This window comes from Pseudomonas sp. CROZ-RG-20F-R04-15 (assembly GCF_022662375.1).
Lineage (GTDB): Bacteria > Pseudomonadota > Gammaproteobacteria > Pseudomonadales > Pseudomonadaceae > Aquipseudomonas.
Genome location: NZ_JAKNQL010000001.1, coordinates 854985 through 912432 on the forward strand (window position 1 = coordinate 854985; position 57448 = coordinate 912432).

Here is a 57448-nt window from a genome sequence, read left to right on the forward strand (position 1 = left end):
GGCTGAGTAACGCGTTTCAGGCGTGCATAAAAAACCCGGACAGTGTCCGGGTTTTTTTTCGTCCATCAGTTGCCGAGCTGGCCACTGGTGTCGGCGTCAAAGCGCCGCTTGGCTTGATTCGCTGCCGGTTTCAGTGCCGCGAGCAAGGTGGCCTCGCTGTACAACCGCGTAACCGCCAGATCTTTCGGCGTCGGCTCAATCGGGATCAACACATCCTCACCGTCGGCATGCAGCCAGATCGCCACAACGTGCAGCGCCGAGACAAACAGCACTCGCAGCTCAACGCTCTTGCCCTGAAGTTGCGGTGCTTGTTCTGCCAGTTTCAGTGCACCCACCGTAGCAGCGGCGTGATCGCCGTGGTTCAAGGAGGCGAACTCGACATGCCCGCGCACTTCGGCCAATTGCGCATCGGCAATCGTCACGCCGTCGGCAAACACCAGGTAATGCCAGTCGCCGATTCGTGCGCCTTTCAGGCCTTTGCCTTGGCTCAGGTCTTCCAGGCTGAGCGAATAGCCACGGTAGGCTTCGCTGAGGCTGATTTTCGCCGGTACAGCGTTGGCGAACTGGCGATTGGCGCCAAGACCTGGGGTTTGCAGCGCGGCTTGCAAGGCCGGGCGTAAGGTCTGTACGCCGTTGGAAGGCGCCTTTGGATAAGTCAATTGCATGATGTTGCCCTCCTAGTTTTTCACGGTGAAGTAAGTGTGGGTCCAGTTGCCGCCGCCGTTATAGGCGCGGGGGAACGCGTTCAGTGCGCGGGTCGAATAGCCGTAGATCGAGTCCGCGACCAACACGTAATCGCCATTGGTGCCGTAGATCGTCAGAAAGTGCGCACCGCCTCCGTACCAGGCGCAGCGCAGGCCGACCGGGCGGCCCATGCTGATCTGGTTCTGAATGGCCGACATCTGCAGCGAACCCTGATTCATGCCGTTGTAGCTGCGGGTGGTTTGCAGGGCCGAATCCAGATAGCCGTAGACGTTGCATGGCCCCGGCTGATTACAGCAGTTGCGGTCGAGCTGAGTGCTGGCCACGCCGCACTGCGTCCAGTTGCCGGTGCCGTAATAGTTGCCGACCGAGGCGGAAACGGCCGCCCAGCACCAGTTGGTCTGGGTCTGTTTCTGCATGTTGAAGTTGAGACTGCCAGCGGTGCGGGCGCTGAGCTGTTCAGCGGCCTCGACTTCGGCGAGTTGCGGGTCGAGCAGGTGACCGGCCAGGCACCTTGGCAGGGATTCGCCGGTGAATTGTGTTGCTGCTGTTGTTAACATTTTTCAATCCTCCATGAGTGAAAACAAGCGTCCAGCTTGTGTGGTGTTGCGGTGTTGCCGAGCGATCGGTGTTCAACGGTTGCCATGTCAAATGGCAGGTTCCGATCTCGTTGCTCGATGTAACCGTAGATCTGAATATGCGTTTGTGCAAATAAATAAATGCATTTATGCATTTTCATGTGCAAAAGATCGCAGGCTTCGGCAGCTCCTACACGGTTTTGGGTAGGCACTGCCGAAGGCTGCGATCTTTTGATTTTTAGCCTTCGGTTTTTTTCTCTGCCGTATCCAATTCTTTCAAGCGCTGATCAATCAACTGGCATTTGTCCGGCAGATCCGCACTGGCCGTGCCCAGGTCCATCTTCTGCAACTCGGCGTTGATCTCTTTGGCCTTGGCTGGATTCTGTTCGGTGAGCTTGGCGACTTCCTTGGCCAGTTGCTCACGCTTGGCGGTGGCTTCTTCCGGCGTGCAGGCCCAGACAGGCAGGGCACAGGCGAGGGTGGCGGCGAGGGTGAGCTTGATCAGGGTTTTCATCGGGGCAGGCCTCAGTTCCGGTTAAGGCGGGTTAACTGGTTGAGGCCTTGATCGCGGGAAAAGTTCAGTGCTTAAGTTTGTTCGTGGCAGCAGTTCGTTCTAGAAACCTGCTCATACCGATCATGATGCCGCACCCATTCCATGATCTCGTCTTCATTCCTGCCCTTGGGCGTGAGGTCGAGGTAGTTGTAGGCGCCGACCAACATGTCGAGACCGCGAGCGTAGGTCGAGTAGGTATGGAAAATCTCCCCGGCCTCATCACGATAAAACACACTCAACCCCGGCATTTCTTCCTCGGCGCTGTCAGTCTTTTCGTAGTTGTACGTAGCCTTTGCGGCCGCGACATCCTCAGCCCGGGCGCAGACACCGAAGTCGTAGTTGAAGTCGCAACCCTCTGAAGACACCCAATCAAACTTCCAGCCCATTCGCCGTTTAAAGTCCTGGAACTCGTTGAACGGCGCAGGCGAAACAGCTACCACCGCGATGTCGTGATGAGCCAGATGCTGGTTGGCGCCATCAATGTGGTCGCTGAGGAACGAGCAACCCTGGCAGCCTTCCTCCCAATCCTTGGCAAACATGAAGTGGTAAACCACCAATTGGCTGTGTTTGCCAAACAGATCAGCCAGCTTCAATTCGCCGTTCGGGCCCTGGAAGTGGTAATCCTTGTCGACCTTCACCCATGGCAAAGCGCGACGCTCGGCGCTGAGGCGATCGCGTTCCTTGGTGAACGCTTTCTCGTGGGCCAGATGTTGCTTACGGGCGGCGAGCCATTCTTCGCGCGACACCACCGGATGATTCTCAACGTTCATGAAGATTTCTCCTGCGGGGTTGAAACCGTCTGTCTCAGACTAGTCGTTTAACCCTGCGCAAGATCGACAGACCGCCGGTCGGTCGGCCCTGAAAATGCGGCTGAACGGCTGGGAACGGCTCCGGTCACAACCTATGAACGCGCCATAAATCACGCGCACCGGAGGTTGTATCAGGATGACGACTTATAACTGGGATTTGATTGAACGCTTGCTGCATGAAGTGCAGAACAGCGCCGGCCACAGTTTTGCCCCTCGGGCTTACGCCGAAGACTATGCGGCGGAAAAAGCCAGCGCCGGCGAGCCGATCGAGAACCTTGATCATCTGAAAACGCAGGCCTGCGACTATGAAAGGTTGTTGCTCTTGCGTGGCTACATCGCACCGCGTCCGGATGAAGAGGGCAGCACGGGAAATAATTTTGTCCTGACGCCGCGCGGTTCCAGCCTGTTGAGCCTGATCGACAGCAGCATTCCCGGCAATGACCATCCGCGTCAGGTGCTGGATGAGCAGGAAGATGCGCTGGCTGAGGCGACGTTCGACGAAGTGGCGTCCAAAGCCCAGATCGCCTGAGTTTACGCAGAACCCCTGTAGGAGTGAGCCTGCTCGCGATTGCGTTCTTTCAGCCACATAAACAGTGACTGTTACACCGCGATCGCGAGCGTGCTCACTCCTACATTGGATTCGGGTCTGTTCAGGTTTTTTGCGCGGCCTTGAGGCACTTGAGGTCGTTGAAGTCTTTGCGTACGCCATCAATCTTCTTCAACAAGCGCTGCCGCTGCTGCGGCGAACTTTCTGCCATCAGGTCAACCGCCAGCGAGCGTCCCTGCGCTTCAGTATCGGCGAAGGCCTTGCGGTAATCCGCTGTCCATAGACTCTCGCGATTGACCAGAAGCGTCTCTATTCTCTGTGGGAATTCGGGACTTTTGCGTTGCGCTACCGCCGCACTGAACTGCTTCTGCCAATGGGCCCGGTTGGCAATCCATTGCGTGTACTGATCGCCCAGGGCGGTCGACCACGCCATGACCCGCTGCTCTTGCGTGGCACTCAAGGGCCCGAGCCAGTCGTTCAGGCGTTTGACCATGCGCGCGCCACGCTCGGCAATTTGCTGATCAAGCGGTGGTTTCAGGTATTCCTGCTGACGCTTGCGCAGATCCTTGGCAAACGCGTCATTCATCTCGGCCACTTGCTTGTCATCCAGACCTTGCAACAACTCGATAGCCGACGGGGTGATCTCTCGAGCGGTTTCGGCAATGGCTTGCTTGGCTTCCGCAGTGCGCGCCTGCAACGCGGCATCGGTGACCTGATTGGTCTCGACCATGGTCTGCAGGCGATCAAGCCAGTCCAGATAACCCGGCAATTGCGTGGTGCAATGCCAGCTCAGGTGGTCCTTGAGGCGTTCGTTGAACCAGTCTTTCTGCTCGCCGTTCATGTCCAGATAGTCGCTGAGCGTCCATGGAATGATCACGTCGAGGTTGCGATAGGCCAGACCGACGCGACTGCAAGCGCCGAGGGCGAGGGTAAAGATCAGTAGCGCGGCGATGTGCTTGAACCAGCGAGACATGGGCGAATCCTTGCGTAAGCCTGGCTTCGAGGGACTGATTCCTATGTGAACGCAGAATGAACCCGGCAGTTCAGCCGATCAATAGAACGCGCGCTCAGCCTTGAGCGTGACGAGCCCGTCGCACTGGCTGTTGTGCCCGGAATAAGCCGAGCAATCGCTGCCGCTGAGGCTGGAGTTGCTGTAGATCAGGTCGAGATCGACGCCCATGAACGGCCGGGACAGTTTCACCGACCAATCGGTAAAACTGCTGACATAACCACCGTCTACGGCCACCGGCGTGTTCAGTTGGTGAGTGGTGTATTTCATGCTGACGCCGATGCCGAACGGTTGATTGCCGCCAAGATCGGCAAACAAGGTGTTGTTCTGTTTGTCCGGGTCGTTGCTCAAGGCCACGCCGAAACGACTGCCGAGCAAAGTCAGGCCGCCGAACAGTTCCTGGCTGTCGAGCGTGTCTACTTCGGGATAGCTGTAGTGGATCATGCCGACTTCATAGCCGAGGGTTTGATCGAAGGGCTGTTTAAATCCGACGTAGGAATCGATTTCGAGATTCTTGCCAGGTGTGATGCCCATGCTCGGCGCGTATTGGCCAACGTAGAGGCCACTGTCGTGGCTCAGGTCGAGGCCGCCGTGGAAGGAACCGACGGCAGCCGGTTTGACCAGACCCTGGGCCATGCTGCGTGAAGGCGTGGTGCCGAGTTTGAGATCGAAATCGCCCAGTTCACGCTGGAAAATCTGCGCGTGCGCGGTCGCGCAAGCCAGCAGGCCTACAAGTGATAAACAGGATGATTTGCGCATGCGTCACTCCATGAACAGCGAGCACAGGCGGCGGGCCTGCTGAAACGCTTGATCTAGACGCGTGCAAGGATACCGGCGAATGATCGGCATTGAAGGCCGTTCGTCGATTTACAAGGATTTTTGTTTAAAAAGGAGGGGGGTTGCGCGGTGCCAGTCCAGGCGCTTCGAAGCTCAAAGCGCCTCTGGACGGGTGTAAAACCGGGTGTTACTTCTTGCCCAGGCTGATCTGCTTGGACGGGCCGAATGTCTGGCCACTGACGCCTTTGGCAATTTGCTGAATCTCGCCGCCAGACTTGAGGAACGCTGCGATCTGATCGTTGATCGATTCGCTGGTTTCAACGGCTGGAGCTGGCTTTGCTTTGCTGGTGGATGCTTTTACACGCATGGCGGCCATTAACCTGTAGAAAAGTAACTCGGCCAGGCATCGTACAGGAATAACTTGACAATTGCTTGGTAAATATCCCCCGGAATAACCCAGCGCTGTACTGCATTATTCGCGATTGAATATGCGATATATCCGGCTAACCTGCTGTTTTAAATAAGAACATTCAGGTTTGCAGGCATTGAAATATTCGACCGCGAGCGGTGGTGTCTGCCTGACGAGCGGCACCTCAGCCCGGCCGCGCGCAAGGAAAATCAAGGCGTTGCGCAAATTTCCGACGCGTGCGGATCTGCCGCCCGACGGCCACGTCAAAAACGGGTAGAATGCCGCCCACGCAATGAGGGTTCTGGAAATGGCTTTAGTCGGGCGTTACAACAGTTTGCAAGTGGTTAAACACACTAACTTCGGTTTATATCTGGATGGCGGTGCCGACGGCGAGATTCTTTTGCCCAATCGTTATATTCCGAAAGATATTCCTACCGAAGATGAAGATTGGCTCAACGTATTTGTTTATCTGGACAGCGAAGACAAACTTCTCGCTACCACGGAAAAACCAAAAGTTCAGGTCGGCGAGTTTGCCAGTCTGAAAGTCGTTGAAGTCAACAGCATCGGTGTGTTCCTCGATTGGGGGCTGCCGAAGGATCTGTTGCTGCCGTATTCCGAAGAAAAGCGCCAGATGACCGCCGGCGAATACTGCGTGGTGCACGTCTACCTCGACAAGCACACCCGCCGTATCACCGCCACCGCGCGTCTGGATCGCTACCTCGACAAGACCCCGGCCAACTACAGCCAGGGCCAGGAAGTTGATTTGCTGGTTGCCGAAGCCACTGATATGGGCTTCAAGGCGATCATCAACAACAAGCACTGGGGTTTGATCCACAAGAATGAAATCTTCAAGTTCATGCGTGCCGGCATGAGCGAGAAGGGCTACATCAAGGAAATCCGTGCCGACGGCAAGATTGCCCTGAGCCTGCAACCGGTTGGCCAGGAAGCGGCCAGCAGCCTGAACTCGAAGATCCTCAGCAAATTGCGCGACAACAGCGGCACTTTGCCGGTCAGCGACAAGAGTGATCCGGCGTTGATCAGCAGCCTGTTTGGCGTCAGCAAAGGCAACTTCAAGAAGGCCATCGGCTCGCTGTACAAGGACGGCAAGATCGTTATTCATGCTGATCGCATTGAACTAACCTGAGCCTTGGGTGGCCCATCTTGCATGGGGCACACACGAGGTCGGGTCGATGAAAAAAACGCTGATAGCCTATGTTGCAACGCTGCTGACGTTTCTGTTGCTCGACGGCATCTGGCTCGGCCTGCTGATGGCGCCGACCTATCGCGAACTGCTCGGTTCGTTGATGCTTGAAAAACCGCTGCTTGTTCCGGCAGCGGTTTTTTATTGCCTGTATGTTTTTGGTTGCGTGGTGTTTGTGGTGTTGCCGGCCGTGACATGGCAATGGGCAGCGAAGCGGGGCGCGTTGTTAGGGCTGATAGCTTACGGCACGTATGACCTGACCAATTGGGCGACGTTGCGCGGCTGGTCGGTGCAGGTGACGCTGATAGATTGGGCGTGGGGAACGTTTGCCACGGCTGTGGCTTGTAGCGTCGGGTTTTTGCTGGCGAGGCGGTTTGGCAAGGTCTGATCCGAAATGTAGTTAAGCAATGCCGGCCTCTTCGCGAGCAGGCTCGCTCCCACAGGGGAACGCATTCCAAAGTGGGAGCGAGCTTGCTCGCGAATGGCGGCGCAGCCGACAGCCACTCAGCGCTGACGCCACTGAAGAACTAAATGTCTTTTCCAGACGGCTTTTTCCGCCCGACTGATTGATAATCCCCAGCATTGTTTTTTGACCATTGGATGGCCTGCCATGTTGTGTATGTTCGAGGTGTTGCGGTGAGTATTGAGCGGCGCAACGCCGACAGTTTTGCCCTGCAAGTGATGATCGGCCTGTGCCTGATCTGGGGCGTGCAGCAGGTGATGATCAAATGGGCAGCGCCGGACATCGCGCCAGTGATGCAAGCGGCGGCGCGCTCGGGGATTTCCGCGCTGCTGGTCGGTTTGCTGATCTGCTGGAAGGGTGGCTGGGATCAGGTCGGCGTTACCTGGCGCGGCGGCTTGTTGGCCGGTGCGCTGTTTGGTCTGGAGTTCTTCTTCATCGCCGAAGGCTTGCAACTGACCACCGCCGCACACATGTCAGTGTTCCTCTACACCGCGCCGATTTTCACTGCGCTGGGCGTACATTTTCTGTTGGCCAGTGAACGCCTGCGTCCGCTGCAATGGCTGGGCATTCTGCTTGCGTTTATCGGCATCGCGATTGCCTTCGCTGGTGGCGTGTCATGGGACAACCTCGACCGGCGCATGTTGCTGGGCGATGCCTTTGGTGTACTGGCCGGGGCCTGCTGGGGCGCGACCACGGTGGTGGTGCGCGCCTCGCGATTGTCGGAGGCACCGGTGACACTGACGCTGTTCTATCAGTTGATCGTCGGCTTCCTCGGCCTGCTGCTGATTGCGCTGTTCAGCGGCCAGATCACTCATGTCAGTCTGACCCCCGTGGCGGTGGCCAGCGTGTTGTTCCAGGGCCTGGTGGTGTCGTTCTTCAGCTACCTGATCTGGTTCTGGTTGCTGCGCCGTTATCTGGCGGCCAACCTGGCGGTGTTTTCGTTCATGACGCCGCTGTTCGGCGTAACCTTCGGCGTGATTCTGCTGGGCGAACAGCTGAGCGTGAACTTCGTTATCGGCGCGGTGCTGGTGTTGCTCGGCATCACCTTTGTCAGCGCCGAGCAGTGGCTGCGTCGGCGTTTGCGCAAAGCGCTCGGCCAGCGCTAGCCGATTGCATCGCCAGACCGCCGGCCATCAGCAAACCGCTGCCGGCGATCACCAATGCCGGCTGCAAACCGCCACTGAAATGGCTGCTCAGCGCCGCCAGCAACGGGCCGCTGAGTTGGCCGAGCGCAAAGCACGCGGTAAGCATGCCGGCGTTGCGCTGGGTGGCGTGCGGTGCCAGTTCCCGCGATCGCTGCATGACCAGTTGCATACACGCCAGGAACGGAGTGCCGCAGAGGATCACCCCCAGCGCCAGGCCGAGGCCGCTGCCCAGCAGACAGGCAAACACGCCGGCCCCTTGCAGCCACAAAGTCGCCATCAACCAATGCCTTGTGGTCTCTGGGTCGTGACGCCGCAGGCACACCAGCAATACGCCAAGCGCCGCAGCCAGACCAAAACAAGGCCAGAACAGATCCGCCTGCCATTGCCCGTGAAACTGCGCATTAGCCATTTGCGACAGGAAGGTCGCCGGAATGATGTAGCCGACGCCGTAAAGCGCATAAATCAAGCCCAGCCGTCCGATGCCCCGATTCGATGGACTTACTGGCGCTGCAACCACCGTTGCCGTTGCGACAGGCGTTGGCAGCAATCGCCAGACGCTCAACAGCATGACCAATGCGGCCGCCGCATAAATCAGCCACAACGTCGCGGACGTCTGATTCAGCAGATGTGAGACCAGTGCCAGCAACCCCGTCAGAAAAATCCCCAACCCCGGTCCGGCAAACACCAGTGCGCCCAATCCCGGACGACCTGCTGCCGCCGCCAACGGTTGACTCAACGAAGTGATCATTACCAGCACCCAGGCACTCGCTATCCCGGTACCGAAGCGCAGCACCAGATGCGACCAGAAACCATTGGCCCAAAACGACGCCAGGGTCAGCAGCACGCACAACCACAAGCCACCGTGCAGGCGCCGCTGAATCTGCTGCGGGCGATGGGCGAACATCGCATCCACTGCACCCAACAAGTAACCGAGGTAGTTGGCTGCCGCAATCAGACCGGCGGCCGTCAGGTCGAACTGACCTTCGCTGAGCAGGTGCGGCATTTGCGGGGTGAGGGCGAAACGGCCGATACCCATGGCCATCATCAGGGCAACGAAACAAGCGGATAAGCGAATCAGCGGCGACATGGTCGGGATTCCTTTGAAGGATCAATGACCGTCAGGCTAGGACTGATTGACTTTCTTTAAAATTGAATAATAGTGAGCAACTTGTTCTGTTATGGAGAAAGCTTGTGGAGTTCAGCCAATTGCGGATCTTTCAGGCAGTGGCCGAGGAGGGTTCGATTACCCGCGCCGCCGAACGCTTGCACCGAGTGCCGTCGAATTTGTCGACGCGGCTCAAACAGCTGGAAGAGCAACTCGGTGTCGAACTTTTCGTCCGTGAGCGTCAGCGTTTGCAGCTGTCGCCTGCGGGAAAAGTCCTGCTGGACTACACCGGCAAGTTGTTTGCGTTACGCGATCAGGCCAATGCGGCGGTGATGGGCGGGCAGCCGGCGGGGGATTTTGTCCTCGGCACCATGTACAGCACGGCGGCGATTCATTTGCCAGCCTTGCTGGCGCGCTATCACAAGCAATACCCGGCGGTGAATCTGCAGGTGCAGTCGGCGCCGAGTGCCGAGTTGCTGGAAGGTCTGCTCACCGGACGTCTTGATGCGGCGCTGGTGGATGGTCCGCTGGAGCTGGCCGGACTGGACGGTGTGCCGTTGTGCGAAGAGCGATTGGTGTTGATCACCGAACCTGATCATCCGCCAGTGCATAGCGCCCGGGACGTTGAAGGGCGGTCGGTGTTCACCTTTCGTCGCGGATGTTCGTATCGCATGCGCCTGGAGGCGTGGTTTTCGCACTATCACGCGACGATGGGCCGGGCGATGGAGATCGAATCCTATCAGGGCATGCTCGCCTGCGTGATTGCCGGCAGTGGCGTGGCGTTGATGTCGGAGTCGATGCTGGCCAGTCTGCCGGGGCGTGAAAGCGTCGCGGTGCACCCTTTGGCCGAATCATTTGCGGGTGCGACAACATGGCTCATGTGGCGCAAGGGCATGGTCGGCGCCAACCTCAATGCCTGGATTGAGGTGCAGCAGGCTGTCTATCCTGCGGCTCAGATCGAAACCCGGGAAACAGCCTGAACCAATCTCGGCGAATTCTGTTCAATTCAGTAACAGATCATTGCGGATTTGGCCGAGCATTGCGTAGGACTTCGGACTATTATCAGTGCGAAGCGGCCTCAGAATTCCGGCCGCTCAGCACCACCCTGAAGGGGGCATGACGATGAAAGAGAAAATTCAAAACTGGCTGCACGACTTGGGTGTTGCCCTCGGCTTGATCGAACCGCCTCTGCAACCTGTACCGATCCGCACCGATGACGAGCAGCGCCGCCGTCAACAACGGCGCCGGTAACGTCCCCGATCCGAGATCAACGGATTCAAGATCTAGAGATCGCAGCCTGCGGCAGCGCCTACGTGGATTAATGTAGGCGCTGCCGCAGGCTGCGATCTTTTGCTTTTAATGACGACCGATCTCCAGTAAAAACCGGCTCAAGTCATTCGCGGTTTTCGCGGTCTTGAGCATGCGGTCCTCTTCGGCGGTGAACGCCGTCAGTCCGAATTCATCTTCCAGATGAAAGATCAGATCTTCTATATCGGCTTTCTCCAGCCCCAGTTGCACCAGGCTGGTGTTGTCGTTGAATTCTCGGGTTTCCAGCAGACGCCGGATGTATCGGTGCACGGCGGCACGCACGGCAGCTCTTCTCATGGCAGATTTTTCTGATGGTTGTTCTGCTTGAGTGAAGCAGGCCTCAGGCGTGCCCGCGCAACCACTGGTCAATCATCGAGCGCAAATGCTCCCCGGAAAAACTGCCGAAATGCCCGCCATGCACCGTGCGGATCGGCAACGCCTGCAAACGTCGCAGGCTGGCGGCGTAGTCCTCGAGATTCGAATGGTAGGCGTCTTCGATTAATGGCCCGTCATAGATGATGTCGCCGCTGAATAACGTTTCCGTCGCCGCCTCATACAGGCTGATCCCGCCCGGCGAATGCCCCGGCGTGTGCAGCACCTGCAGCGTGCGATTGCCCAGATCCAGTACATCGCCGTCGTCGACAAATCCGGTGGCCGGCGCGGCTTTGACCCGGTACTCGGCATAGCACAGCGGGCAATCCGGATGCGCCTCGAACATGTCATCGCCGACGAAAGCGCGGCTCAAATCATTCTCGCCATCCGGCGCCGCAAGGATGTCCGCTTCGGCTGGATGCACCAGCCGCTCGGCAAATTCGTGATGCCCGGCGATGTGGTCGAAATGGCAATGACTGGCCACCGCCACCAGCGGCCGCTCGGTGATCCACGGCAACTGCTCGCGCAGGCTGACCAGCCCTGAGCCGCTATCCAGCAACAAGTCTTTGTCACGGCCCTGAATGTGCCAGAGGTTGCAGCGGTAGAACGGGCGAATATACGGCTCGTGAATCAGCCGAATGCCGTCACTCAGGTGCTGCACTTCAAACCACTGATCGCGAGAAACGATCTTCATAAATCATTTTCTCCAAGCGTAAAAAAACGGGTGGGGCAACCGACGCCACACCCGTCGAAGAAAGCATCAAGTCGTTACATCAGAGCTTAGATCGCACTCGCCACGGTTGCCGGGCGAGGGGAGAACAGGCTGACGACCACAAAACTCACCAGGCCTACGCCGAGGCTGTAGTAGATCGGCGTGTTGGCATCCAGACCGTCCTTGAACATGAACAGCAGCGAAGTGGCGAAACCCAGACCCATGGAGGCAATGGCGCCGGCGGTGGTCGCGCGCTTCCAGAAGATCGCGCCGATCAGCGGGATCAGCATGCCGCCCACCAGCAGGTTGTACGCCAGCGTCAGGGCGCTGATCACATCGTTCACCACCAGCGCGATGCCCAGCACGACGATGCCGGTCAGCAGGGTGAACAAGCGGTTGATGCCAAGGCTCGACTGTTTGCCACCGCGCAGTTTCGGCAGCAGGTCTTCCGTCACGGTGGTGGCAGCGGCGAGCAGGCCGGCGCTGGCGGTGGACATCATGGCCGCCAGTGCGGCAGCGATCACCAGACCACGGATGCCGTCCGGCAGCGACAGTTTGACGATGGCGGCGAAGGCGTTGTTGACGTTGCTCAGGTCCGGGATCAGGACGTGAGCGGCCATGCCGATCAGGGCGCAGGCCAGGCCGTAAAGGATGCAGTAGAAGCCTGCGAAGGTGCCGGCGTACTTGGCGACTTTTTCGTTTTTGACGGTGAACACCCGTTGCCAGATGTCCTGACCGATCAGGATGCCGAAGAAGTAGATCATGAAGTAGGTGATGATGGTGTCCCAGCCGATGCTGGTGAAATTGAACGCAGCGGCCGGCAATTTCAGCACCAGTTCATCCCAGCCGCCGACGCGGTACAGGCAGATCGGCAACAGGATGAACATCAGGCCCACGGTCTTGATGATGAACTGGACGATGTCGGTCAGGGTCAGCGACCACATGCCGCCGATGGCCGAGTAAACCACCACGACGCCACCACCGAGCAATACCGATACCCAGAACGGCAGATCGAACAGCACTTGCAGCACGGTGCCGATGGCCAGGATCGAGGTCACGCCGATCATCAGCGCGTAGGCCAGCATGATGATCGCGCTCGCCGAGCGGGCCATCGGGTTGTAGCGTTTTTCCAGCACCTGGGTAACGGTGTAGATCTTCAGTTTCAGCAGCGGTTTGGCGAGGAACAGGTTCAGCGCGATGATCCCGCAACCCAGTGCCGCACACAGCCAGAAGCCGGAGATGCCATGCACGTAGCCCAGACGCACGGTGCCGACGGTGGACGCGCCACCGAGCACGGTCGCGGCCATGGTGCCCATGTACAGGCTTGGGCCGAGGTTGCGACCGGCAACGAGAAAGTCCTCGTTGGTCTTGGCCTTGCGCATGCCGAAGTAGCCGAGCAAGAGCATGCCGGCGGCGTAGATGAGGACGACGAATAAATCCAAAGCCATGATGGCGTGTCTCCGATTGTCTTTTTTATGTGAGGCTGATTCGAATCTCCCTGTGGGAGCGAGCTTGCTCCGGGCGGCGATCCGACGAAGGCGGCGGCACATTCAAAAGTGATGTGACTGACAGATCGCTTTCGCGAGCAAGCTCGCTCCCACAGGGGATAGGCGTTTACTCAGGCGGCTTGCGCTTTAGCCGACGACTCCCCGACTTGGCTGCGGGCATCCGTCGGGCCGAACACTTCGCGCGGTTCCGGGAACAGGCTCAGCAGCGTCAAATACACCACCGAAGCCAGGCCCAATGTCACCGGCAAACTGATGTCGATGCCACCGGCCATTTCTCCCAACGGGCCAACGAACTGCCCCGGCAGATTGACGAAGCACAAGCCCACCGCCGCGCTCGGGATCCACGCCCCCAGACCGCGCCAGTTCCAGCCGTGGCTGAACCAGTAGCGTCCGCCCTGTTCGCCGCGAGTGAACACTTGCAGGTCATCCGGGCAGTAGAAACCGCGACGCACCAGCAGACCGATGATCATGATCACCATCCATGGCGTGGTGCAGGTGATGATCAGCACGGCGAAGGTCGACACGCTCTGCACCAGGTTCGCCGCAAAACGGCCGATGAAGATAAAGGCAATCGACAGCACGCCGATCAGCAACGTCGCTTTCACTCGCGAGAGCACGCGCGGGAACACGCTGGACATGTCCAGCCCGGTGCCATACAGCGAAGTGGTGCCGGTGGACATGCCGCCGATCACCGCAATCAGGCACACCGGCAGGAAGAACCAGCTCGGCGACACCGCCAGCAAACCGCCGACATAATTGTTCGCCGCGATGTAGTCCGGCGCCTTGATCGCGACGATGGTCGCGGTGGTCAGGCCGAACAGAAACGGGATGAACGTGGCGATCTGCGACAGCACCACCGCTGCCATGATGCGTTGCTTGGAGGTGTCACGCGGGATGTAGCGCGACCAGTCGCCGAGGAACGCGCCGAAGGAAATCGGGTTGCTCATCGCCACTAGCGAGGCGCCGATGAATGCCGCCCAAAAGCCCGGCTGACCGAGGTTCACCGTACCGGCGTAGTTCACATCGAAAGGACCGGCGAAGGCGAAGATGCCCAACAGGAACAACAGGCTGGCGCTCCACACCGCGATCTTGTTCACCCACAGCAAAAAGCGGAAGCCGTAGATGCACACGGTCAGCACCAGAATCGCGAACAGACCGTAGGCCAGGCCCAGGGTCAGGTCGGTTTCCGGCAGACCGATCAGGCGTTTCGCACCCCCGATCAGCGCATCGCCCGAACTCCACACCGAGAGCGAGAAAAACGCGATAGCGGTCAACAGCGACAGGAACGAACCGACGATCCGCCCGTGCACGCCGAAATGCGCCCCGGACGAAACGGCATTGTTGGTGCCGTTGAGCGGACCGAACAGGCCCATCGGTGCGAGGATCAGCGAGCCGAGCAGCACGCCCGACACAATCGCCCAGACGCCGGCCTGAAAAGACAGACCGAACAGCACCGGGAAACTGCCGAGCACGGCGGTGGCAAAGGTATTCGAACCACCGAAGATCATCCGGAACAAGTCCGTCGGGCCTGCGCTGCGTTCGTGGTCCGGGATCTGTTCGACCCCGTGGGTTTCAATCTGCGTAAGGCTTTGGTCGTTGTTGTTGTTATTCATGATCTGCTCCGATCATAAAGGCGCGCTCATCGTGCGTGAGCGTCACCTGTCTTGGCTAAGGGGATGGCAGCCCTTCCGGCATTGCGGACAAATGTTCGTGGCAGGCCAGCCAATGGCCTTGTTGTTCTAGGCTCGACGCTTGTTTCCTGAAAACAATCGTCTCGCGCTCCTGGCTGAAGTGTTGCTCCCCTTGCATGCGCAGCTCGGTGGCCACGTCATGGATGAAAATCGCCACGTCACCCTGCAGGCTGACGAAAGCGTTGCTCGACGTGCACGCAAGCACCTCGAAGCCATCCTCGGCGCGCCAGTTGTCCCACAAGGCCTGATAGGCATCGCGCGACAGCAGCGGCTGTTCGAGGGTGTAGAAAACGAAACTCGCATCGGCGCTGAAGGCGCCGAAGTAAGCTTCGCGATCGTTACGGGCAAAGGCAGCCACCAGTTCGGCGGCCGCTTGCAAAACCTGATCACGTTCGTTCATGACCCGACCCTCAGCGATGGACCACGCCAGGCAGTACGCAGAGCATTTCGTACAGCAGGTTGGCGGCCAGCAGCGAGGTGTTGCCGGTGGTGTCATAAGCGGGCGAGACTTCTACCAGATCGCAACCGATCAGGTCGAGACCTTGACAGCCGCGAACGATTTCAATCGCCTGAATGGTCGTCAGACCACCGATTTCCGGGGTGCCGGTGCCCGGTGCCCAGGCCGGATCGATGCCGTCGATGTCAAAGCTCAAATAAACCGGACCGCCGCCGACTTTCTCGCGCACTTCGGCCATCAGCGGCGCCAGCGATTTGTGCCAGCACTCTTCGGCTTGTACGACGCGGAAGCCCTGATCGCGGCTCCAGTTGAAGTCATCAGCGGTGTAACCCTGCGCACGCAAACCAATTTGCACCACGCGGTCGCAGTCCAGAAGGCCTTCTTCGACGGCACGACGGAAGGTCGTTCCGTGGGCGATTTTCTCGCCGAACATGTGATCGTTGACGTCAGCGTGGGCATCGATGTGCACCAGACCGACCTTGCCGTGCTTCTTGTGAATCGCACGCAGGATCGGCAGGGTGATGGTGTGGTCGCCACCCAGGGTCATCGGGATCACGTTGTGCTCGAGGATGTTGTCGTAGGCTTCTTCGATGATGCGCACGGCGTCGAGCAGGTTGAAGGTGTTGATCGCCACGTCACCGATGTCGGCCACCGACAGCGAGTCGAACGGCGCAGCGCCGGTGGCCATGTTGTACGGGCGGATCATCACCGATTCGGTGCGGATGTCGCGCGGCCCGAAGCGGGTGCCGGGGCGCAGCGAAGTACCGATGTCCAGCGGCACGCCAACAAAGGCAGCGTCCAGGCCGGCAGCGGTCGGTACATGGGGAAGTCGGAGCATGGTGGCGATGCCGCCGAAGCGCGGCATTTCGTTGCCGCCCAGTGGTTGGTGAAGAATCTTGTCCACGGGTAAGGCCTCATCGTCTTTGTTTTATTTATGTCGGCGCGCCGTGGAGCACAGGTTCGGACGCCGCTGTGGGGCCGATGATGCGAAATGTAGTGAGGGGAAAGAATCGCTACGGGCAAAAACTTAGTTCAGATTTTTCTAAACTAATGGTGGTGGGCGGATTAGACTTTGTCGGGTTCAAGATTGTGATCGGCTCAAGATAGTTGCCCTCACCCTAGCCCTCTCCCGGAGGGAGAGGGAGCTGATCTCCATGGCTTTCGAATCCTGAGTTCGACTCGGTATTTCAGGTCGATGTAAATCCCGAATACAACCCGGTCGGCCCCCTCTCCCTCCGGGAGAGGGCTGGGGTGAGGGGCTTTTTCCCACAGACACACAGTTGCAAAGCCCGGAGCAGACATGGCCAACGCTTTACCCGACCTGAAACTGTTGCGCATCTTCGTCAGCGTCGTGCGTCATCAGGGTTTCGCCAACGCGCAGCAGGAACTCAACCTGTCGACCTCGGCGATCAGCACCTACATGAGCCAGCTCGAAGCCGCGCTCGGTCTGGTGCTGTGCCATCGCGGGCGCGGCGGCTTCAGCCTGACCAGCAAGGGCGAACTGTTCCACCAGGAAACCCTGCGTCTGCTCGCCGAACTCGAAGGTTTCGAGCAATACGCCGCCGCGCTCAAAGGCGAACTGCGCGGCACGCTCAACCTCGGCGTGATCGACTCCACCGTCAGTGACAAGGCGTTGCCATTCGCCGAGGCCATCGGCGCCTACAGTCAGGAACACCCGGCGGTGCATTTGCATCTGTCGGTGATGAGCCCCTACGAATTGCAACTCGGCGTGCAGGACAACCGCCTCGATCTGGCCATCGGTGCGTTTTCCACGCGCATGAGCGGTCTGGTGTACATGCCGCTGTACCGCGAACAACACTGGCTGTATTGCAGCAGTCGTCACCCGTTGTTCAACGAGCGGCGCATTCCCGAACAGGTCATCACCCAGCAACGCATGGTCGGGCGCGGGTACTGGAGTCAGGCCGAACTGGCGCGCCATGGTTTCAAACACAGCGCCGCGACGGTGGAAAGCATGGAAGCGCAGCTGATTCTGGTGCTGTCCGGCGCCTACATCGGCTACTTGCCGGAGCACTACGCTCAGGCCTGGGCTGACAAGGGTGATTTGCGCGTGTTGCTGCCAGCGACGTTCGGCTATCAGGCGCCGTTTTCGATGATCATGCGCCGGGGCCGCAGCCGCGAGCCGCTGATCCAGACCTTCCGTGATTTGCTCAAAGCACAGCTCAATCAGGCTTAGCTTGTAGGGAAAAGAAGTATGTCCAGAATTCAATGCCCGCGCTGCCTGCGCCCCCAAACCCATTGCCTGTGTTCGCTGATCCCGAGCCTCGACAGCCGCACGCGGGTGTTGCTGTTGCAGCATCCAAGTGAAGTTAATCATGCGTTGAATACCGCGCGGTTGGCGGCACTCGGTTTGACCAATGCCGAGCTGATCGTTGGCGAGGTGTTCGAGGATTTGCCGGCGCTGTTGAACCGGCCGGGGTATCGGGCGCGGTTGTTGTTTCCGGCTGACGATGCACAACCGATGCAGGCTTATAGCGAATCCGATGAACCGTTGCTGCTGGTGGTGCCGGACGGTACGTGGCGCAAGGCGCGCAAGATGTTGCACCTCAATCCGCTGCTGGCGGCTTTGCCACGGGTGACGCTGGCCGAAGGTGGCGTGTCGCGCTATCGCTTGCGCAAGGCGCCGGGGCCGGGGGCGTTGTCGACGATCGAGGCGATTGTGCAGGCGTTGCAGACGCTGGAGCCGTCGGCATCATTCGAGCCGTTGCTCAAGCCGTTCGAGGCGTTGATCGAGGGGCAGATTGCGGCGATGGGGGAGGAGACCTTTCAGCGTAATCATGGCGATAGATAAATGCTGAGGCGGCTGGCCTCTTCGCGAGCAGGCTCGCTCCCACAGGGGAACGCATTCCAAAATGTGGGAGCGAGCTTGCTCGCGAAGGCGCCAGATCAATCACCGCAAATCTCAACAATGACTACCGTTCCCGCATCGCCTCGGTCCGCGCTTTCAGCACCGGTTTGAGCAAGTAATCCAGCACACTTTTCTCCCCGGTAATTATGTCCACCGTCGCCACCATCCCCGGGATGATCAGCAACGGTTTCACATCCCCGCCCAAATGGTTTTTATCGGTGCGCACCTGAATCAGATAGAAGCTGTTGCCCTTGTCATCGGTGATGGTGTCTGCACCGATCAACTCAAGCTTGGCGCTTAGCCCGCCGTAAATCGTGTAGTCATAGGCACTGAACTTGACCATGGCTTTCTGGCCCGGATGCAGGAACGCGACATCCTGTGGCCGCACTTTGGCCTCGATCAACAGGTTGTCTTCCAGCGGTACGATTTCGACCATGTCGCTGCCCGGCTGGACCACGCCGCCGATGGTGTTGACCTTCAATTGCTTGATCACGCCGTGCACCGGTGAGGTCACGGTAGTGCGGGTGACGCGGTCGTCGATGGCGATGCTGGTGGCGGTGATTTTCGACAGGTCGGTGCGTTTCTCATTCAGCTCTTTCGCGGCCTCCGAGCGGAAGGTCTGTTCCGACTCGTCGATCTTGCTGCGGATCTCGGCAATCGCTGATTCGGCGCGGGGAATGGCCAGCGTTGTCGCGTTCAGCGAGCCACGGATTTCCACCGCGCTGCGCTTCAAACGCAGGATTTCCACGGGCGAAACCGCGCCGGTTTTCACCAGCGGTTCGGACATGTTCATCTCTTGTTGCAGCAACGCCAGACTCGAGCTGAACTGACCTTGCTTGGAGCGAAACTCGGCGAGTTCCTGAGTCTTCTGCCGCAGTTGTTCGCTCAGCGTACGCTGCTCGCTGGCCAAGCGGCGCTGGCGTTGTTCGTACAGTGAGCGTTCGTCCTCGGCGACTTGCGGTGCCTTGGCGATGACTTCATCGGAGAGTTTGAATGGCCGACCTTCGGCCTCCGCCGACAGCCGTTCGACCTGTGCCGTCAGCGCATATCGATCGGCCTCGCTCTCGCCCTTGTTCGAGCGAAAGCGCGTGTCATCCAGGCGCAGCAAGGTGTCGCCCTTGTTCACCATCTGCCCTTCACGCACGAAGATTTCGGTGACGATCCCGCCTTCAAGGTTCTGGATCACTTGCACCTTGCTCGACGGGATCGCCTTGCCTTCGCCCATGGTGACTTCTTCGAGCACGGCGAACTTGGCCCAGACCAGCGCACTGATCAGCAGCGCCGCCGCCAGCCACACGGTGATCCGCGACCAGCGTGGCGAATCCTGCAACGAAGCGCCGGCGGTTTCCGGCATGAATTCGGCCTCGGCGCTTTTACCGAAACTGTCGAAGTAGCCGCGATCTTTGCTATCGGAGGAAGCAGACATGGGGCAACTCCTAAACCGCCGCCGAGCCGACACGGCCCTTGCGCAGTGCATCGATGACCGCTTCTTTCGGACCGTCGGCGACGACCCGGCCGTTGTCCAGCACCAGCAAGCGATCCACCAGACTCAGCATCGAAGTGCGGTGGGTGACCAGCAGCAAGGTTTTGCCTTGCACCCAGTCGTGCAGCTTCTGGCGCAATTGGTCTTCGCTGCTGTTGTCCATGGCACTGGTGGGTTCGTCGAGCAGCATGATCGGCGGATCGAGCAGCAGCGAGCGCGCCAGCAAAACAGCCTGGCGCTGGCCGCCGGAGAGCAATTGCCCGCGCTCGCCCACTGGCCGGTCGAAGCCCTGCGGATGCTGGCGGGCGAGTTCGGTGACGCCGGTCAGTTCGGCGACTTCGAGCATGCGTGAATCGCTGATGTAGCGCGCGCCGAGGGTCAGGTTGTCGCGCAGGCTGCCGGCGAGCAGCGGCAGATCGTGGGCGACGTAACCAATTTGCTGACGCAGGTCGGCGACATCGAGTTGTCGCAGGTCGAGACCGTCGAGCAGCAGTTGGCCTTCTTCGGGTTCATAGAAACCCATGACCAATCGCGCCAACGTGCTTTTGCCTGAACCGCTACGACCGATAATGCCGACCCGCTCACCGGGTTTCAGACTGAAGCTGACATTGCTCAGCGCCGGGGCATTCTGGCCGTTGTAATGAAAGGTCACGCCGCTGACGTCCAGCGCGCCCTGTAACTGCGTGCGTTCCAGCGGTCGCTGTTTGCCGTCGCGTTCCTGCGGCAGGGCCATCAGCGCATCGGTGCTTTTCATGGTCAGTTGCGCTTGCTGATAGCGGGTGATCAACCCGGCAATCTGTCCCAGCGGCGCAAGCACGCGGCTGCCGAGCATATAACTGGCGACCAGTGCACCGACGCTGAGGTTACCGGCGATGATGCTGTAAACCCCGGCGACAATCGTCGCCATCCCCGAAAACTGCTGAATGAACAGCGTGCCATTGGTGGCGAGCGCCGAGAGATTGCGCGCATGGCTGTCGAGGCGGGTGAGGGCGCCGTGGGTGCTTTCCCATTTGTGCTGGCGCTCGCTTTCGGCGCTGCAAGCCTTGAGGGTTTCCAGGCCACCGAGGGTTTCGATCAGTACCGCTTGGCGCTCAGCACCGAGGCTCAAGCTCTTTTGCACGGTGTCACGCAGGCGCACCTGAATGATCATCGCGAAGATGATGGTGATCGGAAACGCCAGCAATGGAATCACCACCAGCCAACCGCCGAGCAAGCCGATCACCACCAGCATCAACACCACGAAGGGCAGGTCGATCAGGCTGGTCAGGGTAACCGCCGTGAGAAATTCACGCAGGCCCTGGAAGTCATGAATGCTCTGGGCGAAACCGCCGATGGTCGCTGGTCGCGCCTTCATCGACATGCCGGTGATGCGTTCGAACAATGTGGCGGAAAGGATCACATCGGTTTTCTTGCCGGCGGTGTCGAGCAAGTGCGCGCGCACCACCCGCAGGACCAGTTCAAACCCGGTGCCGATCAGCAAACCGATCGACAGCACCCACAAGGTCGAGGTGGCCTGATTCGGCACCACTCGGTCGTAGGTCTGCATGACGAACAACGGCACCATCAGGCCCAGCAAGTTGATCAGGAAACTGGCGAGAATCGCATCGCTGTAGAGCCATTTCGACAGCTTCAACGTGTCGCGAAACCAGGCATGGACGCGCGGCACCAGCGGTGAACGCAGGTCTTCGAGTTCGTGGCGCGGCCGAGCGAACAAGGCCTGGCCGCTGTAGTGCTCATTCAGTTCGTCGCGGCTGATCCATTGCTCACCGCCGTCGGCTTCGCTGGGCAGGATCAGCGCTTTGCCGTCGTCGCCGAAACGCCGCAAAACAGCGGTGCGACCGTCGTTGAGCAGCAGCAGAATCGGCAGGTTGAGTGGCGAGATGTCTTTCAGCTCTCGGCGTAAAATACGCGCCTGTAACCCGGCTCGGGCGGCTGCGCGGGGCAGCAGGTCGAGGCTCAGGCGCTGTTTGTTCAGGGGCAGCCCGGCACTCAGGCTGGCGCGACTGACGGTGGCGCCATGCAGTTTGCAGAGGATCAACAGACCGTCGAGTAACGGATCATCGAAGCTCAGCCGCGGATCGACCCCGGAATGGCCGGGTTCCATGCTGGTCATATTGATCGCCTCTGTTGAACGGGCACGGGAATCCACACATTTGATCGTTCCCACGCTCTGCGTGGGAATGCCTCTAGGGACGCTCTGCGTCTAGTGACGCGGAGCGTCACGGGCTGCGTTCCCACGCAGAGCGTGGGAACGATCAACATGGGACTTATTTCAGTTCCGGCAGGCGCGCTTCGTTTTTCACCTCGGTTGCAGCGATCGCATCGGCCGGCAGCACCACGCGCTGTTTGCTCAGCAACTGGCCCATGTTCGCCAGCACGCGGTACATCGAATACTCCTCGGTGTAGCGGATTTCGGTGTAGCGACGGTTGGCGTTGTACAGCTCGTTTTCACTGTCGAGCAAATCAAGCAGGGTACGTTGGCCGAGACCGAACTGATCCTGATACGCGGCGCGTACACGTTTGGTGGTTTCGGCGTATTCGCGGGCGGTCGGGGTCTGTTTCTTCGCATTGACCATGGCGTTCCACGCCAGGTGAATGTTTTCGTTGAGCTGACGCAGGGCGTTGTTGCGGATATCCATCGCCTGGTTGATCTGGTGCGCATCGGAGGCCAGACGCGCCTTGTCACTGCCGCCACGGAACAGGTTGTAGTTCATCACCACACCTACACGCCATTCGTTGTCGTGGCCTTCATCACCCTGCACGTTGTTGTTCGCGCCGACGGCCGCTTCAGCATCGAAACGTGGATAGAACGGCGACTTGGCGACTTCGTACTGGCTCTCGGCCGACTGCACATCAGCCTGCGCAGATTTCAGATACGGGTTGTTTTCGACCATGCTCTGCTGCGCTTCCGGCAGACTGGTCGGCAATTCGCCACGGGTCGAAGCCGGGGTTTCCAGTTCATCGGGCATGCGCCCGACCACGCTGTAGAAGTTCGATTCGGCGTCGGCCAGATCGACTTCGGCGGTGTCGAGGTTGTTTTGCGCCAGCGCTTTACGAGCGACCGATTGGTCGGAGTCAGCGGTGCTGCCGACGCCGCGCTCGGTGCGCAGGCCAATCTGGTCGTTGACGCGCAAATGCGCCTGCAGGTTGTTCCTGGCCAGGGTCACCAGTTCGCGACGCTTGAGTACTTCGAGGTAGACCTCGATGGTGCGCAGGGCCAGGTCCTGGGCGGTGCCTTGTGCGTAGTACGCGCGCGAATTGGACACGCCTTTGGTGCGCTCGACTTCGTTGGCGGTGTTGAAACCGTCGAACAGCATCTGCCGCAGGCGCAGCTCGGACTGGGTGTAATTGAGGATCTCGGTATGGTGATTACCGAAGGCCCGGGTGTTGGTGTTATCGCTGTAGCCACGGCCATACGCAGCGTTCAAATCGACCGACGGATAGAAGCCGCCCTTGGCCACTTTGACTTGTTCATCAGCCGACAGGCGGGCGTCCACGCGCGAGGCCAGTTCCGGGTGAGTGGCGATGGTGCTTTGAATGGCCTCGGTGAGGTTCATGGCCTGGGCTTGAGAAGTGCAAGCCATGGCCAGCAAAACCGCGCTGCAGAGGGGGGTTAGAACGCGCATGGGTGCATCTCCCTGAGTCCTGATGGTGTGTTACTGTCGCCAAATATTTGACGATATTTATAGGTCTAAGCGTTTCACTCTTGTAACAACAGAGCTAAGAACATCCTAGAGCGTAGCTAAGAAAAATTTTTCATAAGGCTTATGCCGAAAAAAACTTATGCGCTTTGTAAAAACCGGCACATTGTTCAGCACGAAAGCCTTTGTTTTATGCGCTTTAGGGAGCTCAAAAAGGCTTGAGGAAAGTTCCACTCACTTTGCGACATACGGCGAAGTACTGCTGAAGGGGAGGGACGCGTAGCGGTTGCGGGGCGACAGTTTTTTGTCACTCGAGTGATTCACCACCGTTACGTAGCGTTAGTGGGCATGCTGCCTTGATCAGGGTTCGGAAGTGCTTGAAAGCACGGAAGTTTCCTTTAGAGGCCACCCGCGAAACGAACTGTCGAAGGTGCGAGCGTCGCCTGCGACAACCCGATTGAGCCATGGGCTGCTTCGCTTACCAGTGCCGACGGTGGTCGGCAGCGGAGGATTTCACATGGCAACGCTCATCGGCACAGTCACTAAAGTCATTGGCCAGGTTTTCGCTCAGGCAACTGACGGTACCAAACGCGCACTGGTGGAAGGCGATCGCCTGTATGCAGGCGACCAACTGATCACCGGCGCAGAAGGCGCCGTCGCCGTTCATCTGCAAAACGGCCAGGAACTGACCCTCGGACGCGACAGCAGCCTGACCATGACCGGGCAATTGCTCGCCGATCAAGCGGCCCACGTGAATGTCGCCGAGGCGGTGACCCCGAGCGAAGCGCAACTGACTGACGTTGAGCAAATCCAGAAAGCCATCGCCGCCGGTGATGACCCGAGCAAAACCGCTGAAGCCACCGCTGCTGGTCCCAACGCTCCAGGCGGTGCGCCGGGAGAGGCGGGTGGCGGGCATAGTTTTGTACTGCTGACCGAGGTGGGCGGACGGGTCGACCCGATCATCGGTTTCCCCACTGCCGGCTTCGGCGGTATTCCCGAGTTCCCTGAAGAACGCCACAACGCTGTCGTCGACAACGGCACTCCGGCGGCGATCGTGCCGCCTCCCGTCAATAACATCGTGACCCTGACGGGCCTGGCCGTGCCGGGGGGCGAGTTGACCCTCAACGAAGCCAATCTGCCGGACGGCTCTGCCGCCAACCCTGGCGCACTGACCCAAAGTGGCAGCTTCACTGTCACGGCACCGGACGGTTTGACCAGCCTGAATGTCGGCGGCATCAACCTGATCAACGGCGGCGTAGCGGTCGGGTTCCCGCAATCGATCACCACGCAGCTGGGCAACACCCTGACCATCACCGGCTACAACCCGGCGACTGGCGTGGTCACTTACAGCTACATCCTCAACGGCAACGAAAGCCACGCGGCCGGCGACGGCGCGAACAATCTCAGTGAACAGTTCACCGTGATCGCTGGCGACAGCAATGGCGACACCGCGACCGGCACGCTGGACGTCAATATCACCGACGACGTGCCCAAAGCGCTGGATGACAGCAACGCCTCGACCGCTTCGGAAACCCTGCTGACGCTGACTGGCAATGTGCTGACCAACGACGTGCAAGGCGCTGACCGGGTTGCCACCGGCCCTGTCACCCCGGGCACTTTCACTGGCACGTACGGCACGCTGGTGCTCAACGCCAACGGCACTTACACCTACACGCTCAACACCAACGACGCGGATTTCAAAAATCTGCACGGTGGCGGCAATGGCACGGAAACGTTCGCCTACACCATCACCGATTCGGACGGCGATAGCAGCACCGCGAACCTGGTGCTGCAGATCCACAACAACGACGATCCGGTGGTCATCAACGGTTTGAACGTCGAGGGCGGCGAGCTGACGGTCTACGAAAAAAACCTCGGCGACGGCAGTGCACCGGATGCCACGGCGCTGACCCAGAACGGCACGTTCACCATCACCGCGCTGGACGGTGTAACGACGTTAACCGTCGGCGGCATCGCCGTGGTCACCAACGGCGTGGCCGCCGGATTCCCGCAATCGGTCACCACTCCGTTGGGCAGCACCCTGACCATCACCGGTTTCAACGCCACCACCGGCGTGGTCAGTTACAGCTACACCCTGGTCGACAACGAAGCCCATCCAACCGCCAACGGCGCGAACAATCTGCCCGAGCAATTTGCCGTTACCGTGGTCGATGACAACGGCACCACCGCCAATGCCACTCTCGACGTGAACATCGTCGATGACTTGCCAAAAGCTGTGGATGACAGCAACACAGGCACCGCTTCAGAAACTCTGCTGACCCTGACCGGCAACGTCCTGACCAACGACGTGCAAGGCGCCGATCGCGTGCCGACCGGGCCGGTAACTCCTGGCACGTTCACCGGGACTTACGGCACCTTGGTGCTGAACGCCAACGGCACTTACACCTATACGCTCAACACCAACGATGCCGACTTCAAAAACCTCCACGGCGGCGGCAACGGCACGGAAACCTTCGCCTACACCATCACCGATTCCGACGGCGATACCAGCACCGCCAACCTCGTCCTGCAGATCCACAACAACGACGATCCGGTGATCATCAACGGTCTCGACGTCAATGGCGGCGAACTCACCGTTTACGAGAAAAACCTCAGCGACGGCAGCGCGCCGGACTCCAGCGCGCTGACCCAAAACGGCACGTTCACCATCACCGCGCTGGACGGTGTAACGACGTTAACCGTCGGCGGTATTGCCGTCGTCACCAACGGCGTAGCGGCAGGCTTCCCGCAATCGATTACCACACCGATGGGCAGCACACTGACGATTACCGGTTTCAACGCCACGACTGGCGTCGTGAGCTACAGCTACACGCTCGATCACAACGACGCCCATCCAACCGCTAACGGCGCGAATACGCTCAATGAGCAGTTCGCCGTGACCGTGGTCGATGACAACGGCACCACCGCCAATGCCTCGCTGGACGTGAACATCGTCGATGATCTGCCCAAAGCCGTGGATGACAGCAACACCGGCACCGCATCAGAAACCTTGCTGACTTTGACCGGCAACGTTCTGACCAACGATGTGCAGGGCGCCGACCGTGTGCCAACAGGTCCGGTCACTCCTGGCACTTTCACCGGGACTTACGGCACCTTGGTGCTCAACGCCAATGGCACTTACACCTACACGCTCAACACCAACGATGCGGATTTCAAAAATCTGCACGGTGGCGGCAATGGCACGGAAACGTTCGCCTACACCATCACCGATTCCGACGGCGATAGCAGCACCGCCAACCTCGTCCTGCAGATCCACAACAACGACGATCCGGTGATCATCAACGGTCTCGATGTGAATGGCGGCGAACTCACCGTTTACGAGAAAAACCTCAGCGACGGCAGCGCACCGGATTCCACTGCATTGACGCAGAGCGGCACCTTCACCATCACTGCTCTCGATGGCGTGACGACGCTGACTGTTGGCGGCATCGCCGTGGTCACCAACGGCGTGGCCGCCGGATTCCCGCAATCGGTCACCACTCCGTTGGGCAGCACCCTGACCATCACCGGTTTCAACGCCACCACCGGCGTGGTCAGTTACAGCTACACCCTGGTCGACAACGAAGCCCATCCAACCGCCAACGGCGCGAACAATCTGCCAGAGCAATTTGCCGTTACCGTGGTCGATGACAACGGCACCACCGCCAATGCCACTCTCGACGTGAACATCGTCGATGACTTGCCAAAAGCTGTGGATGACAGCAACACAGGCACCGCTTCAGAAACTCTGCTGACCCTGACCGGCAACGTCCTGACCAACGACGTGCAAGGCGCCGATCGCGTGCCGACCGGGCCGGTAACTCCTGGCACGTTCACCGGGACTTACGGCACCTTGGTGCTGAACGCCAACGGCACTTACACCTATACGCTCAACACCAACGATGCCGACTTCAAAAACCTGCACGGCGGCGGCAACGGCACCGAGACGTTTGCCTACACCATTACCGACTCGGACGGCGACACCAGCACCGCCAACCTCGTCCTGCAGATCCACAACAACGACGATCCGGTGATCATCAACGGTCTCGACGTCAACGGTGGCGAACTCACTGTCTACGAGAAAAACCTCAGCGACGGTACCGCTCCAGATACACCGGCGCTGACCCAGAGCGGCACCTTCACCGTCACCGCCCTCGACGGTCTGCAAACCCTGACCGTGGGTGGCATCAATGTGGTCACCGGTGGCGTGGCGGCAGGCTTCCCGCAATCGGTCGTCACGCCGCTCGGCAGCACGTTGACCATCACCGGTTACGACCCGGCCACGGGTGTTGTGAGTTACAGCTACACCCTGGTCAATAACGAAACCCATCCGAACGCCAACGGCGCCAACAGCATCACAGAGAACTTCAACGTCGTCGCCACTGACACCGATGGCAGCACCGCCAACGGCCAGATCAACGTCAATATCGTCGATGATTTGCCCAGCGCCCATCCTGACGCTGCGTCGGTGGCCGAGGGCGGCACCGTCAGCGGCAATGTCCTGGACAACGATATCGGCGGCGCTGACGGTCCGGCTGTTACCGGTGCCGTGGTCGGCGTGCGCGCCGGCGCCGATACCTCGACGTCGGCCATCGGCGGCCTCAACAGCAACATCAACGGCACCTACGGCTACCTGACCCTGGACGCCAACGGCAACGCGGTCTACCACAGCAATCCGAATGCGGTGAACGGCCCGGGCGCGGTGGATGTGTTCACCTACACCGTGCGCGATTCCGACGGTGATGAAAGCACCACCACCATCACCATCGATGTCGCCAACAGCAAGCTGTACGCGACCAGCGACACCGACGTCACCGTGTACGAGAAAGCGCTGGACCTGACCAAGGACGGCGCTGATCTGGCGCCCGGTACGGTCACCGGCAGCGATCCGACCAGCACCGGTGAAACCGCGTCCGGCACCCTGGTCGGCTCGGTCACCGGCGCGGTCGGCGCGATCAGCTACGCGCTGGTTGGCAGTGCCACCGGCAACTACGGGCAGATCGTCCTCAACCCCAACGGTACTTACACCTACACACTGACCTCACCGGCCAGCACCACGCCACATGCCGACGATGGCGCCAACACCCTGACCGAAACCTTTACCTATCAGGCCACTGACTCGCTGGGCAACATCGTCACCAGCACCATCGTCGTCAGCATCGTCGATGATGTGCCGAAAGCCGTGAATGACAGCAACGCCAACAGCGCCTCGGAAACCCAGCTGACCCTGACTGGTAACGTGCTGACCAACGATGTGCAAGGCGCTGATGTGGTCGCGACCGGACCGAATGCCGGGCCGATCACCGCCGGTACGTTCACCGGGACTTACGGCACGCTGGTGCTCAACGCCAACGGCACGTACACCTACACCCTGAACCCCAACGATGCCGACTTCAAAAACCTGCACGGCGGCGGCAATGGCACCGAGACGTTCACCTACACCCTGACCGATGCCGACGGCGATACCAGCACCGCCAACCTGGTGCTGAACATCCACAACAACGACGATCCGGTGGTACTCAACGGTCTCGACGTCAATGGCGGTGAGCTCACCGTCTACGAGAAAAACCTCAGCGACGGCAGCAATCCGAACATCCCGGCGCTGACCCAGAGCGGCACCTTCACCGTCACGGCGCTCGATGGCCTGCAGACCCTGACCGTCGGCGGCATTGCCGTGGTCACCAATGGCGTCGCCGCAGGTTTCCCGCAATCGGTGGTTTCGCCGCTGGGCAGCACCTTCACCATCACCGGTTACAACCCGGCAACCGATGTCGTCAGCTACAGCTACACCCTGGTCGACAACGAAACTCACCCGAACGCCAACGGCGCCAACAGCCTCACCGAGAACTTCAACGTGGTGGCCACCGACACCGATGGCAGCACTGCCAACGGCCAGATCAACGTCAACATCATCGATGACCTGCCGACCGCCAAAGCCGACACCGGCTCGGTGGCGGAGGGCGGTACGGTCAACATCAGCGTGCTCGGTAACGACGTCACCGGCGCCGATGGTGCCGCAGCGGGTGGGGCGGTGGTCGGCGTGCGCGCCGGCAGCAACACCGGCACTTCAGCCATCGGCGGCCTCAACAGCAACATCAATGGCAACTTCGGTTACCTGACCCTCGATGCGGCGGGCAATGCCGTCTATCACAGCAACCCGAACTCGGTGAGCCCACCGGGCGCCACCGACACCTTCACCTACACCATCCGCGATGGCGATGGCGATGAAAGCACCACGACCATCACCATCAACGTTGCCGACAGCAAGTTGGTAGCGTCGGTCGATCAGGACGTGACGGTGTATGAAAAAGCCCTCGACCTGACCAAGGACGGCCAGGATCTGGCCGCCGGTACGGTTACCGGCAGCGACCCCACCAACACCGGCGAAACCGCGACCGGCACGCTGGTCGGCGCAGTCACCGGCGGCACGGGCGCGATCACTTACACGCTGGTCGGCAGCGCCACCGGCAGCTATGGGCAGATTCAGCTCAACGCCGACGGCACCTACACCTACACGCTGACCTCGGCGCCGAAAACCTCGCCGAGCGCCAACGACGGCGCGAACACGCTGAGCGAAAGTTTCACTTACAAAGCCACTGACGCACTGGGCAACAGCACCACCAGCACCCTCGTGGTCAACATCGTCGATGACGTACCAAAAGCGGTGGCGTCGGATCGTTCGGTGGCGGCGGTGGAGATCGATTCCAACATCCTTATCGTCCTCGATATTTCCGGCAGTATGGCCGACGCCTCCGGCGTACCGGGCCTGTCGCGGCTGGACCTGGCCAAGCAGGCGATCAGTGCCTTGCTCGACAAGTACGACGACCTCGGCGATGTAAAAGTGCAACTGGTGACCTTCAGCAGCAGCGCCACTGACCGCACTTCGGTGTGGGTCGATGTCGCCACCGCCAAGACCCTGCTCGCCGGCCTCAACGCCGGTGGCGGCACTAATTACGATGCCGCTGTCGCGACCATGTACAACGCGTTCAACACCGCGGGCAAACTCACCGGGGCGCAGAACGTCGGCTACTTCTTCTCCGATGGCAAACCGACCAATGGCCAGGATATCGGCACCAGCGACGAAGCCACGCTCAAGGCCTTCCTCGATGCCAACAACATCAAGAACTACGCGATCGGCCTCGGCAGCGGCGTGAGCAACGCCAACCTCGATCCGCTGGCGTATGACGGCATCAGCCACACCAACACCAACGCGGTGGTGGTCACCGATCTCAACCAGCTCAACTCGGTGCTGTCGGGCACTGTGCAGGGCGCGCCAGTCACCGGTTCATTGCTGGGCGAGGGCGGCACTTTCGGCGCTGATAGCGGCTTCATCAAATCCATCGTGGTCGACGGCACCACCTACACCTACGACCCGAAAGCGCTCAGCGGCCAAGGCTCGTTGACGCCAAGTGGCGGCACCAATCACGGCACCTTCAACACCGCCAACAACACGTTGAGCATCGCCACCAACAACAGCGGCACGCTGGTGATCAACCTCGACACTGGCGACTACACCTACACCTCGCAGAAAACCACGGCGGTGGTCATCACCGAGAACATCGGTTTCACCGTCAGCGACAACGACGGCGACCTCGCCAGCTCGACGCTGACGGTAAAAGTAATCCCCAATGCGCCTCCGGTAGCGGTCGACGACCACGTCATCACCAACGTGCTGTCGAGCAACATTGTGGTGCCGGGCGAGCTGCTACTGGCCAACGACACCGATCCGAATGGCGATACGCTCAACGCCACGCCAACCACCTTCAACACCGGTTGGGCAGCGAAAGGCGCGGACTTCAGCGGCACTGGTGCAATCAACTTTGCCGGCACCGGCAACACCGCCGCCAACCAGACCCTGGCCGATGTGCGCAATGCCTTCGCGGCCAACACGGCAGCGATGACCGCCGTGCTGGTGGTCAGCGGCTACCTCGGCGCGGTAACCAACGCCAATGCCAACGATGAAGACCTGATCACGGTCAAACTGAAACAGGGCGAAACGCTTAACCTGGATCACAACCTGGCAGCCGGGCACATCACCATGGAGTACTCGCTCAATGGCGGCGCGTTCGTCACCATTGCCGACGGCGGCACCATCACCGCCAGCGCCGACGGCACCTATCAGATTCACGTGACCAACATCACCAACACCAGCGGCAGCAACACCAACGCGGCGGAAAACTATCAACTGACCATGACGGTCAACTATGCCGGGGCGCACGACGTCACCCCGGACTTCCACGGCACTTACACCGCCAACGACAACCATGGCGGCAGCGACACGGCCAACGTGACCATCAGCTATCAGGACGGGCACACCCTCACTGGCACCTCGGGGGATGACATTCTTGTGGCCGGCACCGGTGACAACATCCTCAACGGTGGCGATGGCAATGATGTGCTCACCGCGGGCTCCGGCAACAACGAACTGCACGGCGGCGCCGGCAACGACTTGCTCTACAGCGGCCCGGGCAATGACCTGCTCGACGGCGGCACTGGCATCGACACCGCCAGCTACGCCCACGCCACGGCCGGAGTGACGGTCAACCTCGGCCTGCTCGGTGCGCAAAACACCATCGGCGCTGGCACAGACACGCTGACCGGCATCGAAAACCTCGTCGGCTCGAACTTCAACGACACCCTCACCGGCGACAACAATAACAACGTGATCAACGGTGGCCTGGGTAACGACATCCTCAACGGTGGCGGCGGTGATGACCTGCTGATTGGCGGCATGGGTAACAACACCATGACCGGTGGCTCAGGGGCCGACACCTTCCAGTGGCTCAAGGGCAACAGCGGCCACGACCTGATTACCGACTTCACTCCCGGCACCGACAAGCTCGACCTGTCGCAACTGCTGCAGGGTGAAAACGGCACCACCGCCTCGCTGGATGACTACCTGCACTTCACCGTCACCGGCAGCGGCGCCTCGGTGCTCACCAGCATCGACGTCAGCGCCATGGCCGGTGCCACGCCGAACCAGACGATTGATCTGGCCGGCGTCAACCTCGCCAGTCACTACGGCGTGACGCCAGGGGCGGGCGGCGTGGTTGCCGGTGGGCATGACACGGCGACGATCATCAGCGGGATGCTGAATGATCATTCGTTGAAGGTGGATACGGTGTAAGCGACGCCTGAAACGACAAAACCCGCCGTCCCGTTCAACCGGGGCGGCGGGTTTTTTCTGCCTGATAGTATGGCGTTGCTCATTCTGGCCCCTTCGCGAGCAGGCTCGCTCCCGCATTGTAGTGCGGTTAACTGTGGGAGCGAGCCTGCTCGCGAAAGCGCCAGATCTGACGCCGAATAACTCAGCGGTTGATCACGCCTGCATCAACCCGGCAACTCCAGATTATTCATCACCCGATTCACCGCCAGTTCACCCAGCATGATCAGTTGCGCAATACCCAGCAGCATCCTGCGCTGCGACACCGGTACGAGATGGGCGAAGTCATGGGCGATGGTTCTGGCCGAGGCGAGAGTTTCGCTGGCATCGGCCAGCAGTTCTTCGTTTTTGAAGTCGGCGGTGACGGCGTACATCCGGCGGGTTTTGCGGGGTGGTGGCGTGGAGCCGGGTGGGCAGAGATAGTGGTCGAGGGCGCGCTCGGCGGCGTCGTTGAGCTTTTTTGAATCGAGGGATTCGTAGGGGGAGGCGAGGTCGGTTTCGGGTGGGTTGGGTGTTGGTTTGATCATAGTGAGACTGCGTGGTTGATTTGGCCGCCACGGCTCATCGCTAAACAACTCAAGGTAGCGGCTGTACGCAGGTTAGCGATCCGGGTCACAGAAACCCCGGGTAGACCCGAAGGTCTCCCACGCACAGCCACCATGACGCCAAGTGCAGATAGACAAAGCTGCAATTGAGACCGGGGATTGTTGCGTCTGTAGTGTGTCGGATCGCTGAACCCGATCGCTGATTCGTCAGCGACCGACCCACAATAAAACCCGAGCCCAAGGCGCACAAGCCGGCGGATTCTGGCGTAGCTATAGGCAAAGGCGCAAGGGTGTGTAGCCTGTAAGGCGTGTCTGGAGGTGTCTTTTAAACAGCCTGAGATTTCGACAGGGTGTGTCGGATAGCTGTAGAGAATGGCAGATGTGCGGTGTTCTGAATTTCGCCTTCCAGAAACGCTAGAAAGTCGTCCGGCGAAAAATCATCGGCTATAGCCATCAGCTCCTGGACAGTCTGCAGATGCGGGCGAATAGCCTCTCGTCTTATGGCACGCAGGGCGCCGTTTTGTGCGTCAAGATTGAATAAACGTAACGTCTCGACGGCACGCGTCCGTGCTCGAACATCGAGGTTGGCAAGAGGGCTGATTGTGCCGTCGCTGACAAAAAGTAAATAGCCATCCGGATCATCTTCGTCAGGTTTGAGCAGGTCTCTGTGATCATAGGGCGGGCAATTGTCTTTGAATTTTCCGCAGGCTTCCTCCCTACAACATGAGTGGAATAGATTGGTCCATTCGAAGGTGCCCTGCGGATAACTGCGTCTTTGTCGAAAGTGCTCGATATGCGAAAGTCCTGGCACGCTGATATCCGCTTCACAGTAGGCGCAACGAGTATCTTGCATCGCTTGAAGGCACTGGCGGATTTGGTCTCTATCTGCGTGTGTCACATCAACCCATCGATGTAATCCATGCCTATATCCAGCAAGACAGTTTGGAGTAGCAGTTCGAATCAGTTTTCGCATTCGCCCGACTTCCTTATTTTTGTTGTGTCAGTTGTTTGCGTTTGAATGTTTCAAGGCGAATCAACCGATCACAGTCAAGCATGACGGGGTGTTGTGTCTCAAAGTGCGTGTCCAGATATTTTCGCAATGACAGTCCTTGGTCCGACTCATGCAGATCTTGCTGAATCAAGGCTTTATATTCGCTCAATTTGCGAGAGGGTTCATTGTCTGGTGTGGGGTCAATACCCATGATGTATGCCAGAACCTGAGAACTGGTGACGCCCTGAGTTTGTTGATCGACATTACTTATTCTAACGTGACGGCAATTGTCGTCAGTCACTGTATGCAGCACACGGATACACGTTGCCTGAACGGAGGTAATTACTTGCGGGCTATGTGTGGTGACGACGAACTGGATGTTCGGAAAGGCGCCGAGCAGATCGGGTATGACCGTTTGCTGCCAAGCAGGATGAAGGTGCATATCGACTTCATCGATCAGCACCACTCCCATGCATTGGCGTGGCGCGGTGCTGCCGAAGTGAGGATTCAGCTTTACGCAGCGATAGGCAATATCGGCTGCCAAGGCAACTATGTTGCGAATACCGTCGCTGAGTTGGCTGACTTTCAGCACGCCATGTATTGGATGCTCCAACACCAAATCTGCAAACTCACTACTGTAGGCAAGATTTCTCCATCCAGTTTGTGATTCAAGCATCGAGTTGACTGTGTTCTGAACTGCTTTGACTGGATTCAAAAACTCGTCTTTAACATCGAACGTTGTTTGTCCTCGTTCAAGACTGCGAATTTGTTCTTCACGATAGGTACGAAAAATTCGTGTGTACCATTTGCTGAACTGCTTGTAGTTGGAGGCAGGGTCAAGGCTGTCCCGATAACCATAGGTTCTGGAAAGTTCGGCGTTATCGATGGGTTCAGAGGTAGGCGTGTTATCCCTCCATAGGCGACTCGTACCGTAATAGGCCAGCACAGGTAAATCGATCGGTTTGGTAACGTCCATTAATACGTTATGAAAGATCCAGCCTTGCAAATCACGAGCTTTGTTCTCCAAAACCCTTGCACCTTGGTCGCTGCGGGTTTTCGTTCCTTTGCGAATACTGATTCGACTGCGTGACCAGGAAATGGCAGCACTCTGAAAATCAGCATGAGCCGTCAGGCGAGCTGGAAGAGAGGGTTCCATTTGATGCGCCTCGACGGGGCGTAAAAAAACATCGTCAGGCTGAATGCCCGTCAAAGGAGCGTTACCCAAATCAAATCCGCGAACAAAGGGCCACAACGCCACTTTGATAGCGTCCAGCAAACTTGTCTTGCCCTGACCGTTGCGCGCAACCAGCAGCGTCAGCTGTTCATTGAGTTCCAGTGTCAGCGCGGGGAAGCAGCGGTAGTTTTCCAGATCGAGCCTGATCAGTTTCAAAGACTTTCCTCCATGTGAACCGATTCCAGGCTACGGCAGTGGCTATATTGGCGGGGACCGATGTGGTGCAAATTCTACTGTGAATGAATACAGGTGAATACATGCTCACTGCTAACGGCGTGTTTCAGGATTTGCGCAGTGTCTTCTGCCGCAAAATATAAACCGTCACCAACACCGCACTGGTCAACATGAACCCCCGCGCCCAAGGCAACGGCACCAGATAACACGAGAACAGAATGCTCGCCCACATCAGCCCGATCGCATAGACCTTGCCCTTGAGCGGTATGCCGTTGCCATCGAGGTAGTCGCGGATCCATGGCCCGAGCCGGGGATGCTCGACCAGCCATCGATAGAAACGCGGAGAGCTGCGCGCGAAGCAGGCCGCGGCGAGCAGAAGGAAAGGGGTGGTGGGAAGGACGGGCAGGAAAATCCCGATCACCCCCAATGCCACGCTGAGCCAGCCGACGGCCAGCAGGAAGTAGCGCAACATCAGGGGGCGGTTGCCTATGGGGTTGTCCATAGGCCGGATCTTAGTGGTGACGAGGCTTGAGGATGGCCGGTTTTTCGTCTGGCGCCTGGCACAGCAGGTACAGCGCGGTGAGGGCTTCCGGGATCTGCACGATCATGTCGTCCATCAGATTGGCGTCCTTGGCGATGTCTTCGAATTCCGGCTGCTCGTCGAACAGGCCCGAACCGACCATGATCGGCAGGAGCATTTCGCTGACTTCTTCTTCGGCAGTTTCGAACCAGGCGGCTTCACGCAGGAACACGCCTTCCATGAAACCGATGCACCAGCCGCGCAGTTCGGAATCGTCCGGCTCGTCGCCCAGATCCAGTTCGCATGGCAGCTCGAATTCTTCATCCGAGGCCAGTTGGCGGGCGATGTGGGCCTTGAGGCCGATCAGGGTGGCTTCGATTTCTTCGCGCTGGGCCTCACCACTGTAGTGCGGCTCTTCGGCGAACAGGGCGTCGATCCACTCACGCTCCGGTACGTCTTCGGCGCAGATCGACAGCGCGGTGAGGTAGCCGTGAGCGGCCACGTAATCCAGCGCCTCGTCATGCAGCTCGTCGGCGTCGAGGAAAACTTGCAGGCGGGTCAGTTGCTCAGCGAAGGACATTACGGGGCTACCTTGGGGAATAAACAATGCGGGAATTCTAGGCCTTCTTGCGCGCTCAAGCCAGCCGCATGGCAGATTTGCCGCAATTGCCGGGCCACATGCCAAACGTGTGGGAGCGAGCCTGCTCGCGAAAGCGGCGTATCAGGCACCTTTGTATCGACTGATCCAGCGTATTCGCGAGCAGGCTCGCTCCCACAGGGGATTTATGTGTGGCAGGTTTATCTGTGTCTTATCAGTGGCACCCTGTGCAGGGAAGGGCTCGGGTATACTGCCGCGTTTTGCGATCCCTGCCCGCCTTGTGGCTGTCGTGCAATGCGCTCTTACGTTTTGTTTAAGCAGCCCTGGCTGTTCTGAACCAGCCTGAGCAGGGATGTATTGGTAGATTTTTGGAGTTTTTATGCTCGAACAGGCTCAACGCGTCCTCAAGGACATCTTCGGCTACGACAGTTTCCGTGGCCGTCAGGGTGCAATCATTGAGCGCGTGGCCGGCGGCGGTGATGCGCTGGTATTGATGCCTACCGGTGGTGGCAAATCCCTGTGCTTCCAGGTGCCGGCGCTGTTGCGCGAGGGGCTGGCGGTGGTGGTTTCGCCGTTGATCGCGTTGATGGACGATCAGGTTGCCACCCTCGAAGAGCTGGGTGTAGCGGCTGCTGCGCTGAACTCCACCTTGAGCGCCGAGCAGCAGCGCGACCTTGCTGTGCGAATCAAGCGCGGTGAAGTGAAGATGTTGTATCTGGCGCCCGAGCGCCTCGTGCAGCCGCGCATGCTGTCGTTCCTGCAAAGCCTGAACATTGCGCTGTTCGCCATCGATGAAGCGCACTGCGTATCGCAGTGGGGTCACGATTTCCGTCCGGAATACCTGCAACTGGGCCAGTTGGCCGAGATGTTTCCCGACGTGCCGCGCATCGCCCTGACCGCCACCGCCGACAAGCGCACCCGCGAAGAAATCGTTACCCGCCTGCATCTGCAGAATGCCGAGCGCTTCCTGTCGAGCTTCGACCGTCCGAATATTTTCTACCGCATCGTGCCCAAAGAGCAGCCGCGCAAGCAGTTGCTGGCGTTCCTCGCCGAGCGGCGCAGCGATGCCGGCATCGTTTATTGCCTGTCGCGCAAGAAAGTCGAGGAAGTCGCAGCGTTCCTCAGCGAGCAGGGCTTCCCGGCGCTGCCGTATCACGCCGGTTTGCCCAACGATCTGCGTGCCTTCAATCAGAAGCGCTTCCTTAACGAGGAAGGCCTGATCATGGTCGCCACCGTGGCGTTCGGCATGGGTATCGACAAGCCCAACGTGCGCTTTGTCGCGCACCTTGATCTGCCGAAATCCCTTGAGGCGTATTACCAGGAAACCGGTCGCGGCGGCCGTGACGGTCTGCCGGCGGATGCGTGGATGGCTTACGGTCTGCAAGACGTGGTGATGCTCAAGCAGATGCTGCAGAACTCCGAAGGCGACGAGCGGCACAAGCGCCTGGAGCAACACAAGCTCGACGCGATGCTGTCGCTGTGCGAAGAAACCCGCTGCCGTCGTCAGACCCTGCTCGCGTACTTCGATGAAGACATGCCCGAGCCGTGCGGCCATTGCGATAACTGCGTCGACGGCGTGCAGACCTGGGACGCCACCGAGCCGGCGCGTCAGGCGTTATCGGCGATTTTCCGCACGGGTCAGCGTTATGGCGTCGGTCATCTGGTTGACGTGCTGCTGGGCAAGGAAAACGAAAAAGTCCGCAGTTTCGGCCATCAACACTTGTCGGTGTACGGCGTCGGCAAGGCGTTGAGCGAAAGCGAGTGGCGCTCGCTGTTCCGTCAATTGGTCGCGCGTGGGCTGGCGGATGTCGACCACGAAGGTTATGGCGGTCTGCGTCTGAATGACAGTTGCCGACCGCTGCTCAAGGGCGAAGTGAGCCTGGAGCTGCGCCGCGACCTCAAACCGCAAGTCGCCGCCAAGAGCAACAGCAAGAGCCCGGCCAGTCAGCTGGTGCGCGGCGAAGAGCGCGAACAGTGGGAAGCCCTGCGCGCACTGCGACGCAAACTGGCCGAAGAACATGGTGTGCCGCCGTACGTCATCTTTCCCGACTCGACGCTTCTGGAAATGCTGCGCAGCCAACCGACTTCGCTGGCGGAAATGGCCCGGGTCAGCGGCGTCGGTGCGCGTAAGCTGGAGCGCTACGGCGATGCCTTCCTCGAAGTGCTTGGCGGCGAAGTCGAGGCGCCGAAAGCGGTGGCCGACGTGCGCCACGAACTGATTACCCTGGCTCGCGCGGGCATGACGCCGTTGCAGATCGCCGGTCAGTTGCAGTGCTCGGAAAAGAATGTGTACACCATGCTTGCCGAGGCGATTGGCAAGCAGCAGTTGTCACTTGAGCAGGCGCTGGATTTGCCTGAAGAATTGATGGGTGAGGTGCAGGACGCGTTCCTTGATGGTGAGGGTGAATTGCCGTCGGTCGCTGAAATTGCCGAATTGTTTGCGGGGCGTGTTCCAGAAGGCGTGCTGTATTGCGTAAGGGCTGCGCTGCAGTCGGAATTCGAGATGTAATTTGGCCATACCCCTCATCGGAACGCCGCCCGCCCAGCCCTCTCCCAGAGGGAGAGGGGGCCGACCGAGGTGTCCTGCGTTATACATCGACCTGAAAAATCGAGTCGATTATGGATTCAGCGCCGATCTGCCAGGTCGGCGTAATTCCCAAATATCCCCCAATCAGTCCCCTCTCCCTCAGGGAGAGGGCTAGGGTGAGGGGCTTTCAAGATGTAACGATTCAGTACAGACCGCCACTTGCCTATAACTGCAGCTCATGCTTAGCTGGCTAATAATTAGAAATTCTTTATTTTCAGTCTAACCGTGAGTGTTTTATGCCGTTAACCGATCAACACCGCTTTGGCATGCAACTGGCCCAGATGTCCCGTGGCTGGCGTGCCGAACTGGATCGACGCCTCGCCGGGTTGGGGCTTTCCCAGGCGCGCTGGCTGGTGCTGCTGCATCTGGCGCGTTTTGAAGAAGCACCGACCCAACGAGAGCTGGCGCAGAGCGTCGGCGTCGAAGGTCCGACCCTTGCGCGCTTGCTCGATAGTCTGGAAAGCCAGGGCCTGGTGCAACGCCAGTCCGTGATGGAAGACCGCCGGGCGAAAAAGATCGTCCTCTGCGCGCCAGCCCTGCCGTTGATCGAACAAATCGAAACCATTGCCACGCAACTGCGCCACGAATTGTTCGAAGGCGTCGACGAAGCGGATTTAAAGGTGTGCATGCGGGTTCACGGGCACATTCTGGGCAACCTGGAAAAATCTTGAGGCATATCCACCTGCCAGATCTTTGAGAGATCGCGCTGAGCCGACTATAAGAACTACTGGGCAATATCGTGTTCGTACCGGATGTGCGAACGCATAGAAGTCGGTTTTGCTTATTTAAGGGATGCTCATGCTCGCAAGTCGGCACGTGGTACTGCGCAGTGGCGCCAAATGGTTGCTGGTCGCTGGCATTTTCAGCTATTCGGCCGGGTCGATGGCCTTGGGGCTGGGCGATATCACTGTTCATTCAGGTCTCAACCAGCCGCTCAAGGCCGACATCGCACTGGTCGATGTCGGTGGCCTGACGCAAAACGATCTTTCGGTGAGCCTGGCCACGGCAGACGAGTTTGCTCAGGCCGGGGTCGAACGAGTGTTTTTCCTCAACGACCTCAAGTTCGTCCCGATCCTGCACGGCAATCGCCAGATGATCCGGGTGACGTCGAGCAAACCGGTCAACGAACCCTTTGTGAATTTTCTTGTGCAGCTCAATCAGCCCAATGGCCGGTTGCTGCGTGAGTACACGGTATTGATCGATCCCCCGGGTTCACCGGGTATCGTACCGGCCACTGATGAGCCGGATCCGCGTGCGCAATCCTCTGCGTTTCCCACCGTCGAACCTGCCGTGGCTGCACCGCAGGCGCCTCAAGCCAAACGCGATACCGCACCAGCCCCCACGCCAGTGACATCGCCCGCCAACGATGCACTGGCCGAGCAGTTGGCGGCCAGTGTGTTGCTGAATCAGCAATTGCAGAAGAGCGTCGACGAACTGAGCGCAAAACTGCAAACACAGGATGTACAGATTGCCGATGGCAAAAAGCAGATCACTGACCTGCAAACACGCCTGGTCGAACTTCAGCAAGCACCGCCGCCGGCCGTGGGAACACCGGTACCCGCTCCGGCACCGGTGGTGACGCCGGTCGAATCCGCGGATGAAGGCTTGAACTGGCCGTTGCTCGGTGGCTTGTTGCTGTTGCTGGGGGCATTGGCCGGGTTGTTCATACACCGTCGACGGCAACAACAACTGCAATCAGACGCACCGCTATTGGCGCAAAGCCATGAACCGGACATAGCCGAAGCCGAGTCTGTGGAACCGGTCAGTGTTCGCGCCTCAGCCGATCACCGCGAAGAACCGGCGGCGGGCGATGTGCTGGAGGCGGTCGGCATCTATCTGGCGTACGGCCGACTGGGCGAAGCCGCCGGATTATTGCGCGATGCCTTGCATAAGGAGCCGGAGCGCACCGACATCGCTTTGCAATTGCTTGAAGTACTGGGGCGTCAGGGTGACAGCGCCGCGTATGAACAACAGGAAAATCATTTGCGTGAGCAGGGCGTGGATACCCAGACGTTGCAGGATGTTCGTGCCCGACACCCGAAATTGCGAGGCACCGCAGCGTTGGCCGCTGTGTCGCCGATTGTGGCAGCAGCACCTGTTGTCGCGGCACAACTGGTGCCCGAAGCCGATTTCGAACTGAATCTGGGCGAACTGTCGATGGATTCCAGCTGGGACCTGGAAGACAGTCGCTCGGCCACGCCTGAACCGCCGGCTGACACCTCGGCGCTCGGCGCCGGTCTGCAAGTGCTGCCTCAGGACTTTGAATTGCCGCAAGCGTCCAGCGAAGATCCTGAGCTTGAGTGGATCCCTGAACCGGACGCCGAACCGCTGGATGACGATTTTCTCAATGAGTTTGCCGATGCCGAGCCGTCACTGGCGTTGCAGCCGCTGGATTTGCAGGAACCGGAGCCGGTACACGACGAAAACTCCGGAAAGCTCGAACAGGCGCAAACGTGCATTGACGACGGCGACATCGACAGTGCGATTGCATTGCTCAATGAGTTGCTCAAGGAAGGCGATGAACCGTTGAAACAAACGGCGCGGACGTTGCTGGCGGGGATTCGCTGAACCCCCCGGTCGATTTGCGGTGGATCCGATATCGCTTTCGCGAGCAGGCTCGCTCCCACATTTGAACTGTATTCGCAGAACCATTGTGGGAGCGAGCCTGCTCGCGAAGACTGACGGTCAGTCAACATCAATTCCGAACGTGGATCAGAAGGTCTGCCCCAGATTCAGATAAACCGCCTGCTCATTCGCATCATTCAAGCCATAACTGAAATTCAGCGGCCCCAGCGGCGTGTCAAAACCAATGAACACGCTCGCGGCGTTGATGTAGCCACTGTCGAAGTCATTGTCGTTATTCCACGCTCGACCACGCTCCAGCGAGGCGCCGGCGTACAACGGGAAGTCCAGCGGCAGGTACGAGCGCGGCGTCAGGCGGCGGTAGTACACCGCGCGCATCAGGCTGATGTTCTGCCCGGAAATCGCGTCTTCACGGAAGCCCGACAACTGCCGCGCACCGCCGAGCAGGAAGCTTGAGGTCACCACGTTGGCATCATCCAGCGTGCGCCCGTATCGTCCGCCGAGAATCAACGTATCCGGCCCGCGGCTCATGGCTTTGTCGATTTTCAGATCCCACTGTCGGTAACGCGTGTCCGAACCGAGCCCCGGCTCGAACTGCATCAGCGTCAGGCTGACGTCCTTGCCCTCGTGAGGGAAGTACACGTTATCCAGTGAGTCGTAGGAATACTTCAGCGCATAAAAGCCTTCGTTGAAGTTTTCACTCGGCAGATCCTGATCGCCAATGCGCACATCGGCCTTGCCCCAGGCCTCGCCGACACCGAAACGCACTTCGCCGTTGTTGCCGATCTGTCGACCGAAGTTGAGGCCGAACCCGTAGCGTTCGACGCGATACTGCGCGATCGGATCGTTGTCCAGCACCGAGTCGACGTTCTGCGCTTCGAACGATGCGTACGGCGCGACGAAGTAGCGCGAACCGACGTCCAGCGGTTGATAGAACTCGCTGTACAACTCTTGTTTGTCACCGATTTGGGCCCGGGTCAGCCATTCCGCACCGAGGCGGTTGATGCCATTGATGCGATAACTGGCGCCAAGGTTGAAGGCGCTGTCGCCGCGCATGTCGTCCGACAGATTGAGGCCGACCCGCAAGTAATCGGTGCCGCTGCGTTTGCCCCGGGCGCTGATCACCAGCGTGTGATCCTGGCCCTTGTGCACCACGCGGTATTGCACCTGCTCGAAGTAGTCGAGGCCGTACAAGGTGCCCATGTCCGAATGCAAACGCGCCAGATCCAGCGGCTCGCCGATGTGCTGGCGAATGTAGTAACGGATCACATCGTCATCGACTTTCGAGTCGTTCTCGACGCGGATCGCGGTGATGATCGGCGTGCGCTGACCCGGCGAACGCGCGGCATTGAGTTCGGCGTCCTGGGAATCTTTGGGTTTAAGCACAGCGAGGCGTGCATCGAGGATTCGGGTGGCGCGGTAACCGGCGTCGATCATCTCCTGTGCCTTGCCGAAATCGGTGACGCCGAACGCCGCCAGCGCTGGCTGGATCAGCACATCGGAAGGCTTCAGGGCCGCCAGTTGCTCTTCGGAATTACTGCGGGTCATCAGGGTGATCGACTGGTTCAGTACATCGACCACGGTGGTCAATTGCTTGCGGTTGCGCAGCGGTGTGCCGATGTCGACGACGATGGCCACGTCGACGCCCATTTCCCGCGCGACATCAAGGGGAATGTTGTCGGTCATGCCGCCGTCGACCAACAGCCGGCCATCGAGTTCGACCGGGGCGAACACCGCCGGGATCGACATGCTCGCGCGGATCACCTGGGGCAAGTGGCCTTTGCGGAATACCACTTTTTCGCCATTTGAAATGTCGGTGGCGACGGCGCGAAACGGGATCGGCAGTTTGTCGAAATCCCGGGTGTCGCTGGTGTGGGCCAACAGGCTTTCCAGCAGCAGCGCGAGGTTCTGACCCTGAATCACGCCCAGTGGCAGGCCGAGACTGCCGTCGTCGCGGAAGCTGAGTTTCTGTTTGACCAGAAAGTCGCGGTCATCCTGTTTGCGCCGGAACGGCACGTCTTCGCGCGGTGGCGCATCGGACAACGCGGCTTGCCAGTCGATGTTCAGTGCGAGCTTTTCCAGCTCATCGATCTTGTAACCCGAGGCGTACAGGCCGCCGACCACCGCGCCCATGCTGGTGCCGGCAATCGCATCGATCTTGATGCCTTGTTCTTCCAGCGCCTTGAGCACACCGATGTGTGCCAGTCCGCGCGCAGCACCGCCGGAAAGCACGAGGCCGACTTTCGGTCGCGTCGCGTCACTGGTATCGACGCTGGCGTGAGCGAATAAAGGGAGGAAACCAAGCAGCAGGCAGAACAGCAGACGGCGCATTGTGAGTCTCGGGGCAAGCGATAAAGCCGGCTATTATAGCGGCGCCCTCTGTCTCAGGAGTTTCAGCAAACATGACTGTCGCAAAAGCAGAAGTTGTCATCACCTATTGCACCCAATGCCAGTGGCTGCTGCGCGCCGCGTGGCTGGCGCAGGAACTGCTCAGCACCTTTGGCGATGACCTCGGCAAGGTGTCTCTGGTGCCGGGCACCGGCGGGGTATTTCACATCACCTGCGACGGTGTGCAGATATGGGAACGCAAGGCAGACGGTGGTTTTCCCGAGGCCAAGGTGCTGAAGCAGCGAGTTCGCGATCAGATCGATCCTGACCGCGACCTCGGTCACAACGACCGCACTCAGTGAGACGCGGCCTCGGCGGCGACGGTTTTCTTGTCGGCGCCGCCGGACATCCGCGCGGAAACGACGATGGCGATGATGATCAGTGCGCCGCCCATCAACATCCGTAGCGTTGGGTTTTCGTTGAACAGCAGCCAGGCGATGGTAATGCCGTAAACCGGTTCCATCGCAAATACCACTGCCGCCGTGCGCGCCTTGATCACCGCCAGACTGGCGACGAACAGGCTATGAGCGACGCCGGTGCAGAACACCCCGAGCAAGCCGATCCACAACCAGTCCAGTGTCCGCACGTCGCTGAGTTGCGGTGCTGCAACCGGCAGCAGACACAGCGCCACCACCACGTTTTGACACAACGCCGCCTGCACCGCCGGAATTCGCCCGGAGCTGGCGCGATTGGCCAGCGACAGCAGGGAAAACAGCAGACCCGACAAAACTGCCCAGAGCAGGCCGGTGGTTGCGCCGCTGGCCAGATCGAACGCCGGGGTTACCAGCACCAGACCAACCGTCACCAAAACGACGAGGATGATTTCATTGGCGCGGATGCGTTCGCGGAAAATCAGCCCTTCAAGAATCACCGTAAAGGCCGGGAAACTGGCAAAGCCCAACGTCGCGATGGCGACGCCAGCGATCTTCACCGAAACAAAGAAACTCACCCAGTGCCCGGCCAGCAACACGCCGCTGAGCGCCAGACGCCGCCAGTCCACGGCCTGCAGTTTCTGCCAGCCGTGTTGACTGGCAAAACGGGCGAAGAACGTCAGGGCGACAACGGCGAAAGCCGCGCGACCGAACACGATCACAGCGGGGGAGGCGGCAGCGAGTTTGCCGAACACACCGGTCAGGCCAAACATCAAAGCACCAATGTGCAGGGCACCGAGGGCGGTACGCGGAGTCATTGCAATCCTTCTATCTCAAACGCGATTTCAACTACATATTGAACCGGGTAACGGCCAGAAGTCTGTCGGCAGGCTATCGTCTTTTGTCGCAGGAATCGCGCCGAAGCTGGCCGGGAGACGAACCGAACTCACGCAGGACGGCGGCCGAGAAGGCACTCTGCGAGCTGTAGCCGACGCGACTGGCAATTTCACCCATCGGCAAAACCGTGTCGCGCAGCAGTTGCACCGCCAGATGCAGCCGCCGGCTACGGATGTAATCCATTGGCGTCTGCCCGCATTCGGCCATGAACCGCGCATGCAGACGTGCGCTCGAGAGCCCGGCGACCCTCGCCAGATCGGCAACCTGCAAAGGGTAAGCGGCGTTTTGCTCGATGTGTGCATCCAGCGCTGCATACGGCAAACGGCGGGCGGCGAGTTCGGCCGGTTGCGCATGATTGAGGCTGGCCAGCAGCAACACCGCGCCTTGCTGTGCGATCAACGGATCGCTCACCGGACTGTTCGCGAGCCAGCTGACCAACTGGCTTTGTCCCGAATCCAGCGACAAGCGCGCGGGCTGATCGAGCAAGCGGCGACTGGCCTCGGCATGCTCACCCAGCGAGTCCTTCAGCCATTGCTCATCCGGGATGTCCAGCACCAGACAGCGGCTGCCGTCGGGACTGCCGCAAGCGTGATGCGCACCGGTAGGAATCACCACAAAACTCTGTTGACGCACCTGACTGCCACAACCCTCGACCTCGAAATCCAGCGCGCCGGACAGCCCGAACACCAATTGTGCGTGGTCGTGGCTGTGGACGATCAAATCGCGGGTGTACTGGCGCAGGGTGAGGATCGGTCGCATGGCAGGGTCGTCTCCGAAGTGATCGCCAGTCTACACCGCCGCGCGCAGCCTGCGTTGTCACAGGACTGACTCGCGCTTGTCATGGTCGATTAACCGGGCAGGCGCAGAGTGGCGAAAACATCGCAGAGGGTTGCCCATGACCAGCGCCGAGCTCGCCAGACCCAGCCGTAAACAACGCGTACGCACCTTGTGGATCTCCGACGTGCATCTGGGCACGCGCGATTGCCAGGCCGAGCACTTGTCGCAATTTCTCAAGGGCTATCACGCCGACAAGATCTATTTGGTCGGCGACATCATTGATGGCTGGAAACTGCGTGGCGGCATGTACTGGCCGCAGGCGCATACCAACGTGATCCGTCGCTTGCTGACCATGAGCAAGCGCGGCACCGAAGTGATCTACGTCACCGGTAATCATGACGAGTTTTTACGCCGTTATTCGAAGCTGATTCTGGGCAACATCCAGTTGGTTGACGAGGCGGTGCATGTCACGGCCGATGGTCGACATCTGCTGGTGATTCACGGCGATCAGTTCGATGTGATCACCCGTTATCACCGCTGGCTGGCGTTCCTTGGCGACTCGGCCTACGAATTCACCCTGACCCTCAATCGCTGGCTCAACCATTGGCGTGCACGCTATGGCTACGGCTACTGGTCGTTGTCGGCGTACCTGAAGCACAAAGTGAAAACGGCGGTGAGTTTTATCAGCGATTTCGAAGAAGCCATCGCCCATGAGTGTGTGAAGCGCAAGTTGCATGGCGTGGTCTGCGGGCATATCCACCACGCCGAGATTCGCAAGGTGGGCGAGGTGGATTACCTCAATTGCGGTGATTGGGTGGAGTCTTGCACGGCGCTGATCGAGCATTGGGATGGCACGATCGAGCTGTATCGGCTGGCGGATGCGCAGGCGCGCGAGGCGGAGCTCAAGGCGGCCAAAGTCGCTGAACTCGCCTGAGCGACACAAATTCCCTGTGGGAGCGAGCCTGCTCGCGAAAGCGTTACATCAGGCAAAGTAGTGTCGCCTGACACTCCGCATTCGCGAGCAGGCTCGCTCCCACATATTGGATTGTGGTGTTCTCAAGCCGTGGTGTGTTCTTCCATCGCTGCCTTGTAAATCGAGTTCTTCGGCTGCGCAAACAACCGCTCCATCATCGGCTCAAAGAAGCTCAATGGCAGCGTGTCATACGCCGGATCAAACGCCGCCGCATCGTATTTGGCGCAAAACTCGGCGGTCGCCTGAAACTGCGGATGCTCCTTGAACTGCTCGCGCAGATGCCGATCCATGCCCAAGTGATGAAAGAAGTAGTAGCCCTGAAACACCCCGTGCTTTTCGACCATCCACAGATTCTCGGCACTGACGAACGGCTTGAGAATCGCCGCAGCAATGTCCGGATGGTTATACGAGCCAAGCGTGTCGCCAATGTCATGCAGCAACGCACACACCACATATTCCTCGTCGCGCCCATCACGAAAGGCGCGGGTCGCGGTTTGCAACGAATGGGTCAGGCGATCCACCGGGAAACCACCGAAATCGCCTTCGAGCAATTTCAGGTGGGTCATGATCCGTGAGGGCAACTGTTTGGCGTAGGCAGTGAAATCCGCGGCGATGATCGCCCAATCTTCCTGCGTACCGTCCTTCATATGGGTGAAGCGGGCATTGGCGTTCATTGGCCATCCTCTTACTTGTTATTCAGAACGCCACGCGACCCAGAATCATGTCGCGGTACATGACAAAGTCACCGAGCAGGCTGTACAGCGGATGCTGAAAAGTCGCCGGTCGGTTCTTCTCGAAAAAGAAATGCCCGACCCAGGCAAAGCTGTAGCCAGCCAATGGCACCGCCAATAGAAGCAGCCAGGCACCTTTGGCGATGGTCATCGCCAGAATGAAAATAACCAGCGTCGTGCCGATGAAATGCAGGCGCCGGCAGGTGCTGTTGTTGTGTTCGCTGAGGTAATACGGATAGAACTCAGCGAAGCTGTTGAATTGCTTGATGTTTTCCACGACCGCGTTCTCTGTGGTTATTGTTCTGGCGACGAGTTGTTCTGCGGGTAGCTTATTTGAGTCTAGAGTGATCATTGGCGTGGGCCAGTGACAATCGGCGCCACTTTAGTATCCTTCGAAAATCAGGCCGTAACATGCGGCCCATCATGTAAAAGAATAACGCCATGAGCGAACGAACGACTTCTGCAAGCTGGGCGATGGGGATTGTCAAAGCATTGGAGATGGACGGCCTGGATTGCCGGGTTCTGTTCAAGCAACTGGGGCTCGATTACACGGCTCTGGATGATCCGGATGCGCGCTTTCCGCAAGATTCCATGACCCGCCTCTGGCAACGGGCGGTCGAGTTGTCCGGTAATCCGGCGATCGGTCTGAACATGGGCAAAGTGGTGCGACCGGCGTCGTTTCATGTCGCCGGCTACGCATTGATGTCGAGCAATACCCTGGCCGAAGGCTTCCAGCGACTGGTGCGCTATCAGCGGATCATTGCCGAAAGTGCCGACCTGAGTTTCCGTCTGCTGGAAGAAGGTTACGCGCTGATTCTGACCGTGCACGGCGACCATCTGCCGCCGACCCGGCAAAGCGCTGAAGCTTCACTGGCCTGTGCACTGGGCCTGTGCGGCTGGTTGACCGGGCGCACGCTGCATCCGGTCAAAGTGCTGGTGCAGGGTGATCAGCCGGAAAATCTGCAACCCTACAAACAAGCCTTCCACGCGCCGTTGGTGTTCAACGCGCCGTACGATGCGCTGATCTTCGAACGCGCCGACATGGAGGCGCCGCTGCCCACTGCCAACGAGGCGATGGCGCTGTTGCATGACCGGTTTGCCGGGGAATATCTGGCGCGGTTTTCCGAAAGTCGTGTGACCCACAAGGCGCGGCAGGTGCTCTGCCGGTTGCTGCCACAAGGCGAACCGAAGCGCGATACCGTGGCGCAGACCCTGCATTTGTCGCAGCGTACTTTGCAGCGCCGCTTGCAGGAGGAGGGTACGAGTTTTCAGCAGTTGCTCGATGACACGCGCCGCGAACTGGCCGAGCAGTATCTGGCGCAACCGAGCATGACTTTGCTGGAGATTGCCTATCTGTTGGGCTTTGCCGACCCGAGCAACTTCTTTCGCGCGTTCCGCCGCTGGTTCGACACCACGCCCGGCGATTACCGGACGCGGTTGTTGCAGGCGCCGAGTGCGATCAGTGACGCCAAAAGGCCGGAATACACAGTACAAACACCGTAATGATCTCCAGTCGGCCGAGCAGCATGCCGAACGACAGGATCCATTTGGCCGCATCCGGCAGGGTGGCGAAGTTGCCCGCCGGGCCGATGGTTTCGCCAAGGCCCGGGCCGACGCCGGACACGGTACTGGCGGCGCCGGTCAGCGCAGTCATCCAGTCGACGCCAAGCAGCGACAGCAACAGGGCGATCACGCAGATGGTGATGGCGAAGAAGAACGAAAAGGTCAGAATCGAACGGACGATCTCTTCGTCGAGACGGTGGCCGTTGTACTTCTGCTTGATCACCGCGCGCGGGTGAATCAACTGATTAAGGTTGGCCTTGAGCAGGATGTAGGCGACCTGGAAGCGAAAGATCTTGATCCCGCCAGCGGTCGAGCCGGAACAGCCGCCGACAAAACCCAGATAGAAAAACAGCATCAAAGAGAAGTTGCCCCACAGACTGTAATCACCGAGGGCAAAACCGGTAGTGGTGACCACCGAGGTCACGTTCAGCGCCACGTGGCGCAATGCGTCCAGCCAGTGCAGGTTGGTCGTCCACCAGTACCAGGTGCCGAGCACCAGCCAGGTCACCAGCAACATCCCGAGCAACCCCTGCACCTGCTGATCCTTGATCAGCGCTTTGCGGTTGCCGCGCAACGTCGCCACGTACAGGGTGAACGGCAGGCTGCCGAGAATCATGATGACCACCGCCACCCAGTGCACCGCCGGTTGCGTCCACTTGGCCAGGGATTGGTCGGAGGTTGAAAAGCCGCCGGTGGAAATTGCCGACATTGCATGGTTGATCGCGTCGAACGGGCTCATCCCGGCCCACCAGAACGCCAGGCTGCCGAGGATGGTGATGCCGACATACGCGGCGACGATCAGCCGCGCCACCATGTGCGAGCGCGGCATGACCTTTTCCGAGCGGTCCGAGGATTCGGTCTGGAACAGGCGCATGCCGCCGATGCGCAGCAACGGCAGAATCGCCACCGCCATGCCGATAAAGCCGATGCCGCCGAGCCAGTGCAGCAGCGAGCGCCACATCAGAATCCCCGGTGACATAGTGTCCAGCCCGCTGAGCACAGTCGAGCCGGTTGCGGTGATGCCGGACATGCTTTCGAAAAACGAGTCGGTGTAGCTGATGTGCTGGGTCAGCAGAAACGGCAGCGCGGCGAAAATGCACACCACCAGCCAACTGCTGACGGTCAGCAGATACATGTCGCGCGGGCGCAGGTGAATATGTTCCGGGCGGCCGGGAATCACCAGTGCGAGGCCGGCGACGAAGGTGATCATGCTCGCCCAGAGGAACGACGGCAGGTCGCCGGTGCGCTCGAAAATCACCAGGGTGGCCATGGGCACGATCATGGCGACAGCCAGGGTGATCAGGAAGATGCCGATGATGAAACCAATGATCCGTAAGGTCGGCAACGCCATGAAGTCCGCTCGGGCTGATGTGGGAAGGGCGCCATTCTACCCGTGAGGCAGGGCATGTAAACCGGCATCCGGTTGGCAGATGAAGCTAGAATAGCTGCACATTTTTCTCAGGAGGTGGCCGATGCAGGCTCTCGACGCGTTGCTCAACCGTGTTTCCGTTCCACGACTGGTCGAACCGGCCCCCACTGCCGAGCAGCGCGAAGCCCTGTTTGGCGCCGCATTGCGCGCACCGGATCACGGGCACTTGCAGCCATATCGCTTTCTGACGGTCGAAGGCGCGGCACGCGAGCGGATGGGCGAGTTGCTGGCCGAGGCTGCACAGATGCAGGAAGGCGAAGTCACCGACGCGATGATCGATAAGGCCCGCAACGGCCCGCTGCGTGCGCCGCTGGTGGTGGTAGTGATCGCCAAATTGCAGGAACACGTGAAATATCCGAAGGCCGAGCAAATGCTGGCGGCCGGGTGTGCGGCGCACGGGATTTTGCTGGCGGCGTATGCGCAGGGGATTGGTGCGGTGTGGCGTACGGGTGATCTGGCTTATTCGCAGCATGTGGCGAAAGGCTTGGGGCTGGCGGCAGGTGAAGAGGTGATTGCGTTCCTGTATCTCGGCACGCCGCAGAAAGAGCCGCGTGTGGCAGATAAAGTCGATCTGAGCGAGTTCGTCAGTGCCTGGCCGGGTAAGGCCTGAAGATCAAAAGCCCCTCACCCTAACCCTCCCGAAACGTCGGACCGCCCGTAGGGAGAGGGGACTGATTGGGGGATGCTCAAGAGGTACGCCGACCTGAAAGTGCTCGGCTGAATCCAGAATCGATAGCGGCTCCAATGCATTTCGAGTTCGGAGTCGATAACGGTTCCGATGCATTTCGAGTTCGGAGTCGATAACGGTTCCGATGCATTTCGAACCCAGAGTCGGCGACGATTCACGTGCCTTCCTGGCCCATAATCGACTCGGTGTTTCAGGTCGATGTCTGACGCAAGACACCTCGGTCGGCCCCCTCTCCCTCTGGGAGAGGGCTGGGGTGAGGGCGGCTCTTAGGGTTGCACCACCGCACCCGGCAATAGCGGCAATTCCAGACTCGCAATAAACCCTCCCTGCGGATGATTGGCCAACGTCAAACTCCCACCATGCCGCTCCGCCGCCCTTCGCGCAATCGCCAGCCCCAAGCCATGCCCCGCCGCCGTCTGCCCCGGCGCCCGGTAAAACGGTTCGCCCAACTGACTCAAATGTTCGGCCTGCACCCCCGGCCCATGGTCGCGCACACTCACGACAATTTTTTCGCCCTGACGCGACGCCTGCATTTCAATCGCCTGACCTTGCGGGTTGAAACGCTGGGCATTGCGCAGCAAATTGTCGACGGCGCGCTCGATCATCGTCGGCCAACCCTTCAGGTTCAGTTGCGGTTCGGCATCGAGACGCACAATCTGCTCGGGCGATCCAAGTTTCGCGTCTTTCTGTAGCGTGCCGAGAAGTACATTCAAATCCACCTCTTCAGCACTGGCGTTGTCGGCATCGACCCGCGCCAATACCAGAATTTCACTAATCAATGCTTCCAGCCGATCACACTCGCGGGTCAGGCGTGGCCAGAGTTTTTCCCGCTCTTCAGGATTGGCCCGTTCCGCCAGTGCCAGAGCAATGCGCAGCCGTGCCAGTGGTGAGCGCAGTTCGTGGGACACGTCACGCAGCAGCTGGCGCTGACTGCCGATCAGGCTCTGCAGGCGCGCACCCATGCGGTTGAAGTCGGTGGCCAGTACACCGAATTCATCGCGACGGTTGGCCAGTTTCGCCAGACTGTTCTGCTGATAAGTCGTCTGCCCGAGATCATGCACTGCGCCGCGCAAACGGCTGAGCGGGCGGGTAATGGAGAAGGTCACCAGCAGGCTGAACAAGGTCAGCACCACCAACGCGATGCCCAATGCGCTCAGCGGCCAGAGCAGACTTTCGCGGTGCCAGGCGTCGAGTTCCGGGTGCGGGATACGGTAGATAAAGAGGTAAGTGTCACCTGTTTTTTCACTGGTGAACTCATCGGTCAGGCGCCGCCAGGGCAGGCGGCGGTCATCGTTGTTCTGCCGCGCTTCGAAGGCAGCCGCGCGACGCGGGAAGGTGCCGCGCACGACCGGATCACCGCTTTCGTTGAGCACCTGAACATCGATGTGATACTGGCGTTTGCGCTGCTGGAGGATGTCTTGAGCGGCGTCTTCGCCTTGGGCTTCGTAGGTTTGCGTCCACTCGGCGGCGAGGGTGTTGAGCCCCGGGTGGCGGCTGAGGATCCACGTGTCCTGGTTGAGCATGTGCCCGAGCAGAATGGACAGCCCGGCCACCAGAGCAATGGCCAGCCAGAAGCTCGCAAGAATACGCCAGAACAGTGAGCGCACAAAGAATCCTCAATCAAACACAAATCTAAAAGGTGGGAGCGAGCCTGCTCGCGAAAGCGGAGTGTCAGTCAGTTTATATGTGTCTGATACATCGCTTTCGCGAGCAGGCTCGCTCCCACATTAGATCTAAAGCAAGAAACCCGACGGTGTTTAGCCGTCGGGTCCGGGGTTAGTGCATTATTGCGCCTTTTGCGCCTGTTGCGCTTTCCACGCCTTGAACTCGGCCCATTCGGCACGACGCTCGGCCTGCTTCTTCTGGATCTCGTCGAATTTCTTCTGTTGATCCGGTTTCAGCACCGCACGCACATCGGTCTCGGCTTTCTTGTGGTTGGCCGCCATCTCGTCCTTCATGGCTTTCTGGTCAGCCGGCGAGAGTTTTTCCAGATACTTGTCGACCACTTGCTTACGCTCGTGCATCTGCTCGCCCATGATCTTGCGGATCTGCTCGCGCTGTTCGCGGGACAGGTCGAGTTGGCTGTACGGGCCTTTGCCGTGCATGCCGTGCATCTGACCGCCGTGGCGAGCGCCATCCATCGGGCCACCCATCGGACCGCCGTCTTGCGGCATGGCCATGGCGACGGTTGGCAGAGCGGCAGCGAACATCAGAGCGATAAGAGTCTTGCGCATGGTGAATCTCCTTGTCTCGTTCCCGGTACGTTCCGGATGAGTACAGATTACGGAGATCAAGGTCAGCGGCGGTCAGCGCTGCGTAAAGCTTCGGTAAAGACGCTCGAGCGCTGACCTGACAAAACCTACAGGCTATAGAAGTAACCGCGACTGCGCAGGGCGACGATGCGCGGACGGCCGTCCGGATGCGGGCCGATTTTTTTGCGCAGGTTGCTGACGTGCATGTCGAGGCTGCGGTCGTACAGGGTCAGCTTGCGGCCGAGGGCGATTTGCGCCAGTTCCTGTTTGTCCAGCGGCTCGCCGGGCTGTTTGAGCAGGGCTTCGAGCAGACGGCTTTCGGACACGGTCAGGGTCAGTTCTTTTTCGTCGATGCTGACCACGCCGCGCACCGGGCTGAAACTCAGGTCGCCCAACTCAAGTTGCGTCGACACCGCTGCCGGGTGACTGCGGCGCAATACCGCGCGCAGGCGCGCAGTCAGTTCGCGTGGGTCACAGGGTTTGGCCAGATAATCGTCGGCGCCCAGTTCCAGGCCGAGGATACGGTCCAGCGGTTCACCACGGGCCGAGAGCATCAGCACCGGCAGGTCGGCGTGATCGTGGCGCAACTGCTTGAGCAGCTCCAGCCCGCTGCCGTCGGGCAGCATCACGTCCAGCACCACTGCCGCCGGGGCCGTTTCAGCCAAGGCCTTGCGGGCGCTATGGCCATCGTGGCAGGCACGCACGTGGAAGCCTTCCTGGCTCAGCCAGCTACTCAGGAGTTCGCACAACTCCTGGTCATCATCAATCAGTAACAGCTCGCTCATGACTCACTCAATTTAGCCATTGCCGACGTTTTCGGCTTGCTCCACTGGCAAAGATACCGCAGAGCAGCGCCAATAGCGCTACTCCGGCTCCCGTGACGAACCACTGCTGCTGATCGGTCAGCAGGCGCGGCAAGGGACTTGCCTGGGCTTCCTTGAGTTGCAGCTTGAGACGCTGGTTCTCCTGGCGCAACCGGGCAAGCTGGGCGCTCTCGCGGGTATTGTCGGCATTTTGCAGTTGTTTGCTCAGTTCTTCGCGCTGCTGCTCGCTGGCCTTGAGGCGCTTCTGCAACTCGGTGATCTGGCTGCCGGCGCTTAACGACAATGGCGTGGAGCTGCCGCCTTCGGTGGATTCCTCACCATGGGCGGGCGCCATGATCGACAACGTGACCAACATCAGACACAACGGACCCTTGCGCATCGCAACACCTGCTTCCAAATGGATATTGGGCAGGTTGTCGGCAGGCAAACGAGAATAATGAGCGATTGAGAACGCGATGAACCGACAAGGTTCATCGCGTGGGAGAGACTTGCGCAGGAAAGTTACGGCAGGACTTGCTTGAACGGCTTGACGACCACGTTGGCGTAGACGCCAGCGGCGATGTACGGATCGGCGTCAGCCCATGCTTGCGCGGCGCTCAGGGAGTCGAATTCGGCGACGATCAGGCTGCCGGTGAAACCCGCTGCGCCCGGATCATTGCTGTCGACGGCCGGGTGCGGGCCGGCCAGTACGATGCGGCCTTCGCCCTTGAGCGCTTGCAGGCGTTCCAGATGCGCAGGGCGCGCCGCGAGGCGGGCTTCCAGCGAGTTGGCGACGTCGGTGGCAATGATGGCGTAGAGCATGTCAGTCCTCGGTTTTTGGTGTTGTTGTGGTATCGGCATCGTGCAGATGGCGCGACAGGTAAATGCCCTGTGCGACCAGGAACAATACGGTCATGCCCAGACTGCCGAACACCTTGAAGTCGACCCAGATGCTCTGGAAGGTGAAGGCGACGAACAGGTTGGCAGCGCCGCAGAACAGGAAAAAAGCGATCCAGGCGATGTTCAGACGGGTCCAGACCGGATCCGGCAGGGTCAGCGCGTGGCCCATGATGCGTTTGATCAGCAGACGGTCACCGATGAAGTGGCTGCCGATGAAGGCGACGGCGAACAGCCAGTTGACCACCGGCGCTTTCCACTTGAGGAAGGTCTCGCTGTGGAAGGCCAGTGTCAGGCTGCCGAACACCAGGCAGGCGATCAGCGTCAGCCATTGGCTCTTTTCCAGCTTGCGCTGTTTGACGAACAAGGCGCCGTACACCACCAGGGAACTGATGATCAGCATCGCCGTGGCGCTGTAAATACCGCCTACAGTCACTTCATGGCCAGCGATGTCGACGACCCGTGGATCAAGTTTGTAAACGATGAAGAACAGCAGAAGCGGGATGAAATCGATGAATTGTTTCACAGTGAGAGCCAGAAGCTGGATGTGGCGGCATAATAACAAACATATGGGCGCGCGATAGCGCCAGCTGATTTGAGGTTACAACTCTCCGTGAATGTAGATTTGCACTGCCATAGCACGGCCTCCGATGGCGCCCTGGCGCCTGCGGTTCTGGTTGCGCGTGCGTTCGAGAACGGCGTGCGAGTCCTCGCGTTGACTGACCACGACACCCTCGAAGGCCTCGCCGAAGCGCGCTCCGCCGCCAATGAGTTGGGCATGCAACTGGTTAACGGCGTCGAGTTGTCCTGCACTTGGGGCGGCGCGACCATTCATGTGCTGGGCTACGGTTTCGACGTCAACGCCGCGCCGTTGGTCGAGGCGATCGCCAAATTGCACGATGGCCGCTGGCTGCGGTCGGAAGAAATAAGCCGCAAGCTCGCGCTTAAAGGCATGCCCGGCGCGCTCGACGGCGCCCGGAAAATCCAGCAGGAGCTGGGCGACAGCGGCAACGCGCCGGCCCGTCCGCATTTCGCCGACTGGATGGTGCGTGAAGGTTTTGTAAAGGATCGCGCCGAGGCCTTTCGCAAGTGGCTCGGCGCCGGCAAGCTCGGTGACGTCAAGTTGCACTGGCCGACGCTGGAAGACACGGTCGGTACGCTGCGCGCCGCCAATGCCTGGGTCAGTCTGGCGCATCCATGGCACTACGATTTCACCCGCAGCAAGCGCCGAAAGCTGATTGCCGACTATATTCAAGCAGGCGGGCATGCAATCGAGGTGGTCAATGGCCATCAGCCTGCGGAACAGGTCGGCAGCCTGGCAATCCTTGCCCGTGAGTTCGGTCTGCTGGTCAGCGCCGGCAGTGACTTCCATGGCCCTGGCGGCTGGTCCGAGATCGGCCAGTACCGGCCGGTTCCCGAGGACCTTCCACCCCTGTGGTGTCGGTTCAAACATGACACAGATATTGCCGCCGTCTGAACAGGTAGAGAATGTGAGTCAATTTTTCCAGATACATCCGGAAAACCCACAAGCGCGCCTGATAAAACAGGCGGTCGAGATCATCCGCAAGGGCGGGGTGGTGGTTTATCCCACGGACTCTTCCTACGCTATCGGTTGCCAGATCGGCGACAAGACCGCGATCGAGCGCGTGCGCCGCCTGCGTCAGCTCGATGAAAAGCATAACTTCGCGCTGATCTGCAGCGACCTGTCGCAGTTGGGCAACTACGCCAAGATCGACACCGGTACCTTCCGTATTCTCAAGGCGCATCTGCCGGGGCCGTACACCTTCATTCTCAACGCCACCCGCGAAGTCCCGCGTCTTCTGCTGCACCCGAAGAAGCGCACCATCGGCCTCCGGGTTCCGAGCCATCCGATCGCGCTGGCGCTGCTGGCCGAGCTCGGCGAGCCGCTGATGAGCGTGACCCTGATCATGCCCGGCGACGAAGACCC

53 protein-coding genes (2 of these 53 only partly in view) are annotated in these 57448 nt (G+C 59.6%); 19 read left to right on the plus strand and 34 right to left on the minus strand.

The features are described 5' to 3' along the window. Positions 1-10 carry the 3' portion of a DEAD/DEAH box helicase gene (locus tag L8H52_RS03910; RefSeq protein WP_007914470.1) on the plus strand. 1331 nt of this gene lie to the left of the window's left edge, so the window shows 10 of its 1341 coding nt (coding positions 1332-1341); its start codon lies beyond the left edge, outside the window; its stop codon occupies positions 8-10. 55 nt (positions 11-65) lie between these two features. Here the strand turns inward: L8H52_RS03910 and L8H52_RS03915 are convergent, their stop codons facing one another. From L8H52_RS03915 to L8H52_RS03930, 4 genes are all read right to left on the minus strand, one after another. Further along, positions 66-665: a hypothetical protein gene (locus L8H52_RS03915; protein WP_242204451.1), complete on the minus strand. Its 600-nt coding sequence runs from the start codon at positions 663-665 to the stop codon at positions 66-68. 12 nt (positions 666-677) lie between these two features. After that, a complete protein-coding gene (locus L8H52_RS03920; RefSeq protein ID WP_242204449.1) occupies positions 678-1262 on the minus strand; it encodes a papain-like cysteine protease family protein in 585 nt (194 codons plus the stop codon). A 256-nt stretch (positions 1263-1518) separates the two neighbouring features. Continuing rightward, positions 1519-1794 (minus strand): hypothetical protein, encoded by a 276-nt coding sequence (locus tag L8H52_RS03925; protein ID WP_242204447.1) that lies wholly within the window; start codon positions 1792-1794, stop codon positions 1519-1521. 71 nt (positions 1795-1865) lie between these two features. After that, positions 1866-2603 (minus strand): thioredoxin family protein, encoded by a 738-nt coding sequence (locus L8H52_RS03930; RefSeq protein ID WP_242204444.1) that lies wholly within the window; start codon positions 2601-2603, stop codon positions 1866-1868. Between the two features lie 175 nt (positions 2604-2778). On the opposite strand from L8H52_RS03930, the gene L8H52_RS03935 reads away from it, so the two are divergent. After that, entirely contained in the window at positions 2779-3171 is a 393-nt protein-coding gene (locus tag L8H52_RS03935) for a transcriptional regulator (protein ID WP_242204442.1), read from the plus strand. Between the two features lie 121 nt (positions 3172-3292). Here the strand turns inward: L8H52_RS03935 and L8H52_RS03940 are convergent, their stop codons facing one another. The 3 genes from L8H52_RS03940 to L8H52_RS03950 all read right to left on the minus strand — a co-directional run bounded on the left by L8H52_RS03940 (position 3293) and on the right by L8H52_RS03950 (position 5351). Next, the gene (locus tag L8H52_RS03940; RefSeq protein ID WP_242204440.1) at positions 3293-4162 is read right to left on the minus strand and encodes a DUF6279 family lipoprotein; all 870 of its coding nucleotides are present in this window, start codon (positions 4160-4162) and stop codon (positions 3293-3295) included. A gap of 78 nt (positions 4163-4240) precedes the next feature. Next, on the minus strand, positions 4241-4957 hold the full coding sequence (locus tag L8H52_RS03945; RefSeq protein WP_242204437.1) for a TorF family putative porin: 717 nt from the start codon (positions 4955-4957) through the stop codon (positions 4241-4243). Positions 4958-5162: 205 nt separating this feature from the next. After that, on the minus strand, positions 5163-5351 hold the full coding sequence (locus L8H52_RS03950; RefSeq protein WP_016985943.1) for a hypothetical protein: 189 nt from the start codon (positions 5349-5351) through the stop codon (positions 5163-5165). 340 nt (positions 5352-5691) lie between these two features. On the opposite strand from L8H52_RS03950, the gene L8H52_RS03955 reads away from it, so the two are divergent. From L8H52_RS03955 to L8H52_RS03965, 3 genes are all read left to right on the plus strand, one after another. Further along, entirely contained in the window at positions 5692-6528 is an 837-nt protein-coding gene (locus L8H52_RS03955) for a S1-like domain-containing RNA-binding protein (RefSeq protein WP_242204435.1), read from the plus strand. Positions 6529-6574: 46 nt separating this feature from the next. Beyond that, the gene (locus L8H52_RS03960; protein ID WP_242204433.1) at positions 6575-6973 is read left to right on the plus strand and encodes a DUF2177 family protein; all 399 of its coding nucleotides are present in this window, start codon (positions 6575-6577) and stop codon (positions 6971-6973) included. A gap of 248 nt (positions 6974-7221) precedes the next feature. Then, a complete protein-coding gene (locus L8H52_RS03965; protein WP_242204431.1) occupies positions 7222-8154 on the plus strand; it encodes a DMT family transporter in 933 nt (310 codons plus the stop codon). Here L8H52_RS03965 and L8H52_RS03970 read toward each other — a convergent pair. Further along, positions 8099-9280, minus strand: coding sequence for an MFS transporter (locus L8H52_RS03970; RefSeq protein WP_242204429.1), 1182 nt, complete (start codon positions 9278-9280; stop codon positions 8099-8101). The two genes, L8H52_RS03965 and L8H52_RS03970, sit on opposite strands and share 56 nt — an antisense overlap. A gap of 104 nt (positions 9281-9384) precedes the next feature. Here L8H52_RS03970 and L8H52_RS03975 point away from each other — a divergent pair, with 104 nt between their 5' ends. Together L8H52_RS03975 and L8H52_RS30420 are read left to right on the plus strand one after the other, a co-directional pair. Beyond that, positions 9385-10278 (plus strand): LysR family transcriptional regulator, encoded by an 894-nt coding sequence (locus tag L8H52_RS03975; protein ID WP_242204427.1) that lies wholly within the window; start codon positions 9385-9387, stop codon positions 10276-10278. A gap of 142 nt (positions 10279-10420) precedes the next feature. Continuing rightward, the gene (locus L8H52_RS30420) at positions 10421-10549 is read left to right on the plus strand and encodes a PA1414 family protein (RefSeq protein ID WP_007914492.1); all 129 of its coding nucleotides are present in this window, start codon (positions 10421-10423) and stop codon (positions 10547-10549) included. Between the two features lie 105 nt (positions 10550-10654). Here the strand turns inward: L8H52_RS30420 and L8H52_RS03980 are convergent, their stop codons facing one another. The 6 genes from L8H52_RS03980 to speB all read right to left on the minus strand — a co-directional run bounded on the left by L8H52_RS03980 (position 10655) and on the right by speB (position 16250). Next, positions 10655-10903, minus strand: a complete 249-nt coding sequence (locus tag L8H52_RS03980) for a phosphopantetheine-containing protein (RefSeq protein ID WP_034153223.1) — start codon at positions 10901-10903, stop codon at positions 10655-10657. Positions 10904-10946: 43 nt separating this feature from the next. After that, entirely contained in the window at positions 10947-11672 is a 726-nt protein-coding gene (locus L8H52_RS03985) for an MBL fold metallo-hydrolase (RefSeq protein WP_242204425.1), read from the minus strand. Positions 11673-11758: 86 nt separating this feature from the next. Further along, positions 11759-13138, minus strand: coding sequence for a sodium:solute symporter (locus L8H52_RS03990; RefSeq protein WP_242204423.1), 1380 nt, complete (start codon positions 13136-13138; stop codon positions 11759-11761). Between the two features lie 170 nt (positions 13139-13308). Beyond that, positions 13309-14811, minus strand: coding sequence for a cytosine permease (locus L8H52_RS03995; RefSeq protein WP_242204422.1), 1503 nt, complete (start codon positions 14809-14811; stop codon positions 13309-13311). A 55-nt stretch (positions 14812-14866) separates the two neighbouring features. After that, complete coding sequence (locus L8H52_RS04000) at positions 14867-15289, minus strand: nuclear transport factor 2 family protein (RefSeq protein WP_242204421.1); 423 nt, start codon at positions 15287-15289, stop codon at positions 14867-14869. Positions 15290-15299: 10 nt separating this feature from the next. Next, a complete protein-coding gene (speB, locus tag L8H52_RS04005) occupies positions 15300-16250 on the minus strand; it encodes an agmatinase (RefSeq protein ID WP_003222717.1) in 951 nt (316 codons plus the stop codon). Positions 16251-16646: 396 nt separating this feature from the next. Between speB and L8H52_RS04010 the strand changes: the two genes are divergently transcribed. Beyond that, a complete protein-coding gene (locus L8H52_RS04010; protein WP_007956593.1) occupies positions 16647-17540 on the plus strand; it encodes a LysR family transcriptional regulator in 894 nt (297 codons plus the stop codon). 18 nt (positions 17541-17558) lie between these two features. Next, positions 17559-18155, plus strand: a complete 597-nt coding sequence (locus L8H52_RS04015) for a DTW domain-containing protein (protein ID WP_242204419.1) — start codon at positions 17559-17561, stop codon at positions 18153-18155. 121 nt (positions 18156-18276) lie between these two features. Here L8H52_RS04015 and L8H52_RS04020 read toward each other — a convergent pair whose 3' ends face one another. The 3 genes from L8H52_RS04020 to L8H52_RS04030 form a co-directional block, all read right to left on the minus strand. Beyond that, the gene (locus L8H52_RS04020) at positions 18277-19638 is read right to left on the minus strand and encodes an HlyD family type I secretion periplasmic adaptor subunit (protein ID WP_242204417.1); all 1362 of its coding nucleotides are present in this window, start codon (positions 19636-19638) and stop codon (positions 18277-18279) included. A 10-nt stretch (positions 19639-19648) separates the two neighbouring features. Continuing rightward, positions 19649-21808: a type I secretion system permease/ATPase gene (locus L8H52_RS04025; RefSeq protein ID WP_242204415.1), complete on the minus strand. Its 2160-nt coding sequence runs from the start codon at positions 21806-21808 to the stop codon at positions 19649-19651. A gap of 154 nt (positions 21809-21962) precedes the next feature. After that, entirely contained in the window at positions 21963-23321 is a 1359-nt protein-coding gene (locus L8H52_RS04030) for a TolC family outer membrane protein (RefSeq protein ID WP_038363705.1), read from the minus strand. A gap of 532 nt (positions 23322-23853) precedes the next feature. Between L8H52_RS04030 and L8H52_RS04035 the strand changes: the two genes are divergently transcribed. Beyond that, positions 23854-32463: a retention module-containing protein gene (locus tag L8H52_RS04035; RefSeq protein WP_242204413.1), complete on the plus strand. Its 8610-nt coding sequence runs from the start codon at positions 23854-23856 to the stop codon at positions 32461-32463. Positions 32464-32666: 203 nt separating this feature from the next. On the opposite strand, the gene L8H52_RS04040 is transcribed toward L8H52_RS04035, so the two are convergent. The 5 genes from L8H52_RS04040 to L8H52_RS04060 all read right to left on the minus strand — a co-directional run bounded on the left by L8H52_RS04040 (position 32667) and on the right by L8H52_RS04060 (position 36543). After that, positions 32667-33026, minus strand: coding sequence for a hypothetical protein (locus L8H52_RS04040; protein WP_242204411.1), 360 nt, complete (start codon positions 33024-33026; stop codon positions 32667-32669). A gap of 343 nt (positions 33027-33369) precedes the next feature. Beyond that, the gene (ptuB, locus tag L8H52_RS04045) at positions 33370-34017 is read right to left on the minus strand and encodes a retron Ec78 anti-phage system effector HNH endonuclease PtuB (protein WP_242204409.1); all 648 of its coding nucleotides are present in this window, start codon (positions 34015-34017) and stop codon (positions 33370-33372) included. A 13-nt stretch (positions 34018-34030) separates the two neighbouring features. Beyond that, a complete protein-coding gene (locus tag L8H52_RS04050; RefSeq protein ID WP_242204407.1) occupies positions 34031-35425 on the minus strand; it encodes an AAA family ATPase in 1395 nt (464 codons plus the stop codon). Positions 35426-35549: 124 nt separating this feature from the next. Beyond that, positions 35550-35945: a YbaN family protein gene (locus L8H52_RS04055; protein WP_242204405.1), complete on the minus strand. Its 396-nt coding sequence runs from the start codon at positions 35943-35945 to the stop codon at positions 35550-35552. A gap of 10 nt (positions 35946-35955) precedes the next feature. Further along, entirely contained in the window at positions 35956-36543 is a 588-nt protein-coding gene (locus tag L8H52_RS04060; protein WP_242204403.1) for a YecA family protein, read from the minus strand. A gap of 397 nt (positions 36544-36940) precedes the next feature. Between L8H52_RS04060 and recQ the strand changes: the two genes are divergently transcribed. The 3 genes from recQ (at position 36941) to L8H52_RS04075 (ending at position 41716) form a co-directional block, all read left to right on the plus strand. Beyond that, a complete protein-coding gene (gene recQ / locus L8H52_RS04065; RefSeq protein ID WP_242204400.1) occupies positions 36941-39070 on the plus strand; it encodes a DNA helicase RecQ in 2130 nt (709 codons plus the stop codon). Between the two features lie 314 nt (positions 39071-39384). Further along, the gene (locus L8H52_RS04070; protein WP_016984207.1) at positions 39385-39819 is read left to right on the plus strand and encodes a MarR family transcriptional regulator; all 435 of its coding nucleotides are present in this window, start codon (positions 39385-39387) and stop codon (positions 39817-39819) included. 127 nt (positions 39820-39946) lie between these two features. Next, entirely contained in the window at positions 39947-41716 is a 1770-nt protein-coding gene (locus tag L8H52_RS04075) for a FimV/HubP family polar landmark protein (protein ID WP_242204398.1), read from the plus strand. Positions 41717-41860: 144 nt separating this feature from the next. On the opposite strand, the gene L8H52_RS04080 is transcribed toward L8H52_RS04075, so the two are convergent. Then, positions 41861-44062, minus strand: a complete 2202-nt coding sequence (locus L8H52_RS04080; protein ID WP_242204397.1) for a patatin-like phospholipase family protein — start codon at positions 44060-44062, stop codon at positions 41861-41863. 71 nt (positions 44063-44133) lie between these two features. Here L8H52_RS04080 and L8H52_RS04085 point away from each other — a divergent pair, with 71 nt between their 5' ends. After that, on the plus strand, positions 44134-44421 hold the full coding sequence (locus tag L8H52_RS04085) for a SelT/SelW/SelH family protein (protein ID WP_093442622.1): 288 nt from the start codon (positions 44134-44136) through the stop codon (positions 44419-44421). Here L8H52_RS04085 and L8H52_RS04090 read toward each other — a convergent pair. Both L8H52_RS04090 and L8H52_RS04095 read right to left on the minus strand, forming a co-directional pair. Then, the gene (locus L8H52_RS04090) at positions 44415-45308 is read right to left on the minus strand and encodes a DMT family transporter (protein ID WP_242204394.1); all 894 of its coding nucleotides are present in this window, start codon (positions 45306-45308) and stop codon (positions 44415-44417) included. The two genes, L8H52_RS04085 and L8H52_RS04090, sit on opposite strands and share 7 nt — an antisense overlap. A gap of 73 nt (positions 45309-45381) precedes the next feature. Continuing rightward, on the minus strand, positions 45382-46146 hold the full coding sequence (locus L8H52_RS04095; RefSeq protein ID WP_242204392.1) for an AraC family transcriptional regulator: 765 nt from the start codon (positions 46144-46146) through the stop codon (positions 45382-45384). Between the two features lie 136 nt (positions 46147-46282). Between L8H52_RS04095 and L8H52_RS04100 the strand changes: the two genes are divergently transcribed. Then, the gene (locus tag L8H52_RS04100; protein WP_242204391.1) at positions 46283-47098 is read left to right on the plus strand and encodes a UDP-2,3-diacylglucosamine diphosphatase; all 816 of its coding nucleotides are present in this window, start codon (positions 46283-46285) and stop codon (positions 47096-47098) included. A 122-nt stretch (positions 47099-47220) separates the two neighbouring features. Here the strand turns inward: L8H52_RS04100 and L8H52_RS04105 are convergent, their stop codons facing one another. Both L8H52_RS04105 and L8H52_RS04110 read right to left on the minus strand, forming a co-directional pair. Continuing rightward, positions 47221-47811 carry an HD domain-containing protein gene (locus L8H52_RS04105; RefSeq protein WP_242204390.1) on the minus strand — a complete coding sequence of 197 codons (591 nt, stop codon included), beginning with the start codon at positions 47809-47811 and terminating at the stop codon, positions 47221-47223. A gap of 22 nt (positions 47812-47833) precedes the next feature. Continuing rightward, positions 47834-48145, minus strand: coding sequence for a DUF962 domain-containing protein (locus L8H52_RS04110; protein WP_064390809.1), 312 nt, complete (start codon positions 48143-48145; stop codon positions 47834-47836). 164 nt (positions 48146-48309) lie between these two features. Here L8H52_RS04110 and L8H52_RS04115 point away from each other — a divergent pair, with 164 nt between their 5' ends. Further along, a complete protein-coding gene (locus tag L8H52_RS04115; protein ID WP_242204387.1) occupies positions 48310-49371 on the plus strand; it encodes an AraC family transcriptional regulator in 1062 nt (353 codons plus the stop codon). On the opposite strand, the gene L8H52_RS04120 is transcribed toward L8H52_RS04115, so the two are convergent. After that, positions 49328-50782 carry a TrkH family potassium uptake protein gene (locus L8H52_RS04120; RefSeq protein WP_242204385.1) on the minus strand — a complete coding sequence of 485 codons (1455 nt, stop codon included), beginning with the start codon at positions 50780-50782 and terminating at the stop codon, positions 49328-49330. The two genes, L8H52_RS04115 and L8H52_RS04120, sit on opposite strands and share 44 nt — an antisense overlap. 121 nt (positions 50783-50903) lie before the next feature. Here L8H52_RS04120 and L8H52_RS04125 point away from each other — a divergent pair, with 121 nt between their 5' ends. Beyond that, the gene (locus tag L8H52_RS04125; protein WP_242204383.1) at positions 50904-51470 is read left to right on the plus strand and encodes a nitroreductase family protein; all 567 of its coding nucleotides are present in this window, start codon (positions 50904-50906) and stop codon (positions 51468-51470) included. A gap of 344 nt (positions 51471-51814) precedes the next feature. On the opposite strand, the gene L8H52_RS04130 is transcribed toward L8H52_RS04125, so the two are convergent. From L8H52_RS04130 to L8H52_RS04155, 6 genes are all read right to left on the minus strand, one after another. After that, entirely contained in the window at positions 51815-53155 is a 1341-nt protein-coding gene (locus L8H52_RS04130; RefSeq protein WP_242204381.1) for a HAMP domain-containing sensor histidine kinase, read from the minus strand. A 177-nt stretch (positions 53156-53332) separates the two neighbouring features. After that, a complete protein-coding gene (locus tag L8H52_RS04135; RefSeq protein WP_242204379.1) occupies positions 53333-53782 on the minus strand; it encodes an LTXXQ domain protein in 450 nt (149 codons plus the stop codon). Positions 53783-53907: 125 nt separating this feature from the next. Continuing rightward, positions 53908-54585 carry a response regulator transcription factor gene (locus L8H52_RS04140; RefSeq protein WP_242204377.1) on the minus strand — a complete coding sequence of 226 codons (678 nt, stop codon included), beginning with the start codon at positions 54583-54585 and terminating at the stop codon, positions 53908-53910. Positions 54586-54592: 7 nt separating this feature from the next. Further along, positions 54593-55003, minus strand: coding sequence for a translation initiation factor 2 (locus L8H52_RS04145; RefSeq protein WP_242205514.1), 411 nt, complete (start codon positions 55001-55003; stop codon positions 54593-54595). Positions 55004-55125: 122 nt separating this feature from the next. After that, complete coding sequence (locus L8H52_RS04150; protein WP_007919677.1) at positions 55126-55425, minus strand: YciI family protein; 300 nt, start codon at positions 55423-55425, stop codon at positions 55126-55128. A 1-nt stretch (position 55426) separates the two neighbouring features. Continuing rightward, positions 55427-56026 (minus strand): septation protein A, encoded by a 600-nt coding sequence (locus L8H52_RS04155; RefSeq protein WP_242204375.1) that lies wholly within the window; start codon positions 56024-56026, stop codon positions 55427-55429. Between the two features lie 87 nt (positions 56027-56113). Here L8H52_RS04155 and L8H52_RS04160 point away from each other — a divergent pair, with 87 nt between their 5' ends. Both L8H52_RS04160 and L8H52_RS04165 read left to right on the plus strand, forming a co-directional pair. Further along, positions 56114-56977, plus strand: a complete 864-nt coding sequence (locus L8H52_RS04160) for a PHP domain-containing protein (protein ID WP_242204373.1) — start codon at positions 56114-56116, stop codon at positions 56975-56977. 13 nt (positions 56978-56990) lie between these two features. After that, a protein-coding gene (locus L8H52_RS04165) for an L-threonylcarbamoyladenylate synthase (protein ID WP_095114461.1) crosses the window boundary here: on the plus strand, positions 56991-57448 show its 5' portion. 172 nt of this gene lie beyond the right edge of the window; only the first 458 of its 630 coding nucleotides appear in the window; its start codon is at positions 56991-56993; its stop codon lies beyond the right edge, outside the window.

What these genes read in the sequence shown, in the direction of transcription:
- recQ (WP_242204400.1), top strand. Translation starts at nt 36,941, where the DNA reads ATGCTCGAACAGGCTCAACGCGTCCTCAAGGACATCTTCGGCTACGAC.
- L8H52_RS04035 (WP_242204413.1), top strand. Translation starts at nt 23,854, where the DNA reads ATGGCAACGCTCATCGGCACAGTCACTAAAGTCATTGGCCAGGTTTTC.
- L8H52_RS04150 (WP_007919677.1), bottom strand. Translation starts at nt 55,425, where the DNA reads ATGCTCTACGCCATCATTGCCACCGACGTCGCCAACTCGCTGGAAGCC.
- L8H52_RS04145 (WP_242205514.1), bottom strand. Translation starts at nt 55,003, where the DNA reads ATGCGCAAGGGTCCGTTGTGTCTGATGTTGGTCACGTTGTCGATCATG.
- L8H52_RS03985 (WP_242204425.1), bottom strand. Translation starts at nt 11,672, where the DNA reads ATGAAGATCGTTTCTCGCGATCAGTGGTTTGAAGTGCAGCACCTGAGT.
- L8H52_RS04125 (WP_242204383.1), top strand. Translation starts at nt 50,904, where the DNA reads ATGCAGGCTCTCGACGCGTTGCTCAACCGTGTTTCCGTTCCACGACTG.
- L8H52_RS04070 (WP_016984207.1), top strand. Translation starts at nt 39,385, where the DNA reads ATGCCGTTAACCGATCAACACCGCTTTGGCATGCAACTGGCCCAGATG.
- L8H52_RS04100 (WP_242204391.1), top strand. Translation starts at nt 46,283, where the DNA reads ATGACCAGCGCCGAGCTCGCCAGACCCAGCCGTAAACAACGCGTACGC.
- L8H52_RS04055 (WP_242204405.1), bottom strand. Translation starts at nt 35,945, where the DNA reads ATGGACAACCCCATAGGCAACCGCCCCCTGATGTTGCGCTACTTCCTG.
- L8H52_RS04090 (WP_242204394.1), bottom strand. Translation starts at nt 45,308, where the DNA reads ATGACTCCGCGTACCGCCCTCGGTGCCCTGCACATTGGTGCTTTGATG.
- L8H52_RS04015 (WP_242204419.1), top strand. Translation starts at nt 17,559, where the DNA reads ATGTCCAGAATTCAATGCCCGCGCTGCCTGCGCCCCCAAACCCATTGC.
- L8H52_RS04095 (WP_242204392.1), bottom strand. Translation starts at nt 46,146, where the DNA reads ATGCGACCGATCCTCACCCTGCGCCAGTACACCCGCGATTTGATCGTC.
- L8H52_RS04080 (WP_242204397.1), bottom strand. Translation starts at nt 44,062, where the DNA reads ATGCGCCGTCTGCTGTTCTGCCTGCTGCTTGGTTTCCTCCCTTTATTC.
- L8H52_RS03995 (WP_242204422.1), bottom strand. Translation starts at nt 14,811, where the DNA reads ATGAATAACAACAACAACGACCAAAGCCTTACGCAGATTGAAACCCAC.
- L8H52_RS04025 (WP_242204415.1), bottom strand. Translation starts at nt 21,808, where the DNA reads ATGACCAGCATGGAACCCGGCCATTCCGGGGTCGATCCGCGGCTGAGC.
- L8H52_RS03935 (WP_242204442.1), top strand. Translation starts at nt 2,779, where the DNA reads ATGACGACTTATAACTGGGATTTGATTGAACGCTTGCTGCATGAAGTG.
- L8H52_RS04000 (WP_242204421.1), bottom strand. Translation starts at nt 15,289, where the DNA reads ATGAACGAACGTGATCAGGTTTTGCAAGCGGCCGCCGAACTGGTGGCT.
- ptuB (WP_242204409.1), bottom strand. Translation starts at nt 34,017, where the DNA reads ATGCGAAAACTGATTCGAACTGCTACTCCAAACTGTCTTGCTGGATAT.
- L8H52_RS04105 (WP_242204390.1), bottom strand. Translation starts at nt 47,811, where the DNA reads ATGAACGCCAATGCCCGCTTCACCCATATGAAGGACGGTACGCAGGAA.
- L8H52_RS03925 (WP_242204447.1), bottom strand. Translation starts at nt 1,794, where the DNA reads ATGAAAACCCTGATCAAGCTCACCCTCGCCGCCACCCTCGCCTGTGCC.
- L8H52_RS04135 (WP_242204379.1), bottom strand. Translation starts at nt 53,782, where the DNA reads ATGCGCAAGACTCTTATCGCTCTGATGTTCGCTGCCGCTCTGCCAACC.
- L8H52_RS04020 (WP_242204417.1), bottom strand. Translation starts at nt 19,638, where the DNA reads ATGTCTGCTTCCTCCGATAGCAAAGATCGCGGCTACTTCGACAGTTTC.
- L8H52_RS04140 (WP_242204377.1), bottom strand. Translation starts at nt 54,585, where the DNA reads ATGAGCGAGCTGTTACTGATTGATGATGACCAGGAGTTGTGCGAACTC.
- L8H52_RS03915 (WP_242204451.1), bottom strand. Translation starts at nt 665, where the DNA reads ATGCAATTGACTTATCCAAAGGCGCCTTCCAACGGCGTACAGACCTTA.
- L8H52_RS03940 (WP_242204440.1), bottom strand. Translation starts at nt 4,162, where the DNA reads ATGTCTCGCTGGTTCAAGCACATCGCCGCGCTACTGATCTTTACCCTC.
- L8H52_RS04075 (WP_242204398.1), top strand. Translation starts at nt 39,947, where the DNA reads ATGCTCGCAAGTCGGCACGTGGTACTGCGCAGTGGCGCCAAATGGTTG.
- L8H52_RS30420 (WP_007914492.1), top strand. Translation starts at nt 10,421, where the DNA reads ATGAAAGAGAAAATTCAAAACTGGCTGCACGACTTGGGTGTTGCCCTC.
- L8H52_RS03955 (WP_242204435.1), top strand. Translation starts at nt 5,692, where the DNA reads ATGGCTTTAGTCGGGCGTTACAACAGTTTGCAAGTGGTTAAACACACT.
- L8H52_RS04040 (WP_242204411.1), bottom strand. Translation starts at nt 33,026, where the DNA reads ATGATCAAACCAACACCCAACCCACCCGAAACCGACCTCGCCTCCCCC.
- L8H52_RS03950 (WP_016985943.1), bottom strand. Translation starts at nt 5,351, where the DNA reads ATGGCCGCCATGCGTGTAAAAGCATCCACCAGCAAAGCAAAGCCAGCT.
- L8H52_RS04115 (WP_242204387.1), top strand. Translation starts at nt 48,310, where the DNA reads ATGAGCGAACGAACGACTTCTGCAAGCTGGGCGATGGGGATTGTCAAA.
- L8H52_RS03960 (WP_242204433.1), top strand. Translation starts at nt 6,575, where the DNA reads ATGAAAAAAACGCTGATAGCCTATGTTGCAACGCTGCTGACGTTTCTG.
- L8H52_RS04010 (WP_007956593.1), top strand. Translation starts at nt 16,647, where the DNA reads ATGGCCAACGCTTTACCCGACCTGAAACTGTTGCGCATCTTCGTCAGC.
- L8H52_RS03920 (WP_242204449.1), bottom strand. Translation starts at nt 1,262, where the DNA reads ATGTTAACAACAGCAGCAACACAATTCACCGGCGAATCCCTGCCAAGG.
- L8H52_RS03970 (WP_242204429.1), bottom strand. Translation starts at nt 9,280, where the DNA reads ATGTCGCCGCTGATTCGCTTATCCGCTTGTTTCGTTGCCCTGATGATG.
- L8H52_RS04085 (WP_093442622.1), top strand. Translation starts at nt 44,134, where the DNA reads ATGACTGTCGCAAAAGCAGAAGTTGTCATCACCTATTGCACCCAATGC.
- L8H52_RS04120 (WP_242204385.1), bottom strand. Translation starts at nt 50,782, where the DNA reads ATGGCGTTGCCGACCTTACGGATCATTGGTTTCATCATCGGCATCTTC.
- L8H52_RS03945 (WP_242204437.1), bottom strand. Translation starts at nt 4,957, where the DNA reads ATGCGCAAATCATCCTGTTTATCACTTGTAGGCCTGCTGGCTTGCGCG.
- L8H52_RS04030 (WP_038363705.1), bottom strand. Translation starts at nt 23,321, where the DNA reads ATGCGCGTTCTAACCCCCCTCTGCAGCGCGGTTTTGCTGGCCATGGCT.
- L8H52_RS03980 (WP_034153223.1), bottom strand. Translation starts at nt 10,903, where the DNA reads ATGAGAAGAGCTGCCGTGCGTGCCGCCGTGCACCGATACATCCGGCGT.
- L8H52_RS03930 (WP_242204444.1), bottom strand. Translation starts at nt 2,603, where the DNA reads ATGAACGTTGAGAATCATCCGGTGGTGTCGCGCGAAGAATGGCTCGCC.
- L8H52_RS04060 (WP_242204403.1), bottom strand. Translation starts at nt 36,543, where the DNA reads ATGTCCTTCGCTGAGCAACTGACCCGCCTGCAAGTTTTCCTCGACGCC.
- L8H52_RS03990 (WP_242204423.1), bottom strand. Translation starts at nt 13,138, where the DNA reads ATGGCTTTGGATTTATTCGTCGTCCTCATCTACGCCGCCGGCATGCTC.